Source organism: Pseudochrobactrum albidum (genome assembly GCF_051851455.1).
Taxonomy (GTDB): domain Bacteria; phylum Pseudomonadota; class Alphaproteobacteria; order Rhizobiales; family Rhizobiaceae; genus Pseudochrobactrum.
The window spans coordinates 230,687-288,357 of the sequence record NZ_JBPVTR010000024.1 but is presented as its reverse complement, the minus strand read 5'-3'; the positions used below and the strand labels follow the sequence as shown (position 1 = coordinate 288,357).

General features: G+C 51.6%; 48 protein-coding genes, 1 tRNA gene, 1 pseudogene and 1 riboswitch (1 of these 51 cut by a window edge). Of the genes and pseudogenes, 31 read left to right on the top strand and 19 right to left on the bottom strand.

Going from position 1 to position 57,671, the window contains the following annotated elements; all coding sequences use genetic code 11:
- The 4 genes from fumC to groES form a co-directional block, all read right to left on the bottom strand.
- Nucleotides 1–3: the beginning of a class II fumarate hydratase gene (gene fumC / locus ACSTTO_RS12375; protein ID WP_439273506.1), read on the bottom strand. 1,389 nt of this gene lie to the left of the window's left edge; 3 of the gene's 1,392 nt are visible here — the first part of the coding sequence; the start codon lies at nucleotides 1–3; its stop codon lies off the left edge, out of view.
- 154 nt (nucleotides 4–157) lie between these two features.
- Entirely contained in the window at nucleotides 158–409 is a 252-nt protein-coding gene (locus ACSTTO_RS12370) for a hypothetical protein (RefSeq protein ID WP_439273505.1), read from the bottom strand.
- Between the two features lie 927 nt (nucleotides 410–1,336).
- Nucleotides 1,337–2,980: a chaperonin GroEL gene (gene groL, locus ACSTTO_RS12365; protein ID WP_439273504.1), complete on the bottom strand. Its 1,644-nt coding sequence runs from the start codon at nucleotides 2,978–2,980 to the stop codon at nucleotides 1,337–1,339.
- An 87-nt stretch (nucleotides 2,981–3,067) separates the two neighbouring features.
- A complete protein-coding gene (gene groES / locus ACSTTO_RS12360) occupies nucleotides 3,068–3,364 on the bottom strand; it encodes a co-chaperone GroES (protein ID WP_439273503.1) in 297 nt (98 codons plus the stop codon).
- A gap of 612 nt (nucleotides 3,365–3,976) precedes the next feature.
- Between groES and ACSTTO_RS12355 the strand changes: the two genes are divergently transcribed.
- From ACSTTO_RS12355 to ACSTTO_RS12340, 4 genes are all read left to right on the top strand, one after another.
- Entirely contained in the window at nucleotides 3,977–4,825 is an 849-nt protein-coding gene (locus tag ACSTTO_RS12355; protein WP_439273502.1) for a TIGR01459 family HAD-type hydrolase, read from the top strand.
- Between the two features lie 50 nt (nucleotides 4,826–4,875).
- Nucleotides 4,876–5,907, top strand: coding sequence for a bifunctional riboflavin kinase/FAD synthetase (locus ACSTTO_RS12350; RefSeq protein ID WP_439273501.1), 1,032 nt, complete (start codon nucleotides 4,876–4,878; stop codon nucleotides 5,905–5,907).
- 324 nt (nucleotides 5,908–6,231) lie between these two features.
- Entirely contained in the window at nucleotides 6,232–9,138 is a 2,907-nt protein-coding gene (gene ileS / locus ACSTTO_RS12345) for an isoleucine--tRNA ligase (RefSeq protein WP_439273500.1), read from the top strand.
- Nucleotides 9,139–9,456: 318 nt separating this feature from the next.
- Complete coding sequence (locus tag ACSTTO_RS12340) at nucleotides 9,457–10,125, top strand: hypothetical protein (protein ID WP_439273819.1); 669 nt, start codon at nucleotides 9,457–9,459, stop codon at nucleotides 10,123–10,125.
- A gap of 100 nt (nucleotides 10,126–10,225) precedes the next feature.
- On the opposite strand, the gene ACSTTO_RS12335 is transcribed toward ACSTTO_RS12340, so the two are convergent.
- Entirely contained in the window at nucleotides 10,226–10,657 is a 432-nt protein-coding gene (locus ACSTTO_RS12335; protein WP_439273818.1) for a nucleoside deaminase, read from the bottom strand.
- Between the two features lie 333 nt (nucleotides 10,658–10,990).
- Between ACSTTO_RS12335 and ACSTTO_RS12330 the strand changes: the two are divergent.
- The 4 genes and pseudogenes from ACSTTO_RS12330 to ACSTTO_RS12315 form a co-directional block, all read left to right on the top strand.
- A pseudogene (locus ACSTTO_RS12330) lies at nucleotides 10,991–12,619 on the top strand (pseudouridine synthase); the annotation flags it as partial.
- Between the two features lie 17 nt (nucleotides 12,620–12,636).
- Complete coding sequence (rsmD, locus tag ACSTTO_RS12325) at nucleotides 12,637–13,191, top strand: 16S rRNA (guanine(966)-N(2))-methyltransferase RsmD (RefSeq protein ID WP_439273499.1); 555 nt, start codon at nucleotides 12,637–12,639, stop codon at nucleotides 13,189–13,191.
- A gap of 272 nt (nucleotides 13,192–13,463) precedes the next feature.
- Nucleotides 13,464–15,038 carry a M16 family metallopeptidase gene (locus ACSTTO_RS12320; protein WP_439273817.1) on the top strand — a complete coding sequence of 525 codons (1,575 nt, stop codon included), beginning with the start codon at nucleotides 13,464–13,466 and terminating at the stop codon, nucleotides 15,036–15,038.
- Nucleotides 15,038–16,411, top strand: a complete 1,374-nt coding sequence (locus ACSTTO_RS12315; protein WP_439273498.1) for a M16 family metallopeptidase — start codon at nucleotides 15,038–15,040, stop codon at nucleotides 16,409–16,411. Before ACSTTO_RS12320 ends, ACSTTO_RS12315 begins: the two co-directional genes overlap by 1 nt.
- A gap of 91 nt (nucleotides 16,412–16,502) precedes the next feature.
- On the opposite strand, the gene ACSTTO_RS12310 is transcribed toward ACSTTO_RS12315, so the two are convergent.
- The gene (locus tag ACSTTO_RS12310; protein WP_439273497.1) at nucleotides 16,503–18,356 is read right to left on the bottom strand and encodes a monovalent cation:proton antiporter-2 (CPA2) family protein; all 1,854 of its coding nucleotides are present in this window, start codon (nucleotides 18,354–18,356) and stop codon (nucleotides 16,503–16,505) included.
- A 509-nt stretch (nucleotides 18,357–18,865) separates the two neighbouring features.
- On the opposite strand from ACSTTO_RS12310, the gene ACSTTO_RS12305 reads away from it, so the two are divergent.
- From ACSTTO_RS12305 to lpxK, 6 genes are all read left to right on the top strand, one after another.
- A complete protein-coding gene (locus ACSTTO_RS12305) occupies nucleotides 18,866–20,215 on the top strand; it encodes a TldD/PmbA family protein (RefSeq protein WP_439273496.1) in 1,350 nt (449 codons plus the stop codon).
- Nucleotides 20,202–21,044, top strand: coding sequence for a 3'(2'),5'-bisphosphate nucleotidase CysQ (locus ACSTTO_RS12300; RefSeq protein ID WP_439273495.1), 843 nt, complete (start codon nucleotides 20,202–20,204; stop codon nucleotides 21,042–21,044). The genes ACSTTO_RS12305 and ACSTTO_RS12300 overlap by 14 nt, the downstream gene beginning before the upstream one ends.
- Nucleotides 21,045–21,150: 106 nt before the next feature.
- Nucleotides 21,151–21,420 (top strand): DUF4170 domain-containing protein, encoded by a 270-nt coding sequence (locus ACSTTO_RS12295; RefSeq protein ID WP_439273494.1) that lies wholly within the window; start codon nucleotides 21,151–21,153, stop codon nucleotides 21,418–21,420.
- A 17-nt stretch (nucleotides 21,421–21,437) separates the two neighbouring features.
- The gene (locus tag ACSTTO_RS12290) at nucleotides 21,438–22,217 is read left to right on the top strand and encodes a lysophospholipid acyltransferase family protein (protein WP_439273493.1); all 780 of its coding nucleotides are present in this window, start codon (nucleotides 21,438–21,440) and stop codon (nucleotides 22,215–22,217) included.
- 279 nt (nucleotides 22,218–22,496) lie between these two features.
- A complete protein-coding gene (waaA, locus tag ACSTTO_RS12285; RefSeq protein WP_439273492.1) occupies nucleotides 22,497–23,840 on the top strand; it encodes a lipid IV(A) 3-deoxy-D-manno-octulosonic acid transferase in 1,344 nt (447 codons plus the stop codon).
- Between the two features lie 5 nt (nucleotides 23,841–23,845).
- Nucleotides 23,846–24,904: a tetraacyldisaccharide 4'-kinase gene (lpxK, locus tag ACSTTO_RS12280; RefSeq protein WP_439273491.1), complete on the top strand. Its 1,059-nt coding sequence runs from the start codon at nucleotides 23,846–23,848 to the stop codon at nucleotides 24,902–24,904.
- A gap of 97 nt (nucleotides 24,905–25,001) precedes the next feature.
- Here lpxK and ACSTTO_RS12275 read toward each other — a convergent pair whose 3' ends face one another.
- From ACSTTO_RS12275 to ACSTTO_RS12265, 3 genes are all read right to left on the bottom strand, one after another.
- The gene (locus ACSTTO_RS12275) at nucleotides 25,002–25,238 is read right to left on the bottom strand and encodes a DUF2093 domain-containing protein (RefSeq protein WP_439273490.1); all 237 of its coding nucleotides are present in this window, start codon (nucleotides 25,236–25,238) and stop codon (nucleotides 25,002–25,004) included.
- Nucleotides 25,239–25,278: 40 nt separating this feature from the next.
- Nucleotides 25,279–27,204 (bottom strand): DNA mismatch repair endonuclease MutL, encoded by a 1,926-nt coding sequence (gene mutL, locus ACSTTO_RS12270; RefSeq protein ID WP_439273489.1) that lies wholly within the window; start codon nucleotides 27,202–27,204, stop codon nucleotides 25,279–25,281.
- Nucleotides 27,205–27,266: 62 nt separating this feature from the next.
- Nucleotides 27,267–27,608 carry a protein tyrosine phosphatase family protein gene (locus ACSTTO_RS12265; RefSeq protein ID WP_439273488.1) on the bottom strand — a complete coding sequence of 114 codons (342 nt, stop codon included), beginning with the start codon at nucleotides 27,606–27,608 and terminating at the stop codon, nucleotides 27,267–27,269.
- Between the two features lie 234 nt (nucleotides 27,609–27,842).
- Between ACSTTO_RS12265 and fdhD the strand changes: the two genes are divergently transcribed.
- Complete coding sequence (gene fdhD, locus ACSTTO_RS12260; RefSeq protein ID WP_439273816.1) at nucleotides 27,843–28,667, top strand: formate dehydrogenase accessory sulfurtransferase FdhD; 825 nt, start codon at nucleotides 27,843–27,845, stop codon at nucleotides 28,665–28,667.
- A 40-nt stretch (nucleotides 28,668–28,707) separates the two neighbouring features.
- Here the strand turns inward: fdhD and ACSTTO_RS12255 are convergent, their stop codons facing one another.
- On the bottom strand, nucleotides 28,708–29,178 hold the full coding sequence (locus tag ACSTTO_RS12255; protein ID WP_439273487.1) for a 6,7-dimethyl-8-ribityllumazine synthase: 471 nt from the start codon (nucleotides 29,176–29,178) through the stop codon (nucleotides 28,708–28,710).
- An 87-nt stretch (nucleotides 29,179–29,265) separates the two neighbouring features.
- Nucleotides 29,266–29,419: riboswitch (FMN riboswitch) on the bottom strand.
- A gap of 798 nt (nucleotides 29,420–30,217) precedes the next feature.
- Here ACSTTO_RS12255 and ACSTTO_RS12250 point away from each other — a divergent pair.
- Nucleotides 30,218–31,615 (top strand): DHA2 family efflux MFS transporter permease subunit, encoded by a 1,398-nt coding sequence (locus ACSTTO_RS12250; RefSeq protein ID WP_439273486.1) that lies wholly within the window; start codon nucleotides 30,218–30,220, stop codon nucleotides 31,613–31,615.
- A 56-nt stretch (nucleotides 31,616–31,671) separates the two neighbouring features.
- Here ACSTTO_RS12250 and ACSTTO_RS12245 read toward each other — a convergent pair whose 3' ends face one another.
- Together ACSTTO_RS12245 and ACSTTO_RS12240 are read right to left on the bottom strand one after the other, a co-directional pair.
- Nucleotides 31,672–32,430 (bottom strand): RlmE family RNA methyltransferase, encoded by a 759-nt coding sequence (locus tag ACSTTO_RS12245; RefSeq protein ID WP_439273485.1) that lies wholly within the window; start codon nucleotides 32,428–32,430, stop codon nucleotides 31,672–31,674.
- A complete protein-coding gene (locus tag ACSTTO_RS12240; protein ID WP_439273484.1) occupies nucleotides 32,427–34,118 on the bottom strand; it encodes a Ppx/GppA phosphatase family protein in 1,692 nt (563 codons plus the stop codon). Before ACSTTO_RS12240 ends, ACSTTO_RS12245 begins: the two co-directional genes overlap by 4 nt.
- A gap of 242 nt (nucleotides 34,119–34,360) precedes the next feature.
- On the opposite strand from ACSTTO_RS12240, the gene ACSTTO_RS12235 reads away from it, so the two are divergent.
- From ACSTTO_RS12235 to ACSTTO_RS12220, 4 genes are all read left to right on the top strand, one after another.
- Nucleotides 34,361–34,434: transfer RNA gene (locus tag ACSTTO_RS12235), tRNA-Gln, on the top strand.
- A 347-nt stretch (nucleotides 34,435–34,781) separates the two neighbouring features.
- Nucleotides 34,782–35,297: a putative pterin-binding protein gene (locus ACSTTO_RS12230; RefSeq protein WP_439273483.1), complete on the top strand. Its 516-nt coding sequence runs from the start codon at nucleotides 34,782–34,784 to the stop codon at nucleotides 35,295–35,297.
- Complete coding sequence (locus tag ACSTTO_RS12225) at nucleotides 35,294–36,655, top strand: sensor histidine kinase (RefSeq protein WP_439273482.1); 1,362 nt, start codon at nucleotides 35,294–35,296, stop codon at nucleotides 36,653–36,655. The genes ACSTTO_RS12230 and ACSTTO_RS12225 overlap by 4 nt, the downstream gene beginning before the upstream one ends.
- 25 nt (nucleotides 36,656–36,680) lie before the next feature.
- A complete protein-coding gene (locus ACSTTO_RS12220; RefSeq protein ID WP_439273481.1) occupies nucleotides 36,681–37,322 on the top strand; it encodes a response regulator in 642 nt (213 codons plus the stop codon).
- Nucleotides 37,323–37,491: 169 nt separating this feature from the next.
- On the opposite strand, the gene fdhA is transcribed toward ACSTTO_RS12220, so the two are convergent.
- On the bottom strand, nucleotides 37,492–38,682 hold the full coding sequence (gene fdhA, locus ACSTTO_RS12215) for a formaldehyde dehydrogenase, glutathione-independent (protein WP_439273480.1): 1,191 nt from the start codon (nucleotides 38,680–38,682) through the stop codon (nucleotides 37,492–37,494).
- Nucleotides 38,683–39,023: 341 nt separating this feature from the next.
- On the opposite strand from fdhA, the gene guaB reads away from it, so the two are divergent.
- Nucleotides 39,024–40,517 carry an IMP dehydrogenase gene (guaB, locus tag ACSTTO_RS12210; RefSeq protein WP_439273479.1) on the top strand — a complete coding sequence of 498 codons (1,494 nt, stop codon included), beginning with the start codon at nucleotides 39,024–39,026 and terminating at the stop codon, nucleotides 40,515–40,517.
- A 182-nt stretch (nucleotides 40,518–40,699) separates the two neighbouring features.
- Here the strand turns inward: guaB and ACSTTO_RS12205 are convergent, their stop codons facing one another.
- Nucleotides 40,700–41,806 (bottom strand): c-type cytochrome, encoded by a 1,107-nt coding sequence (locus ACSTTO_RS12205; protein ID WP_439273478.1) that lies wholly within the window; start codon nucleotides 41,804–41,806, stop codon nucleotides 40,700–40,702.
- Between the two features lie 72 nt (nucleotides 41,807–41,878).
- The gene (locus ACSTTO_RS12200; RefSeq protein ID WP_439273477.1) at nucleotides 41,879–42,826 is read right to left on the bottom strand and encodes a hydrogen peroxide-inducible genes activator; all 948 of its coding nucleotides are present in this window, start codon (nucleotides 42,824–42,826) and stop codon (nucleotides 41,879–41,881) included.
- Nucleotides 42,827–43,113: 287 nt separating this feature from the next.
- Between ACSTTO_RS12200 and katA the strand changes: the two genes are divergently transcribed.
- The 3 genes from katA (at nucleotide 43,114) to ACSTTO_RS12185 (ending at nucleotide 47,123) form a co-directional block, all read left to right on the top strand.
- On the top strand, nucleotides 43,114–44,592 hold the full coding sequence (katA, locus tag ACSTTO_RS12195; RefSeq protein ID WP_439273476.1) for a catalase KatA: 1,479 nt from the start codon (nucleotides 43,114–43,116) through the stop codon (nucleotides 44,590–44,592).
- Nucleotides 44,593–45,091: 499 nt separating this feature from the next.
- Entirely contained in the window at nucleotides 45,092–45,700 is a 609-nt protein-coding gene (locus tag ACSTTO_RS12190; RefSeq protein ID WP_439273475.1) for a disulfide bond formation protein B, read from the top strand.
- 133 nt (nucleotides 45,701–45,833) lie between these two features.
- The gene (locus ACSTTO_RS12185; protein WP_439273474.1) at nucleotides 45,834–47,123 is read left to right on the top strand and encodes an RsmB/NOP family class I SAM-dependent RNA methyltransferase; all 1,290 of its coding nucleotides are present in this window, start codon (nucleotides 45,834–45,836) and stop codon (nucleotides 47,121–47,123) included.
- A gap of 3 nt (nucleotides 47,124–47,126) precedes the next feature.
- On the opposite strand, the gene ACSTTO_RS12180 is transcribed toward ACSTTO_RS12185, so the two are convergent.
- Complete coding sequence (locus ACSTTO_RS12180) at nucleotides 47,127–48,161, bottom strand: alginate lyase family protein (protein ID WP_439273473.1); 1,035 nt, start codon at nucleotides 48,159–48,161, stop codon at nucleotides 47,127–47,129.
- 122 nt (nucleotides 48,162–48,283) lie between these two features.
- Here ACSTTO_RS12180 and ACSTTO_RS12175 point away from each other — a divergent pair, with 122 nt between their 5' ends.
- The 4 genes from ACSTTO_RS12175 (at nucleotide 48,284) to ACSTTO_RS12160 (ending at nucleotide 52,828) form a co-directional block, all read left to right on the top strand.
- The gene (locus ACSTTO_RS12175) at nucleotides 48,284–48,739 is read left to right on the top strand and encodes a PaaI family thioesterase (protein ID WP_439273472.1); all 456 of its coding nucleotides are present in this window, start codon (nucleotides 48,284–48,286) and stop codon (nucleotides 48,737–48,739) included.
- A gap of 218 nt (nucleotides 48,740–48,957) precedes the next feature.
- Nucleotides 48,958–49,674, top strand: a complete 717-nt coding sequence (locus ACSTTO_RS12170; protein WP_439273815.1) for a 5'-methylthioadenosine/S-adenosylhomocysteine nucleosidase — start codon at nucleotides 48,958–48,960, stop codon at nucleotides 49,672–49,674.
- A gap of 89 nt (nucleotides 49,675–49,763) precedes the next feature.
- Complete coding sequence (gene guaA / locus ACSTTO_RS12165; RefSeq protein ID WP_500690827.1) at nucleotides 49,764–51,320, top strand: glutamine-hydrolyzing GMP synthase; 1,557 nt, start codon at nucleotides 49,764–49,766, stop codon at nucleotides 51,318–51,320.
- A 305-nt stretch (nucleotides 51,321–51,625) separates the two neighbouring features.
- The gene (locus ACSTTO_RS12160) at nucleotides 51,626–52,828 is read left to right on the top strand and encodes a tyrosine-type recombinase/integrase (RefSeq protein WP_439273470.1); all 1,203 of its coding nucleotides are present in this window, start codon (nucleotides 51,626–51,628) and stop codon (nucleotides 52,826–52,828) included.
- 29 nt (nucleotides 52,829–52,857) lie between these two features.
- Here the strand turns inward: ACSTTO_RS12160 and ACSTTO_RS12155 are convergent, their stop codons facing one another.
- On the bottom strand, nucleotides 52,858–53,097 hold the full coding sequence (locus ACSTTO_RS12155; protein ID WP_439273469.1) for a helix-turn-helix domain-containing protein: 240 nt from the start codon (nucleotides 53,095–53,097) through the stop codon (nucleotides 52,858–52,860).
- Between the two features lie 106 nt (nucleotides 53,098–53,203).
- On the opposite strand from ACSTTO_RS12155, the gene ACSTTO_RS12150 reads away from it, so the two are divergent.
- Nucleotides 53,204–53,389, top strand: coding sequence for a hypothetical protein (locus ACSTTO_RS12150; RefSeq protein WP_439273468.1), 186 nt, complete (start codon nucleotides 53,204–53,206; stop codon nucleotides 53,387–53,389).
- 121 nt (nucleotides 53,390–53,510) lie between these two features.
- Here the strand turns inward: ACSTTO_RS12150 and ACSTTO_RS12145 are convergent, their stop codons facing one another.
- The gene (locus ACSTTO_RS12145; protein WP_439273467.1) at nucleotides 53,511–54,362 is read right to left on the bottom strand and encodes a hypothetical protein; all 852 of its coding nucleotides are present in this window, start codon (nucleotides 54,360–54,362) and stop codon (nucleotides 53,511–53,513) included.
- A 110-nt stretch (nucleotides 54,363–54,472) separates the two neighbouring features.
- Here ACSTTO_RS12145 and ACSTTO_RS12140 point away from each other — a divergent pair, with 110 nt between their 5' ends.
- Together ACSTTO_RS12140 and ACSTTO_RS12135 are read left to right on the top strand one after the other, a co-directional pair.
- On the top strand, nucleotides 54,473–54,688 hold the full coding sequence (locus ACSTTO_RS12140) for a helix-turn-helix transcriptional regulator (protein WP_060185955.1): 216 nt from the start codon (nucleotides 54,473–54,475) through the stop codon (nucleotides 54,686–54,688).
- Nucleotides 54,678–55,655, top strand: a complete 978-nt coding sequence (locus tag ACSTTO_RS12135; protein WP_439273466.1) for a replication initiator protein A — start codon at nucleotides 54,678–54,680, stop codon at nucleotides 55,653–55,655. Before ACSTTO_RS12140 ends, ACSTTO_RS12135 begins: the two co-directional genes overlap by 11 nt.
- Before the next feature lie 349 nt (nucleotides 55,656–56,004).
- On the opposite strand, the gene ACSTTO_RS12130 is transcribed toward ACSTTO_RS12135, so the two are convergent.
- Nucleotides 56,005–56,955: an IS110 family RNA-guided transposase gene (locus ACSTTO_RS12130; RefSeq protein WP_439273465.1), complete on the bottom strand. Its 951-nt coding sequence runs from the start codon at nucleotides 56,953–56,955 to the stop codon at nucleotides 56,005–56,007.
- Between the last annotated feature and the right edge of the window lie 716 nt (nucleotides 56,956–57,671).

Genomic DNA, 57,671 nt, shown 5'->3' with positions numbered 1-57,671 from the left:
CATGGAAAGCTCCTTGATTTATCGCATCAAATTAAGAGGCCCTTTTGCGAGGCGGGCAGACACGGAAATTTTGCCGGACGCAGGCCATAAACTACAGTATTTATTATGATAATTTGTGCCGGACGATCCGGCTTTATGTCGCTTGGCGTTACTGGTTTTAATCGTCTTCCGCCTCATCATCAGGATTTTCAACCCATATTTCGGGTTCAATTTTTTTCATTGTGGTGCTGTCAATAAATGTCCACCAGCCGGTATCATCTTCTGTCCAGTCGCCGCCGGCTTTTTTTAATTGCTCCAGGCTGTGATAGCGGGCAGGGGATTCATTGCGCCGCCCGTCAAAATCTGTCCAGATAACAGTAATAGTGCTGCCATCTCTTGGTGCTGTGGCGATAGGATGCTGCTTGCGCATGAATATCCTCCTCAAAATTAGAACATGTTGCAAAATCCGACTGCCCGCTGTTCTTAAAAATGCGGCATAATCTTATATCAGCGCATCTTGCGTCAAAATTAAACCGGCAAATGAGCTTTGTTTTAAAAAAACACAAGGCACATTAAAGACAGGATGCGGATTGGCATCAGACAATTTTGCTGTTGCTAAAACTTAACTCTTTTAGGAAGGTTTTCAAGGGCAAAGAGCGTATGCTGCCATAAAAACAGCACGGATGAGAAGGCTGATAATTGACGGGAAGACGGTTTGACCCGTCTTCCCGTTGCGCCGGACTGCACTTCCTTCAAGCGGGGGCAACTAGGAGGCTGCCGGCGCAAACTGAAACAGGAACTTCTTATTATGTGTTGCTAAAATAATTTTTAGCCTTACGCAAGTACAGTAAATTATAAAAACATGGCATTGTATTTGTGATGATAAATATGAATTTTATTTACCAATTATTCAGTTTTTTAAATTCTGTAAAATTCAACAGGATTATACTCAGCAAAAAATAGCCTTATAATTAATAAGATAAGTATTTATTTTTAATTATAAGGTAAATAATGGAATTATTGTATTATATTATATTGTAATCATGTTTTTAAATGCAGTTATTAAATTGATGAATATGTTTTTATGAGTTTATTTTTTAAAAATATTATGTGGATTCAATTGTTTAATATTGCCTTGCACTGCTTTGCGGGGGGGGCGTCTTTTTGGAATATAGGCGCAAAAAAAGCCCCGGAGGAATCCGGGGCTTTAGTATTTTTGAAGCGCATTATCATGGCCACACAGGCGCAAGCGCCTGTGCTATGAAATGCTCGTATGGACTTGCTTGAAGTCCATGCCGCCACCCGCACCGCTTTGCGGTGCAGGCTTTTTAGATCATGGGCGTGCTTTATGGACTTCTTAGAAGTCCATGCCGCCCATGCCACCCATGCCGCCGCCTGGCATTGCAGGCATTGCGCTGTCTTTCTTAGGCAGTTCGGCAATCATGGCTTCAGTGGTGATCATCAGACCAGCGATAGAAGCTGCATTTTGCAGAGCGGTGCGCACAACCTTAACCGGATCAACAACGCCAGCTTTGATCAGATCGCCATATTCGTTGTTTGCAGTGTTGTAACCGAAAGTTTCTGAAGCGTTTTCAAGAATCTTGCCAACGATAACAGAAGCTTCTTCACCGGCATTGGTGGTGATCTGACGGGCAGGAGCCTGGATAGCACGGCGAACAATATTGATACCGGCTTCTTGATCAGCATTGGCGCCCTTGACCTTGATCTGTGCTCCAGCGCGCAGCAATGCAGTGCCGCCGCCTGGTACAATGCCTTCTTCAACCGCTGCACGGGTTGCGTTCAGGGCATCGTCAACGCGGTCTTTGCGCTCTTTCACTTCTACTTCGGTTGCGCCGCCAACGCGGATAACGGCAACACCGCCAGCAAGTTTGGCAAGGCGTTCTTGCAGTTTTTCACGGTCGTAGTCAGAAGTGGTTTCTTCGATCTGCTGCTTGATCTGGCCAACGCGGGCTTCGATTTCAGCTTTTGCGCCTGCGCCGTCAACAATGGTGGTATTTTCTTTGTTGATAGCCACTTTTTTGGCGCGGCCAAGCATATCGAGTGATACGTTTTCAAGCTTGATGCCGAGGTCTTCAGAGATAACCTGACCACCGGTGAGGATAGCAATATCTTCAAGCATTGCTTTACGGCGATCACCAAAGCCCGGAGCTTTAACAGCAGCAATTTTCAGGCCGCCGCGCAGCTTGTTAACAACCAGAGTTGCCAGTGCTTCACCTTCAACATCTTCAGCAATGATGAGAAGTGGCTTGGAGGTCTGAACCACAGCTTCGAGAACCGGCAGCAGAGCCTGCAGGTTGGAAAGTTTCTTTTCGTGCAGCAGGATATAGGCATCTTCCAGCTCGGCAACCATCTTTTCCGGATTGGTTACGAAATATGGAGAGAGATAGCCGCGGTCAAACTGCATACCTTCAACAACTTCGAGTTCGGTTTCAGCAGTTTTAGCTTCTTCAACGGTGATGACGCCTTCATTGCCGACTTTCTGCATGGCTTCAGCAATCATCTTGCCGATTTCAGCTTCACCATTGGCGGAAATGGTGCCAACCTGAGCAACTTCTTCAGAAGTGTTGATCTTCTGTGCCTTGCTGAGCAGATTTGCCACAACTTCGTTAACAGCCAGATCAATACCGCGCTTCAGATCCATCGGGTTCATGCCGGCAGCAACAGCCTTTGCGCCTTCCTGAACGATAGCCTGACCAAGAACGGTTGCGGTTGTGGTACCGTCACCGGCGGTGTCATTGGTCTTGGAAGCCACTTCGCGCAGCATCTGTGCGCCCATATTTTCGAACTTGTCTTCCAGTTCCACTTCCTTGGCAACCGATACACCGTCTTTGGTGATGCGCGGAGCGCCGAAGGATTTGTCGATAACGACGTTACGGCCTTTAGGGCCAAGTGTTACTTTTACAGCATCTGCAAGGATATCGACGCCGCGCAGCATTTTTTCGCGCGCTGTACGACCGAATTTTACGTCTTTAGCAGCCATTTTTTTCTCCTGAAGTTCTGCACTATGAAGCTTGTGAACTTCCTGGTTTGAAGTGTTGAAAAGGGATTGCGGGATAAATCGCCGGCCTTAGCCGATGATGCCCAAAATGTCGGATTCTTTCATGATCAGCAGATCTTCGCCGCCGATCTTGACCTCTGTGCCTGACCATTTGCCAAACAGAACGCGGTCGCCTTCTTTAACATCCAGAGCAACCAGCTTACCGCTTTCATCACGGTTGCCGGAACCAACGGCGATGACTTCGCCTTCAGACGGCTTTTCCTTGGCGGAATCAGGAATGATGATGCCACCGGCTGTCTTTTCTTCCGATTCTACACGACGTACAACAACACGGTCGTGAAGCGGGCGGAACTTGGTGCTTGCCATGGTTATAACCCTTGAAATTATGCCTCATGATAAGGCGTGAAAATGATTGATAAGGCTGTGCAGCCCGTTAACTGTTAGCACTCTCTGTATGTGAGTGCTAACGTGTTTTTGATATAGGAAAAGCCGTTTGCGGAGTCAAGGTTTCCGGTGTGCATAAAAGCCAATATTGCCGGTGATAATCTTGTAAAATCTTATAGCTCAATGCGCGGACGCATGGCTGAATCAGGCTTATCTGGTATTTGCCTGCAGTAATTAAAAGGGCGTGGCAAAAATATTTTGTCAAAGAGCAGCGGCGCGCTGCGATTATGTTTAACAAAGCCTGATCAGGCGGGGCTTATATGCCGCGCTTTGCGGCATGGCGGGGTAAGGTGCTGAGCCTCTGTTTAACCGGCACTTCCCGTGCACAATCCTGTGTGACTGTGCTATGGCAGCGTTTTTACAGTGCAAAACGGGTGACAGAAGCGGTTTGTTGGGTTAGAGCATTGGCAAAATCGGCATCGGCAATTTGCTGATGTTTTATTTATCTGGCTCAAAAACCGCATAACATGCTGCATGAAAGGCGGTTTTAAATATTCTGCGCAGGCGGAATATATCAAGTTTAAGGATAGTTTTATGCTGCATCCGGCGAAACTCGATGATCTTTTTGGCACTTATGATGTGATCTTCAGCGATGTATGGGGTGTATTGCATAATGGTGTTGAAGCCTATCATCCGGCAGCAGAGGCCTTGAAGCGCGCCCGTGAGGCTGGTGTAAAAGTCGTGCTTATCACCAATTCCCCGCGCCCTTTTCCCGGGGTTGCAGCCCAGATGGAAATGATGGGAATTACCAATGAAAGCTATGACCGGATTGTGACATCAGGCGATGTGACCCGTGATTTGATTGCCGCAGGCCCGCGCAAAATCTTTCATCTGGGGCCGGATCGTGAACTGGCAATTTATGACGGGCTGGATGTGGAACTGGTTGAAGAATATGAGGCGGCAGGCGTTGTCTGCACCGGCCTGTTTGATGATGAGGTGGAAAAGCCGGAAGATTATGCAGAAATGCTGCAGCGTTTCCGCTCGCGCAATCTGCCATTTATCTGCGCCAATCCTGATATTGTGGTTGAGCGCGGCACCCGCCTTATCTGGTGTGCGGGCGCTCTTGCGCGTGATTATACCCAGCTTGGCGGCCGCACGCTGATTGCCGGCAAACCGCATAACCCTATTTATGCCGCAGCCATGCAGGCGGCTGAAACACTGGCAGGCCGCATGGTGGAAAAATCGCGCATTCTTGCCATTGGCGATGGTATGTTGACAGATGTGAAGGGCGCACAGAATTACGGCATTGATGTGCTGTATATTTCCGGCGGTATTCATGCAGCCGAATATAGCGCCAAGGGCGGGATTGATCATGACAAATTGCTGGCATTTCTTGGTCGTCATGGTGAGGCGCCTGTGGCAACCATGCGTGCGCTGGTCTGATTGCAGGCCGTTTTATATATTCTGAAAAAACAACTGCCCCGACATAGACGATGACCACACTTTCTTCAGATTTTGCCAGGCAATCTTCCATCCTTCGCCTTGCCTGCGGGGCAGGAGGGGGAGAGGTGCTGCCGGCTGGCCTGCGCGGCGGTGTGGTGGCAATTGGCAATTTTGATGGTGTGCATCGCGGGCATCAGGCTGTGCTTGCCAAAACCCTGCAATTGGCAAAGGAGCGCGGACGTCCGGCCATTGTTCTTACCTTTGAGCCGCATCCGCGCAGTTTTTTCAATCCTGCACAGCCGGTTGACCGGTTGACCGATGCACAGGAAAAGGCCGCGATTTTAGGGCTTCTTGGCTTTGATGCTGTTGTGGAACAGGCTTTTGACAAAGCGTTTTCCTCGCTGACTGCGCAACAATTTATTGAGCGGGTTCTGCTTGAGCGCCTTGGTGCATCTGAGGTGATTACCGGTGTGGATTTTCATTTCGGTGCAAAAAGGCAGGGTAATCCGGAATTTTTGCTGCAGGCTGGTGAAAAATACGGGTTTGGCGTTAGCTTGATTGAGCCTTTTACCGATGAGGGAGGCGCGATTGTTTCTTCATCACGCATCCGTGCCTGCCTTGCTGAGGGCGATGTGGTGCAGGCGGCCGGTTTGCTTGGTTATCGCTATACATTGGCGAGCAGGGTGATTAAGGGCAAGCAATTGGGGCGCACGCTTGGTTTTCCGACAGCCAATATGGCGCTGCCGGAGCAAACCGGCCTGAAACATGGCATTTATGCGGTGCGCTTTCGCAGCGCTGACGGTTCGGTCTATGATGGTGTGGCAAGTTTTGGCCGCCGCCCCACTGTGGATAGTGATGGTTCGGCGCTGCTGGAAACTTTTATATTCGATTTTTCCGGCAATCTTTATGATGAATTTTGCGCGGTTTCTTTCTTTGCCTATCTGCGTGGTGAGGAAAAGTTTGATTCGCTGGATGCGCTGATGGTGCAGATGCGCGAGGATGAGGCGGAAGCCCGCGCGGTTCTGGCTTCAGTAAAACCCCTGTCTTTGCTGGATTCTCACCTGACATTTTCCGGCAGATAAATCTTTCTCGGCTTTGGAGAGAGATTTATCTCTTCTGCCTCTTTATTCCGGCTGTGCGCATTGCTAGAAGTGGCGCTATGATGAGAAAGTACTCAATATTTCTATTGCATTATACCGGACGAATTATTGGCCCGGCCTTTTCTTGATACCTGATCAATGCAGTTCAGGGGAAAAGGTCCGGGAAAACAGATGACGCCCTGAGCCTGATGATGCCCTGAGAATGCGGCAAACCGGTTATTCAGGAAATATTTTTATAAAAAAGACTGCCTGTCAGGATGCGGCATAGGCTGTGCGGCATGGCAGGCCAACTGAAGTTCAAGTGCAATGACTGCTGAAAAAATCGATTATTCCAAAACACTTAATTTGCCGCAGACGGATTTTCCGATGCGTGCAAGCCTGCCGCAGCGCGAGCCGCTTCTGGTTGCCCGCTGGGAGGAAATGAATCTTTATAAAAAACTGCGTGAAGATGCCAAAGATCGCCCGCTCTTTGTGCTCCATGACGGCCCGCCATATGCAAACGGCAATATCCATATTGGTCATGCGCTGAATAAAACGCTGAAAGATGTGATCACCCGCTCCTTCCAGATGCGCGGTTTCAATTCCAATTATGTGCCCGGCTGGGATTGCCACGGCCTGCCGATTGAATGGAAGATTGAAGAAAAATACCGCGCAAAAGGCAAAAATAAAGACGAAGTGCCGGTTAATGAATTCCGCAAAGAATGCCGTGAATTTGCCGAAATGTGGATTAAAGCACAGACGGAAGAATTCAAACGTCTGGCCATTACCGGTGATTTTGAAAATCCTTACACCACAATGAACTTCCATGCGGAAGCACGCATTGCCGGCGAATTGTTGAAATTTGCCCGTTCCGGCCAGCTTTATCGCGGCTCCAAGCCGGTAATGTGGTCGGTTGTTGAGCGCACTGCTTTGGCGGAAGCTGAAGTTGAATATCACGATGTTGAATCGGATATGATCTGGGTGAAGTTCCCTGTCACCAATGTGGCGGAACTGGAAGGCGCATGTGTCGTCATCTGGACAACCACCCCGTGGACAATTCCGGGTAACCGCGCCATCGCCTATTCGCCAAAGGTTTCCTATGGTCTTTATGAAGTGATGGCTGCGGAAAATGATTTTGGTCCTAAGCCGGGCGAAAAGCTGATCTTTGCCGATAGTCTGGCGGAAGAATGTTTCAAGAAAGCCAAATTAACCTTCAAGCGTCTGGCTGATGTAACCGCTGATCAGTTAAAAACCATGACCGCAGCGCACCCGCTGAAAGGTTTTGGCGGCGGGTATGAATTTGTGGTGCCGCTGATTGCCGGTGATCATGTGACCGATGATGCCGGTACCGGCTTTGTGCATACCGCGCCAAGCCATGGCCGTGAGGACTTTGAGGCGTGGATGGATGTGACGCGCGAACTGGAAGCCCGCGGTATCAATCCGGCCATTCCTTTCCCTGTGGATGATGCAGGTTTCTACACCGCTGATGCACCGGGCTTTGGCCCCGACCGGATCAGCGGTGCTGCGCGCGTTATCGACGATAACGGCAAAAAAGGTGATGCGAATGAAGCGGTTATCAAAGAGCTGATCGCGCGTGATTTTCTTTTTGCCCGCGGCCGCATGAAGCACTCCTATCCGCATTCATGGCGTTCAAAAAAGCCGATCATCTTCCGCAATACGCCGCAATGGTTTGTCTATATGGACAAGGAGCTTGGCGATGGCACCACGCTGCGCTCACGTGCGTTAAAAGCCATTGATGAGACGCGTTTTGTGCCAAATGCCGGACAGAACCGCCTGCGTTCAATGATTGAAAACCGGCCGGATTGGGTATTGTCGCGTCAGCGCGCATGGGGTGTGCCGATTTGCGTTTTCGCGGCAGAAGATGGCACAGTGCTGGTTGATGAGGCGGTTAATGAGCGCATTCTCGCAGCCTTTGAACAAGAGGGCGCTGATGCATGGTTTGCTGAAGGTGCGCGTGAGCGTTTCTTGGGTGAACGTGCCAATGAGCCTTGGGAGCAGGTAAAAGACATTCTTGATGTCTGGTTTGATTCCGGCTCCACCCACACATTCACGCTGGAAGACCGCCCTGATCTGAAATGGCCGGCCGATCTTTATCTGGAAGGCTCGGATCAGCATCGCGGCTGGTTTCACTCATCCCTGCTGGAAAGCTGCGGCACCCGTGGCCGCGCACCTTATAATGCAGTGCTGACGCATGGTTTCACCATGGATGAGCATGGGCGCAAAATGTCGAAATCACTCGGCAACACCGTAACGCCGCAGGATATTATCAAAGATTCCGGCGCTGATATTTTGCGCCTCTGGGTGATGACATCCGATTACTGGGATGATCAGCGTCTGGGTAAAAGCATCATCCAGACCAATATTGATGCTTACCGCAAATTGCGCAACACCATTCGCTGGATGCTTGGCACTTTGGCGCATGATGAAGGCGGGGAAATCGCCTATGCTGATCTGCCTGAGCTTGAAAAGCTGATGCTGCATCGCTTGAGTGAACTCGATGAAGTGGTGCGCAATGGCTATGATGCATTTGAGTTTAAAAAGATCACTCGCGCGCTGATTGATTTCACCAATATCGAATTATCGGCGTTTTATTTTGATATCCGCAAAGATGCGCTTTATTGCGATGCGCCTTCAAGCCTGCGCCGCAAGGCGGCTTTGCAAACGGTGCGTCACCTGTTCGATCATATCGTGACATGGCTGGCGCCAATGCTGCCTTTCACCATGGAAGAAGCATGGCTTGAGCGTTATAAAGATGCGGTATCGGTGCATTTGGAGCAGTTCCGCACCATTCCGGCAGAATGGAACAATCCGGTTCTGGCGGCCAAATGGGATAAGGTGCGCGAGGTGCGCCGTGTTGTAACCGGCGCGCTGGAGCTGGAACGGGCGGATAAACGCATTGGTTCTTCATTGGAAGCAGCGCCTCGTGTTCATATCACCGATGCATCGCTGATATCGGCATTGGAAGGGCTGGATATGGCCGAGATCTGCATTACCAGCGGCCTCACCACCAGCACCGAACCGGCCAAGGGCGAGGCTTTTGCGTTAAGTGATGTGAAGGGTGTGGCCGTGGTGCCGGAAAAAGCCGGCGGTAGGAAATGTGCCCGTTCATGGCGCTATACGGATGATGTAGGCAGTGATTCTGAGTTTCCGGATGTGTCTGCGCGTGATGCAGAAGCCTTGCGCGAATTAAAAGCGCTGGGGCGTCTGGGCTGAAAAATACATATTCTATAAGGATATGTGTTTATTTGAATAAGCTTTGCGGTGATCACGGTTAACAATATGTTATCAGCGATTGCCGCATTTCTTTGGTCATGCTAAGGCAGGGTACAGGCATAATATGCCGGAAGTAAAAAACTTCTGCAATGCCTTGGAGTTGCCGGAAAGTCCGGATAGCGTCATAATGGCAGAATATGTATTGCAATTTGTTGCAATGTGGATGCAGACGGGACTTGGCGGTTAAACGCACAAGGGTGAAATTAAACTAAACCGGTGGTTGGGTAATCTGGCCGGATACGGATAAAAGTGGTGCTCATGAAGATTGAAGGACGCATTTTCGCTTTCGCAACAGTGCTTGCCGGTTTGGGTCTTGCCGGTTGCGTGTCCGATCCGACCTACGGCACAGGCAAATCTGCCAGTTCGCAATTGCTGGATGATATGTCATCCATTGCTTCATTCGGGCCAAAGCGCAATACCGGTATTGAGTATAAGCCGCGCCCTGAGCTGGTAAAGCCGGTTGCCGGGCAGAAAGAAACCCTGCCGGTACCGCAACAAAGTGTTGCCCGTGCGGGGGATCCTTCCTGGCCGGAATCACCTGAAGAGCGCCGCAAGCGCCTGCGTGCCGAGATTGAGGCCAACCGCGACAATCCTGATTTTGTATCGCCCATTGCACCGGACGGGCCGAGCGGTGTGGCACAACGCCGTCAGATTTTGCCAAGCGGCTCCAGCCGTCGTGAAGACTATGCCTCGCGCGATTCTGTTGCGGATCCGGCAATTGCAGCCGCGGCCAAACAAGCGGCAATTGATCGCGCTGGCGGCTCTGCGACCCGGCGCAAATATCTAAGTGAGCCGCCTATCTCCTATCGTCAGCCGGCACCAACCGCTGCCGCAGGCGAATTGGGGGAAGATGAGGCGAAAAAGGAGCGCCGTCGTAAAGCTGAGGCCTCCGGCTCCAAAAGCTGGCGTGATACGTTTGGCTTGTAAGCATCAAGCCTTGTAAGCATCAAACAATGAAAAGCTGAATTTTGCAGCGACTGCATTTATGGTGCCGCATTTATAAGGATGCGGCACTGTTATTTGTGCGTTATTTTCTCTTATCTTTGAAAAAACCGAGCAACAGGTCGCGCGCCTGTGTTTCTCCGATGCCGGAATAAATATCGGGCGCATGATGGCAGGTTGGCAGGCTGTAGAACCGTGCCCCATGTTCCACGCCGCCGCCTTTAGGATCGCTTGCGGCATAATAGAGTCTGCGGATACGGGCAAAGGAAATGGCGCCCGCACACATGGTGCAGGGCTCCAGCGTTACATAAAGGTCGCATTCCCAAAGCCGCTCATTATCAAGTGCCTCACAGGCCATGCGAATGGCCAGTATTTCTGCATGGGCGGTCGGATCATTCAATTCGCGGGTGCGGTTGCCTGCTTGTGCGATGATGGTGTTTTTATAGGTTATCACAGCGCCAACGGGCACTTCACCGCGCAAGCCCGCAGCCCGCGCCTCATCCAGTGCAGCCTGCATGGGCGAGGTTTTGGCGTTTTCCGCCGGTTGAGGCGCAAAATAACCGTTACTTGTATTTTTTTTCATATTGTCCGGCAGCCTTTTATATATTTTGCTCGCAAGCGCGCAGATGATTTGTTAGAGCGTAGCTTTAATAAGATGTGTAGCATAGAACTGCGCTGCAATCGCGTGAGCTTTATCCTGAATTGAGCCGGATCGGCATGATCTGATACAGAGAATAATATCCGGGCATAATATCTGGTAAAATATGCAGCGGTTTTTAGGCAGGGCTTTTCGCATCCGGATTTTCCATATTTGCGCCGGCCTCTGATACCGGTGAAAGGCTGATTTTTTATGACCCGTGATGATCACGATAATCAACATGGCAAACGCTCTTTTGTAAAACGCGAGCCTAAGCGTGATGATAATGGCCGGAAAAATACGCGCAAGGGCAGGGCGGGTGCCTTTGAGCGGCCAGAAGATAATGAGGGCGAACGCATTGCCAAGCGGCTTGCGCGTGCTGGGATCGCATCGCGCCGTGAGGCCGAAAGCATGATTGCCGCCGGCCGTGTTGCGGTTAATGGCAAGGCGCTCACCAGCCCCGCTGTGAATGTGCTGCGCTCCGATAAAATTACTGTTGATAATAAAATTCTGCCACAGGCCGAGCGTACCCGTTTGTGGCTCTATCATAAACCTGCCGGACTGGTGACAACCAACCGTGATCCGGAAGGGCGTCCGACGGTTTTTGATGCTTTGCCGGCAGAATTGCCGCGTGTTTTGTCGGTCGGACGTCTTGATATCAATACTGAAGGGCTGCTGCTGCTTACCAATGATGGTGGTTTGTCACGCATATTGGAATTACCATCCACAGGCTGGCTGCGCCGTTACCGGGTGCGTGCACACGGCACCGTAACACAGGCACAGCTTGATGAGCTGAAAAACGGTATTGCCGTGGATGGCGTGTTCTATGGTTCGGTTGAAGCTGTGCTGGAGCGTGAACAAGGCGCTAATATATGGCTGAGTATTGGCCTTCGTGAGGGTAAGAACCGTGAAGTGAAGAATATTCTCGGGGCGCTTGGTCTTGTGGTTTCCCGTCTTATCCGCGTGTCTTTCGGGCCGTTTCAGCTGGGTGATCTGGAAACGGGCGCTGTGAAGGAAATTCGCGGACGCACCTTGCGCGAACAGCTTGGTGAACGGTTGGTGGAAGAATCCGGCGCAGATTTTGATGCGCCGCTTTATAATGAATTTTCCAATGCGGCTGTTAAGGGCGATGTGCCGCAACGCCGTGGCCGTGCTGATATTTATGAAAACAGCGAGGCAGATACAGGGGAAGACAACCACAGCCTCCAGAAAAATGAACGGACAAGATCTGACCGGACAAGTTCGGACTGGATTTCCGGCAGCCGCAATACAGGCAGCCGTGATGCAAGGGGCGGTTTCCGCTCCCGTGGTGAACGCGACCGCCGTGAGGAAGGGCGCGCCCGTTTGAGCACATCGGCTCCGCGGGCAGGCGAATTTGGCAAATCGCGATTTGCCAAAACCGGCGCCGGTGCTGATGCCGCAACAACCCGCCCGCGGGCAGCCAATGTCTGGATGGCGCCGGGCGCCAAGCCGGTGACTAAAGGTAGCGCCAAACCGGCAGCAAAGGATGAGCGCTGCAAGAGCCGTCAACCGCGTGATGGGGAGGGTGCGGTTGCTGTTGAACGCAACGGTTATAAACGTCAGGGGCTGCGCCGTGATGAGGAAAAGCGTGACGGTTTTAAACGCGAAGGGCTGCGCTCGGAAAACCGCCGTTCATATGAGGCTGACCGCCCTGTGCGGGAAGAGCGCCGCCCGCAGGAAAACCGCGCTTATGATAAAAAGCCGGCTGGTGATAAAAAACCATTTGGCGGCCGTTCTTCCGGCGACAAGCCGTTTCGCGGGCGGCCATCAGGTTCACGCGGGTCAAATCCGCGCGGTTCAGGCCCGCGCACTTCCGGCAATCGCGGGAATAAACGCTGATGCGTATTGTTGGTGGTAAATTTCGCGGGCGTTCCCTTGTTGCGCCGGAGAGCTCTGCCATCCGGCCGACGAGTGACCGCACGCGGGAAAGCCTGTTTAATATTATTGCGCATGCTTTTCCTGAAAAACTGGATAATACGCGGGTGCTGGATCTGTTTGCCGGCACCGGCGCTTTGGGTATTGAGGCTTTGTCGCGCGGTTGCCGTTATACGGTTTTTGTGGAAGACTCTGTTGAAGGCCGCGGTCTGTTACGTCAGAATGTGGAGGCAATCGGCCTGCAGGGGCACACAAAAGTGTTTCGCCGCAATGCAACACAGCTTGGTGATACAGGCACAATGGGGGAATTTGATCTGGTCTTTGCTGATCCGCCCTATGGCAAAGGGCTTGGAGAGCGTGCCTTTATCTCTGCGCTGGAGGGCGGCTGGTTAAAGCCCGATGTGCTTCTGGTGCTTGAGGAAGTGTCGGAAGCCGTTATCGCGCTGGATGATCGCTTTGTTTTGCAGGATGAGCGCAATTACGGCATCACCACAATAAGATTTTATAAATTGGCCTGAATTCCTGATTTTTTATATAAATACCCGCTTTGAACGGATCCCCGATTGTCGGACATAATCCAGCCTTTTTGAGGGAGGGCAGTTCATGATGCGGGTATTTTGTTTCTTCATAATTTAAACTGAAACATCCGTTATATTTATTAAATTATTGTCATAATGGCGGATTTTTGCCTTCTGGCTGTGAATTTGCCTTAATTGCGATTATTTAAGTGTGTTTTTTAAAAAAAGCAGGAAGGGATATTTTCGTGCCATATCTATCCTTATGCAGGCAAATGGTCAGCACATCTGTACTGGCGCTCATTGTCAGTTCAGGCATGACGGCTGCAATGGCTGCCATGCCATCCGGCCCTGTTATTGCTCAGGCAGAACCGGTTATCTCAGCCCCCGTAAAAGCTGCGCCGCCGCCTGCTGCCAATACCAATCAGCTGCCGGACATCAAAACCAGTGAAGGGGTCAGCAGCTTCAGGCTTGCCAATGGCATGGATGTTGTCGTAATCCCTGATCATCGCGCACCGGTTGTTACCCAAATGGTATGGTACCGCGTTGGTGCTGCCGATGAGAAGGACGGTGTTTCCGGTATTGCGCATTTTCTGGAGCATTTGATGTTCAAAGGCACAAAAAATGTGCCTGCGGGCGAGTTTTCAGCCAAGGTTGCTGCTATTGGCGGGCAGGAAAATGCTTTTACCTCATATGATTATACTGCCTATTACCAGCAGGTTGCACCCGATGCGCTGGAAATGGTGATGGGCTATGAATCTGACCGTATGGCCAATCTGGCGCTGACGCCGGAGGTGATAGGGCCGGAGCGCGATGTTATTCTTGAAGAGCGGCGCATGCGCATTGACAGCAACCCTTCCGCTATATTGAACGAAGAGGTGAGCGCGGCAACCTTTTATAACCATCCTTACCGCCGCCCGATTATCGGCTGGCAGCAGGAGATGGAAAAGCTTGATCTTGATGATGCGGTTGGATTTTATCAGAAATATTACACGCCGAATAATGCTATTCTGGTGGTTGCAGGTGATGTGACACCGGAGCGCGTGCGTGAGCTGTCCATGAAAACCTATGCCAAATTACCAAAGCGTTTTGAGGTTGCACCACGTATCCGCCCGCAGGAGCCGGTAAAACATACAGCGCGCACGGTGACTTTGCGAGATGCGCGTGTCACGCAGCCTTCTTATAGTATGGGCTGGGTTGTGCCATCCTATGTGAATGCCAAGGCCAAAGGGCATGAAGGCGATGCGGAAGCTCTTGATCTTCTGGGAGAAATTCTTGGCGGCGGAATGCGCAGCCGTCTTTACCAGAAATTGATTGTCGAAAAGGGCATCGCGGCCAGTGCCGGAGCCTATTACAGCGGCGATGCGCTGGATGACGGCACATTCGTGCTCTATGGCGCGCCACGCGGCAGTGCCACGCTGGAAGATGTGCAGACGGCAATCAATGCGGAAGTAGAGCGGCTGATCAAGGACGGGGTAACAGAAACCGAGCTTGACCAGGCGCGCAATCGTTTTATTAAATCCATGATTTTTGCCCGTGACAGCCAGACCGGCATGGCGCGCATCTATGGTTCCTCACTGGCGGTTGGCCAGACGGTTGAGGATGTGCAAAACTGGCTGGATAAAATCCGCGCTGTCAAACCCGAGCAGATCAGGGAAGTTGCGGCCCGTTATCTTAAACCTTCAATCGCGGTGACCGGATATTTGCTGCCGCCTGAGACGGCGCAGAATAAAACAACCGCTGAAGCCGGAAAGGCCGGTGCAGATAAGGCCGATAAGAATGCAGCCAAAAACAAGACAGGCGCAGCGCCGGATAAAGCATCCGCTGACAAACCAGAGGTGAAACAATAATGAAATATTTTCTTCACTCTGAGGCCGGATTGGCAAAAGCTGCGCCGGTGACCGGAAAAATGCGTATCAAAATTACACGCAGCCTGCGGGCGGCAGCCATTGCGCTGGCGACCCTGCTTGTGCCATTGCCTGCATTTGCGCTGGATATTCAGGAAGTTACATCACCCAAAGGTATCAAGGCCTGGCTGGTTGAAGATAAGAGTGTGCCGCTGATTTCCGTGCGCTTTTCTTTTAAAGGCGGCAGTGTGCAGGATGATCAGGGCAAGGAAGGGCTGGCCAATCTTATGTCCGGCCTGTTTGATGAAGGCGCAGGTGATATGCCGTCCGATGCCTATCAGGAGCGGCTTGATAATATTGGCGCGGAAATGAGCTTTTCGGCCAGTCGGGATAATATTTCCGGTGGCATGCGTATGCTGAAGGAAAACAGCTCCGCGGCCTTTAACATGCTGGCGCTGGCAATTCAGAAACCGCGTTTTGATCAGGATGCTGTTGACCGTATCCGCGGTCAGATCATTGCCGGTATTCAGGCTTCAAAAAACGATCCTAACACCATTGCCGCACAGAAATTTGCTGAAGTGCTCTATGGTAAGCATCCCTATGCCCGCCGCGAGGAAGGCACAGAACAATCATTGCAGGCAATTACCCGCGAGGATCTTTTGCAGGCACATAAAAAACTGTTTGCCAAAGATAATTTGAAAATCGGCGTGGTTGGTGCAATCAGCGCGCAAGAGCTGGCGCCGCTGCTGGATAAGCTTTTTGGCGATTTACAGGATAAGGCGGAACTGAAACCGGTGGCACCGGCCAAACTGGCGCTGGGTGCCACAACATCTGTGGCCTATGATTTGCCGCAAACAATGATCACACTGGTTTATCCGGGTGTGAAGCGCAGTGATAAGGATTTTTTTGCCGCTTATCTGATGAATCAGGTGCTGGGTGATGGTTTTACCTCGCGCCTTTATAACGAAGTGCGGGAAAAGCGCGGTCTGGCCTATACGGTCGGTTCAGCTTTAATCACACGTGATTATGCTAACAGTCTTAATATTTCCACCGGCACACGGCCTGATCGTGCACAGCAAAGTCTGGATGTTATTCGTGCAGAAGTTGCCCGCATGGCAAAATCCGGCGTGACAGATCAGGAACTGGCAGCTGCCAAGAGCTACGCAATCGGTTCTTACGCAATCAATAATCTGGATTCTTCCATGGCTGTTGCCCGCACATTGGTTGGCCTGCAGCAATATGATCTTGGACGTGATTATATCAATCGCCGTGCTGATCTTATCAATGCGGTGACCAAGGAAGATGTGCAGGCGGTTGCTGCCAAATTATTCAAGGCTGATCCGGCTATTCTGGTGGTCGGCCCCAGCATGAATTAATGGTGCGGTCTTCATCTGCCGGTCATGAATAACTTCAAGTAAATAAAAACGGCGCTGTGATTGATCGCAGCGCCGTTTTTTATCAAAAGCTTTACTCGCCGACCGGTGCCAGCGGGCTTGGCTCGGGCGTGGCAACAGGGGCAATCGTTTCCTCTGTTGTCTTATCCAGCGGCATGGCGCTGCGGGTTGGTTTAACCAGCGGTTCAGGTGTTACCGGCTTGTTGAACAGCAAATGTCTGCCGGCCAGAATCCCTTCAGACGCCTGGACATGCAGCCGGTCTTCATCACGCTGACGCACATCATCGGCAATTGTTTGCGCCTCTTCCTCCGGCATGCCAAGGGCTTCCAGTGTTTTGCGGCCAAATAACAGGCCGGATTCAAAGGTTTCGCGCAATTCATAATCCACGCCTTTTGCACGCAATTGCAAAGTATGTTCACGGTCAAAAGACCGGACATAGAGCTTTACATCCGGAAATTCAGCCTGGATGAGATCGACAATGCGGTCTGTCACTTCTTTTTTCTCGGTGCAGACTGCCACCAGTTTTGCTGTGCGAATACCTGCCATTTCCAGCACATCCTTGCGCTGGCCATCGCCAAAATAAATGCGGAAACCAAAGCGCCCCGCTGCACGGATCTTGTTGGCAGAACTGTCAATCACCGTTACATCCGAGCCGCCGGCAAGCAGAATTTGCGCGGCAATCTGCCCGTAACGGGAAAACCCGATCATCAAAACATCGGAACCGGCACCCTCAAAGTCCTCCTCCATGCCGTCTTCCTGCTTTTGCCCGATAAGAAGCCGTGAGCCGATGTTGACGCAAAGCGGAGTCAGCGCCATGGAAATAGTAATGGCGGCAATCAGCTCCGAGGCCAGAGCATCGCTGATAACCGCTGCGGCACTGGCAGCTGAAAACAGCACAAAAGCAAATTCACCGCCCTGCGGCAGCAGAAATGCCACTTTGACCGCATCATTATGACCGGTGCGGAAAATGCGGCATAAGAGATAAATGATAACAATCTTGGTGATGATAATGACCGGTACGGCCAAAATGATCAGCGCCCAGTGGCTAAGAATAACCCCGAGATTGAGCGAAAGGCCAACGGCGACAAAGAACAGGCCGAGAAAAATACCGCGAAACGGCTCCACATCGGCAGCCAGTTCATGGCGGTAGGAGGAATCGGCCAGCAGAACACCGGCAATAAACGCGCCCATCGCCATGGAAAGACCGGCGGCCTCCATCAGCGTGGCAGAGCCCAGAACCACAAAAAGAGCAGCGGCGATCATCACTTCACGCGCCCCGGTATTGCCGATAATACGAAACATCGGATTAAGCAGATAACGGCCGGCAATGATCAGTATAACAATGGCGCCCAGTGCCGTGGCGACATGAAAATTGGCTGCAGCCTGTGAGCTCTCTCCCGGTGATAAAGCGGGGATAAGTGCCAGAATAGGCACAATTGCCAGATCCTGAAATAGCAGGATTGCAAAGGCTTTCTGGCCGTGTTTCTGACTGGTCTCGCCCTTGTCTTCCAGAATTTGCATGGCAAAAGCCGTGGAGGAGAGCGCAAAGCCGCATCCGATAATGATTGCAGCCGGCACATCAAGCCCGGCAAGATGCACGCCAAGCCATGCAAGGGCCGCAGCACACAGCACAACCTGCGCCAGCCCAAGACCAAAGATTGAATGGCGCATTGACCAAAGGCGTGAGGGTTTGAGATCAAGTCCGATGATAAACAGCAGAAAAACAACACCAAGCTCTGAGAAGTGCAGCAATTCCTCACCGTCATTGATCAGGCGGGCAATCGGGCCGATAATCACGCCGGCCGCCAGATAGCCGAGCACAGTTCCAAGCCCCAGCCGTTTAAACAAGGGCGCGGCCAGAATTGCCCCGCCAAGGATCATCAGGGTTTGCAGATAGAGGCTGCCGATGGAAATGCTGTTTTCCATGATTTATATATCACACATATTTATTTGTTCAGTTTTATTGCACAGTTTGCAGCAGAAAACGCATAAACCGCCCATCAGAAGACAGCCTGCATTTTATGTAAAACATAATATGAGGCAAAACACATCCGAAAATGATTTTTAGCGAAAATCCGTTACATTTTTGATGTTACAATATTTAATTATGAAATTATAAAGACGGTTTTGCGTTAAAATGATGCGTGAAATATAAGATGCAGAAAAAATAACCGGTGAAAAATTTGTAGCCCTGTGATGAACTGTGGCAGGATATGGCCGGCTATCTGATTTCGTAACTGGTAAAATAGCCGGTTTTGACGGGCAGGCCGGCCTGTTCTGCATAAATGAAATTTCGGGCTTAAAAAGCGCGCTGCATATTCGTATAAGAAATTAACAGGAGTGGTGCGGTTCTGTTCCGCGCCTGATAAAAGATAAGGAGCGAATTGGGGTCTAAGCCGATTTCGTTGCTTGCAGTTTAAATGACAGGAATGATGATGGACGCACAAAGCTCTGCTCAAAAACTTGGCGAACAGGCTCGTTCTCTTGTGGCTGCGGCCAAAAAAGCCGGTGCAGATCACGCCGATGCCGTGGTTGTGCGCAGTCGCTCCAGCAGTGTCAGTGTGCGTCTTGGCAAGGTGGAAGCCACGGAATCTTCAGAAAGCGATGATTTTTCACTGCGGGTTTATGCCGGCAGGCGCATTGCCTGTATTTCTGCTAATATTAATAAAGGTGCAGATCCGCAAATTCTTGCCGAGCGTGCAGTGGCAATGGCCAAAGTCTCGCCGGAAGATCCTTATGAGCAATTGGCTGATCCGGACAGGCTGGTTAAAACGGTTACAGATCTTGATCTTTATGATCCCACGCAGATTGATGCTGCCAGAATGACAGAAGATGCGCTGGCAATGGAAGAGGCCGCACGCGCGGTGCCCGGTGTGAGCAATTCTGGCGGCGCCAGTGCTTCGGCAGGGCTTGGCGGCATGGTGCTGGTCACCTCAAACGGTTTTGAAGGTTATTACACGCTGACACGGTTTGGCCGCTCGGTCAGCGCCATTGCGGGGGAAGGCACTGCAATGGAGCGCGATTATGATATGCGCGGGCGTCTGCATTTTGCCGATTTGCCCGATGTGGCAGAACTTGGCCGCACGGCGGGTGAGCGGGCGGTGCGCCGCCTCAATGCCCGCAAGGTCAAAACCGGTATGGTGAATGTCATGTTTGATCCGCGCGTGGCGCGTGGTATTGCAGGGCATATCAGCAGTGCCATTAATGGTGCATCAGTGGCGCGTAAAACCAGCTTTCTCAAAGACCGCATGGGAGAGCAGGTGCTGCATAAAAATATCAGCGTAACGGATGATCCCTTGCGTTTGCGCGGCGCGGCCTCCCGCCCGTTTGATGGCGAGGGAATTGGCGGCGAAAAGCTCACAATGATTGAAAATGGCGTGTTGAAGCACTGGTTGCTGTCTGGCTCAACAGCACGTGAACTGGGGCTTGCCGGCAATGGCCGCGGTGTGCGTTCGGGTTCTGCAGTGGTGCCGTCTTCAACCAATTTTGCCATTGAGCCGGGCATATCTTCACCGCAGGCGCTGATGAGAGAGCTGGGCAGCGGTTTTTATGTAACAGAACTGTTCGGTCAGGGTGTGGATATGGTAACGGGGCAATATAGCCGCGGTGCTTCCGGTTTCTGGATTGAAAACGGCGAACTGACTTTTCCTGTCAGCGAGGTAACACTTGCCTCCAATCTTAAGGATATGTTTTTGAACATGACAGCGGCCAATGATCTGGATCGCTCCTACAGTACTGCCGCGCCAACATTGGTAATAGAAGGGATGACGCTTGCCGGCCTGTGAAGAAAAATTGCCGTTCCGTCAGTGTGATGCTGAGGATTTGCGGCTTATTCAGCAGGCCGCAGCCGAGGCCGGAAAAATTGCCCTGCAATATTTCGGACAGGATCCCGAGGTCTGGCTTAAAAACGGCCAGTCGCCGGTGAGTGAGGCTGATCTGGCGGTGGATCGCTTTTTGCGGGCATTTCTGCTTAAGGCGCGCCCTGATTATGGCTGGATTTCAGAAGAAACCGCAACAGATGAGCAGCGCACCGGCTTGCCGCGCGCTTTTGTTGTTGATCCGATTGACGGCACCCGTGCCTTTCTTGCCGGCGATGACCGCTGGTGTGTGAGCATTGCGGTGATTGATCAGGGTAAACCGCGATGCGGTGTTCTGGATGTGCCGGCGCGTGGCCAGGTGCTGAGTGCGGCGGCAGGTGAGGGCGCTTTTCAGAATGGTAAGCCAATTGCCGCCCGCCTGCCGCCGGCAGGCAAGCCCTATCCGGTGGCCATGTCACGCGCAGGCTTTGATCAATTGCCGCACGGGTTTCGCAGTAAAGTATCTTTTTCGCCCTATGTCCCCTCGCTTGCTTATCGTATAGCCATGGTGGGGCGCAGCGATCTGGCCGGAACTTTTGTGCGCGCCGGTGCGCATGATTGGGATCTGGCAGCGGCTGATCTTGTGCTTTCTGAAGCAGGCGGGCATTTGCTCACACTGGATGGGAAGGCTTTGCGCTACGGGCAAATGCAAGGGCAGAATGTGGCCAATCCCTTCAGCCATGATGTGTTGATTGCTGCGGCGGCAGGTTTTGCGGAAGAAATGTTAGCTGTTGTGAGGTCGCTTATGTTGCGCTAAAGAAGGCGCAAAGAAAATCAGGCTGCAAGGTCAGCCTGTGGCAGCTTGCCCCGGCGCAACAAAATGTTCCGGCTCAGTATAATTTTTAAGTGACAGGATCAGAACAATGACCGCATCTGGTGAAAATAAACAATTGCTGCATCTCGTATTTGGCGGTGAGCTGAAAGCGTTGAACTCGATGGAGTTCCGCGATCTGGACAAGCTGGATATTGTTGGCGTTTTTCCTAATTATGAAACCGCAAAGGCTGCCTGGAAATCCAAGGCACAGCAAACGGTGGATAATGCCCATATGCGTTATTTCATTGTGCATATGCATCGCCTGCTTGATCCTGCCGGCACTGCCGCTGAAGCGGCTCGTTCTGCCGATAAGGCCTGAGGGACAGTGCTCTGACCGTGGCGGATAATAAGCGGATCGGAAAAACCGGATATCTGAAGCGCCTCTGGCAGCGTATTCGCCGGCCATTGGCGCGTTCAGAATTGCTCAAAACGGTTTTGGTGCAGGTAATGTCGGCTTATCTTAGGCTGGTATACCGCACCAACAGGCAATTGCCGGGCTTTTCAGAGGCTTTTGCATTACAAAAAACGCAGGCACCTTTTATAGCAACTTTCTGGCATGGGCAGCATTTGATGGGCTCCTTCATGCGGGAAAAATCGGTGTCGCTCATTGCTATGTTCTCGCGCAGTGCCGATGCGGAGCTGAATGCCCGTGTGGCTGAAAAGCTGGGTCTGCACACAGTGCGCGGTTCAGGCGGCCGTGCAGAGAGCAATAATAGCGGTAAAGGCGGTGCCCGTGCACTCTTAACCCTCAAGCGCGCTCTTGATCAGGGAATGAGTGCTGCAATTATTGCAGATATTGCCCATAGTCCTGTGCGTGAGGCCGGGCAGGGGATTATTTTGCTTGCCAAATTATCCGGCCGCCCGATCCTGCCGGTGGCCTATGCATTTTCACGGTTCAAAATTCTGGAACGCAGTTGGGATCAAACCACGATACCACTGCCTTTTGGCCGCTCGGCGGTTGTTATAGGCAAGCCTGTTTTGGTGCCGGAAGGTGCGGATGAAACGATGCTGGAACAAAAACGGCAGGAATTGACAACCGAACTGAATGAAGCAACTTTCAAGGCTTATCAGCAATTGGGGCTGGCAGCGCCGCCTTCACGCAAAAGGGCGGCATAATCAGGCAAATGATGTGAAAAATATATTAAAGCATTTATGCCGCCAAAGGGATCGCAGCTTTTAAAAAACAAAATAAGTTGTGATCGTATTCATTCTTTAACTTGTTTAATGACTGTTTGATTGGTTTATTCGTGTATAAGGCGAGAGGTCGTTTTGACTGCCTGTATTACATATTATCAACAGGTTGCTGGCATTGCAGTTTATCTGTGCGCATTGCGGAGGCAGGGCATTTGCCCTGCGGATTTATCCGGCAATGTGTGAACCGGCATGGAGATAAGAATGAGCGAAAAGTGGGCCCGCACTGTTCTTACGCTTTATAAGGCTGCCGGTTGTGCGGCCTATCCGCTGATCGGGCCTTATATCGGCTATCGTATTTACCGCGGCAAGGAAGAGCGCAACCGCCGCTGCGAGCGTTATGGCCGCAGCGATATTGCCCGTCCTGATGGCCCTTTGATCTGGATGCATGCGGCAAGCGTGGGAGAATTTACAGCCATTTTGCCGCTGATTGAGCATTTTCTTGCGCTGGATATCCATATTCTTCTCACCACAGGCACCCGCACATCTGCGGCATTGGTGGCAGAGCGGCTTGGCAGCCGGGTTATTCATCAATATGTGCCGCTGGATCTCTTGCCGGCTCTGCGCCGCTTTCTCGACCATTGGCAGCCGGATGTGGCCATTAAATGTGAATCTGAAATCTGGCCGATGACTATAATGGAGCTTGGCAAACGCCATATTCCGCAAATTCTGATCAATGGCCGCATGTCTGATCGCTCTTATGCACGATGGAAAAAACGCAGCGCGGTTGCAGAAGCCCTGTTTGAAAATTTTGCTCATGTGGTTGCGCAATCCGATGCTGATGGAGAGCGGTTCCGCCAGCTTGGGGCGCGGCCGGTAACAATCTCCGGCAATTTAAAAGTGGATACGGAAGCGCCGCCTGTTCAGCCGCAGGAACTGGCATTTTTGCAAGGGTTGATTGGCAAGCGAAAGGTCTGGGCTGCCATCTCCACCCATGAGGGAGAGGAGGAGATCGCGGCAAATGTGCATAATATGCTCAAAACGCGCCATCCTGACCTGCTCACAATGATTGTGCCGCGCCATCCGGAGCGGGCAGAATCTATCCGCATGATGATTGAGGCAAAAGGCCTGTCTGTTGCACAACGCAGCCTTGGTGAGGAAATTACGCCGCAAACAGCGGTTTATCTTGGTGATACAATTGGCGAAATGGGGCTTTATCTGCGTCTGTCACAAATAGCTTTTGTGGGCAAATCCCTCACAGGGCAAGGCGGGCAGAACCCGCTGGAGCCGGCCATGCTTGGCACGGCGGTTTTATCGGGGCGCAATGTGCAGAATTTCCGTGAATCCTATCAGCGGCTTATCAAGAATGGCGGCGCCAAGCTTGTAAGTGATCATAATATGCTGGCCGGTGCAGTTAATTTTCTGTTCAACAATCCGGACAGGCTGAAAACCATGACTGAGGCAGGCAAGCGCACTGTCGGGGATATGCGCGGGGCTCTGGAGCGCACAGTTGCAGCACTTGAGCCTTTTATTTCGCCGCTGGTGGTCAAGTCACGCCTGTCGGGCAGTGCCTGCGATTTTTCTGCGGCGCATAATCCGCCGGAGTAACAGGCATGGCGGGTCGCAAATCATCATCACTTTCATCTTTCTGGTGGCATAAGCCGGATTGGCGGGCATTTTTATTATCGCCTCTGGCAGCTTTATATGATCATGTAGCCTCCCGCAGGATAATGCAGGCATCACCACCGCACATTGCCCTGCCGGTTTTATGTATCGGCAATTTTACTGTGGGCGGCGCGGGCAAAACGCCAACATGCATTGCCTTTGCACAGGCCGCCAAAGCCGAAGGGTTGGTGCCGGGCATTGTTTCGCGCGGTTATGGCGGCAGTTTCAAAGATGTGCATCTGGTGGATGCCGGGGCAGATAATGCTGCTTTGACGGGGGATGAACCTTTGTTGCTGGCACATTATGCCAAAGTTGCTGTTTCGCCGGATCGGTATAAAGCGGCACAGCTTTTGCAGCAGCAGGGCTGTGACTTCATCATTATGGATGATGGTTTTCAAAGTGCCCGTTTGTTCTATGATTATGCATTGGTGGTGGTGGATGCGGTGCGCGGCATCGGTAATGGCAGGGTTATTCCGGCAGGGCCCTTGCGCGCCGCACTGGCAACGCAGTTTCAAAAGGCATCTGCATTATTGCGCATCACGCCGGATCATCAGCAGGGCGCAGATGCATCTGAAAATGTGATCCGCATGGCTGCACGCGCCAATAAGCCGTTTTTTGATGCAAAATTGGTCTCGGTGGCCAGACAGCCGGTTAAGGATAAAAAATTTCTTTGTTTTGCCGGTATCGGCAATCCGCAAAAATTTTATGCCAGTGTGGCAGAACTTGGCGGCGAGGTGGTTGAAAGCCGCTCATTCGGGGATCATTATCAATATAAGCCGCAGGATATAGGCAAATTGCTGGCCGATGCCCGCGCCGCCGGTTTGCAGCTTGCAACAACCGCCAAGGATTTTGTGCGATTGCGCGCTTTGCGCCCGGCCATTGAGGGGAACTGGCTGTCAGAGATTGCTGTGTTTGATGTCAGGCTGGATTTTGGCCGCGAAAAAATATTGCAGCGCATTATCCGCACCACAAGGCAGAATTATCTTGACCGCAGCCTTGAATTTTAGAAAACGCCTCATGCAATCAGCTGCAACAGAACATTTGCGGCTGATTTTGACTGCAGTTTTTTTAAAATCGGTTCAGGCATTTTATAATCAGGCGCTATCAGGCCTTGCTGCGCCGGCGCAGATCGGGATTGGCTTCCACTTCCCGTTGATAGGAGATCAGGCCGTTTACATAAGCCTCCTGACGGGCAACACTCCAATAGCGCAGATCATCAAGATCAATCTTCTCGCCGGTTACAGCACATAGCACATAGGAGCCGGCTTCAAGAACCTGATAATCGCCGTCAAGATAGCGCAGTCTGGCCTCACCACCGCGTTGGCTTGCAAACATATTCATTGTTCTCTCCTGTTATAATCCTGATATTACGAGCCGTTCTTTACCTGCGTCCGAACAGGCGTTCAATATCGTGCAGTTTTAATTCTATATAGGTGGGGCGCCCGTGATTGCAGGTGCCGGAGCCGGGGGTTGCCTCCATCTGGCGCAGGAGGGCGTTCATTTCCTCGCCTTTAAGGCGGCGGCCGGAGCGCACCGAGCCGTGGCAGGCCATTGTTGCAGCCACATGATTGAGCATATTTTTCAGGCCGTTGGCGGTATCATGTTCGGCAATCTCATCGGCCAGATCACGGATCAGTTGCTGCACATTCATTTCACCAAGCATGGCCGGTGTTTCACGTACAGCCACGGCACCGGGGCCAAAACGTTCAATACTAAGGCCAAAACGTTCCAGTGTCGGCGCATGGCAAATCATGCGCTCGGCATCTTCTTCCGGCAAATCCACAATCTCAGGAATCAGCAGCAATTGCGCTGCCATCGGCCTGGATTCCAGCGCGCTTTTCAGCGCCTCATAAACCAGCCTCTCATGGGCGGCATGCTGATCAACAATCACCAGACTGTCTTCCGTCTGCGCCACAATATAGTTGGCATGGATCTGCGCCCGCGCAGCGCCCAGCGGGTTGCGCAGCATCTCGGCCGGCGCTTCTGTTTCTGCCGCGCGGCTGTCGGCGCTGGGCGTGGCAAACTGGGCAATTGTTGCCTGTGCCCCCTCGCCAAAACCGGCGGGGTGAAACGCTGCCGCAGACTGCTCATCCGGATAGAGCGGGCGCTGTGCCGGATGCGCTGTTTGTGGCGACCATTCCTGCCGCGGTGCCGGCGGATGGGCGGCGGATTGCCAGTGGCGGGGTGATGCTGTGAAATTGCCGGATGATTGCGGCGCGGATTCAGAATTGAGATTTTCAAAGCCCTGTGCCTGAAAAGCCTTGAGCATGGCTTGCGCGCCGCTTGTGGCAGGGCGGATGCCGGATTGCGCAAGGGCATGGCGGATGGTGCCGACAATGAGGCCGCGCACAAGCCCCGGATCGCGGAAGCGCACATCGGCCTTGGCCGGATGCACATTAACATCCACATGTGCCGGATCAAGCTGGAGAAACAACACGCCAACGGGGTGTCTGTCACGGGCTATCACATCGGAATAGGCACCGCGCAGCGCGCCAAAAATTTGCTTGTCGCGCACAGGGCGACCGTTAATATAGGCAAACTGGTGCATGGAATTGGCACGGTTAAAAGACGGAATGGCGGTAAATCCGGTCAGGCGCACGCCTTCACGCACACTGTCGAGCGCCAGCGCATTTTCAGAAAAATCATTGCCAAGCACCTGTGCAATGCGATCCAGCATGGCTGCTTCATCCACAGTTTCCCCCGCATTGCAGGTGGCGGGCAGTTCCAGCGGGTTGCGGTCGGTGCCGGCAAGAGAAAAGCGGATATAGGGAAAAGAAATGGCAATGCGTTTTACCACTTCTGTTATGGCTGTTGCTTCAGCGCGGTCGGTTTTCATAAATTTCAGCCGCGCTGGTGTGGCAAAAAACAGGTCGCTCACCTCCGCAATCGTTCCGCGATTGATTGCCACAGGGCGCGGGCCTTCCAGATGCCCGCCCCTGACCACCACCTCATAGCCGGAATCAGCCCCGGCCGTGCGTGATTTGATGCAAAGCCGCGCAACCGAGCCGATAGATGGCAGCGCCTCACCGCGAAAACCCAGTGCACGTATATCATGCACATCATCGGTGAGTTTGGATGTGCAATGGCGTGAAACCGCCAGGCGCAGCTCATCAGCAGGGATGCCGCTGCCATTATCCGTCACGCGGATCAGGCTTTTGCCGCCGCCTGCCGTTACAATTTCAATACGTGTTGCACCGGCATCAATTGCATTTTCCACCAGTTCCTTAACCACGCTGGCAGGGCGCTCAATCACTTCGCCGGCGGCAATCTGGTTGATAATGGTTTCGCTCAGGAGCTTGATAGACATGCAATGATCCGGTGAATCTAAAATCTGTACAGGCGGCGGGAGCCCTTATCGGTCTGGTTGTTTCAGCCCTGTTTCAGCTGTTGCACAATGCCGTAGAGATTGGTGCAGCGCGCACCCGAGCGGCAATAGGCAAGAACCGGCGCCGGTGCTTCTGCCAATGCGGCACTCATATCATCAATATTGGCCTGTGTGATTTGCCCGCCTGCCACGGGAATGAAATAAACCCTGAGGCCGGCATTTTCTGCCGCCTGTGCAACCGATGCATAGTCCGGCTGGTCGTCCGCTTCATGATCCGGACGATTACAGATCAGGGTTTTGTAGCCCTGCGCGGCAATTGCAGCGATATCTTGCGGTGCCAGCTGGCCGGTAACGGCAAAATTTTCATTAAGCGGGCGAATTTCCATCGGGCGAACCTCATTTATGAATTACTGTTTCAGGATATAGTATCGCGGCAGTCTTGCCACCCTAAAAGCGCAGATTGCCTGTTGAAATTACGCGGACAGGCAAGCATGCGTAATTTTTTCCTGCATTTATAGTGCTGGCATAAATTTTCAATCACAGCCTATAATTATGCCAAAGCGGGGAGGAAAGGGAAGCTGATGGAAAAAACCTGCAATATTGAGCAGGCAGATGCCGGTATGCCGTCTGCCATTGTTGAGGTTCATAATATTATCCGCCGCAATGCTGTTTTAAAACCATCTTTCAGGCAGGTGCCGGAGGAAGTGCCGGTTGCTTTTTCCTATGGCGGCACCACGCATGCGGTGATGATGGCCAGTCCGGCCGATATTGAGGATTTTGCCGCAGGTTTCAGCCTTTGCGAGGGTATTATTACCGAGGCGGCAGAGATTGAAACCATGGATATCCGGCATTTTGACGCCGGTATTGATGTGCAAATGCAATTATCTGATCAGAAACGGGATGCGCTAACTGCCCGCAGGCGGCATATGGCCGGGCCGGTGGGTTGCGGATTATGCGGCATTGAATCAATCACACAAGCCGTGCGGGAATTTCCGCCTGTTGCGCAAAGTGATTTTAGCCTGCATGCAGAACAGATTGTGCATGCGGCAGATTTGATGTGGGATTTGCAGGTCATGCACAGGGCAACCGGTGCGGTTCATGCCGCCGGCTTTTATCAGACCTGTCAGGACAGAGGGGAAATATTGGCAGTGCGCGAGGATGTGGGGCGCCATAATGCGCTTGATAAGCTGGCCGGATTTATGTTGCGCAAGGCAGGTAAGGCAGAATATGCAGATCCGGCGCGCGGTGCGGTGATAGTGACCAGTCGCGTTTCGCTGGAAATGGTGCAGAAAACTGCGGCAATCCGCGCGCCGGTGATTCTTGCCATTTCAGCGCCAACAGCCTTGGCGATCCGTACCGCCGAGGCATTGAATATTACATTGGTGGCACTGGTGCGCGGCGCGGAATTTGATGTTTATACCCATCCGCACCGCATTGCAGAATAATCAGGCGGTTCCGATTTAATCAGGAACCGCTCCGGACTGCTTAGTCCTCGATTTTGCTGTAGGTTTCAAAAATCTGCACGGTGGCCTGTGCAGCCTCACGGCCTTTAACGCTGAAATGCGCATGGAAGAAATCATGATGCTCTTTGCTGTCATGGTAATGATGCGGGGTCAGCACCACGCTTAAAACCGGCACATCGGATTCCATCTGCGCCTGCATCAATCCCTTAATCACGGCATCCGATACAAAATCATGCCGGTAAATACCGCCATCCACCACAAAACCGGCTGCCACAATGGCAGCATATTTGCCGGTATCGGCAAGGGTGCGGGCAAGAAGCGGTGCTTCAAAAACGCCGGGCACATCAAAAACATCAACCACAATACTGTTATTGGTGAGTTTTGCGAGTTCTGTAATATAGGATTTGCGGGCTTCATCCACGATATCCTCATGCCAGCGGGCCTGAATGAAAGCAACTTTTGGAGAGGATGGGTTGGTCAAGCTCTGGTTCATAGTTTCATCTCTTGATACTAGAATCAGGGCGCAAATTCACGCTGTCAGCAGCCCGCTTGTTAAAAATGCGCGCTGTTTATGTCGTGTCTTTGCTCTCTTTCATCCGGACTATACCGTCGGCTCCGGCATCGCACCGGATCTGCTGTCTCCGTTTTTCTGAAAGAAAGCGGACGCTCGCGGGCTCAAAGAGTTGCCTCTTCATACCGCCGGTGGGGAATCGCACCCCGCCCCGAGAACAACATTGCGCATGATTGCGCAGCCCCTCATACATTTTATAAAGAGATGTGTCGAGTTATAAAGAGACAGCATTGAGAACATTTGCAGGCGCAGGCCATGCGCATCTTTTCGCGGGCAGACAGGCTGAAACTGTAATCATGACAAAACCGGCGCGGCAATTGCGCGCTATATCCTGCACTGCATATTATGAATAATGCATATTATGAATAACAACAAGCCTGCCGGAAATAATCCGGCAGGCTTATGAAACCTCATTTGCAAGTAAAATTTCGTGCTTTTCAAACCCGCCTGATGCAGGTTGTGCCGGATTGCACATTGCGTTATGGCAGAAAATCCAGCCCGATCACGCTTAAGGCAATAGCCGTGTTCAGCGAAATGATCATCATAGTATAAAGTATTGCGCTTTTGGTGATCTCTGTCATCTCACACCTCTACGCATCGCCCCTTACCGATGCTCTGCTTGTTACCAACTACTCACCAAATGTAACAGCCTGTTACCGGCGGCGCAACCCGAAAGCGAAATTTTCTGCATTTCTTCCGCTGAGATGGTCGGATGAGCCCTGAGAACCGGCCTTTTATGATATGATTACAGCAACCTTGGTTTGCAGGGATGCTATCACAATCCATTGTTTTTTAAGCCGAAATTATAGAAATATTTCACATTATATATTGCCCCTGTAAAATTTTATGATCACATATATGTGCGGCAAAAAATGCAGGTGTTTGCATCATGGGCATGTCATTTCACAGAGCGGGCTTGTATATCCGTCAGTAAAGATCGCAAATATTCAGGGTTTGTATTGTGAATCGCATTATTCCGCTGGTTTTGGCTGTGGCTCTGTTTATGGAGCAGATGGATTCCAATGTCATTTCGACATCGCTGGCAGCCATTGCCGTGGATATCGGCACCAGTCCGGTTGCCCTGAAACTGGCGCTCACATCCTATCTCGTTTCCTTGGCTGTGTTTATTCCCGTCAGTGGCTGGATGGCAGACCGTTACGGTGCGCGCAATGTATTTCGTGCAGCAATTGCGGTTTTTGTTATCGGTTCTGTCGCCTGCGCGGCCGCAAGCTCATTGCTGAGTTTTGTCGTGGCGCGCTTTTTGCAAGGTATAGGCGGTGCAATGATGACACCGGTAGGGCGGCTGGTGCTGTTACGCTCCACACCACGCAATCAGCTGATTAATGCCATGGCGTGGCTTGCAATACCAAGTATGGTGGGACCGCTGGTCGGGCCGCCGGTTGGCGGCTTCATCACCACTTATTTCAGCTGGCACTGGATATTTCTCATCAATGTTCCGATTGGTGTGGCGGGTATATGGTTTGCCACAAAATATCTGCCGGTGCTGGATGCCGCCGCGCCGCGCAAGCTGGATGTCAAAGGTTTCATCCTGTCCGGCCTTGCCATGTCCTGTGTGGTATTTGGCCTCTCGGTTGTAAGCCTGCCGGCGCTGCCGCCTGTTGTCGGCATTGCTACGCTCTGCACCGGCCTGATCTGTACGGGGCTTTATATCCGCCATGCAAAACGGGTTGAAAATCCGCTTCTGGATTTATCCCTGTTTGAAAATGATGTTTTTCGTATTGCCGTGGCGGGCGGCAGCCTGTTTCGTCTTGGCATTGGCGCCATTCCGTTTCTGCTGCCATTAATGTTGCAGCTTGGCTTTGGTCTTGATCCGTTTCAATCGGGTATGATCACCTTTGTTTCGGCCATTGGTGCCATGCTGATGAAATTTGGTGCCTCCCGTATTTTTGCCTGTTTTGGCTTCCGCAGGCTGATGATGCTGGGTTCTTTGGCTGCCGCCTTTTTTATAATCCTGAACGGTTTTTTCACACCGCAAACACCGATGAGCTTTATTTTGCTGTCGCTGTTTGCGGGCGGTTTTTTGCGCTCAATGTTTTTTACCGGTGTTAATGCGCTGGGTTTTGCGGAAATACCGAATGAAAAGACCAGTCAGGCAACACCTTTAAGTGCTGTAGCTCAGCAGGTTTCCATTGCAACCGGTGTGGCTTTTGCCGGTGTGATCCTTGAAATCAGCACATTGCTGCACGGGCAGGGGCTGCAATTGAGCGATTTTCATATGGCATTTTTCTGTGTCGGGGCTGTTTCTTCGCTCGCTTATTTCTTTTTTGCCAGGTTAAAACCGGAAGCAGGGCAGGAGCTTTATGAGCGCAGAGCCACCAATGCAAAAAAGCTGCAATAACGCAGGCCAATATTAAAACGCAGGCAGAGTCTGCGTTTTTAAGCAATGAAAAATTTCTATTCTTCTTCCTCACTCTGCCCGCGGCCTTTAAAATCACGGGCGAGCAAGTAAAGCTCAACTGATTCCGCCCGCGAAGCCGGTGGCTTGACGTGATGCACAGAACGGAAATTCTGTTTCAGCATGGTCAGCAAATCATTCTCTGTGCCGCCCTGAAAGGTCTTGGTAAGAAAATGCCCGCCAGGCTTCAGGACAGAGACAGCAAAATGCGCCGCCACTTCACAAAGATGGGCAGTGCGCAGATGATCAGTGCGGCGGTGGCCGGTGGTTGGCGCAGCCATATCGGAAATCACCAGATCCGGCGCATCGCCCAGCGCATCCATTATCGCTTTTGGCGCCTCGTCATCCAGAAAGTCCATTTTCAGCAGGGTAACTCCGGGCAGCGGATCAACATCCAGATAGTCAATCCCCACAACATGGGGATTTTTATCATCCGAGCCGACAATTTTTGCGGCAATCTGGCTCCAGCCGCCGGGTGCTGCGCCAAGATCAATAATTTTCTGGCCTTTTTTCAGAATATTATAGCGTTCATTGATCTCGATAAGTTTATAAGCCGCACGTGAGCGGTATCCGTCAGCCTTGGAGCGCTGTACATAAGGATCGTTAATATGGCGCTCCAGCCACCGGCGCGAGGTCTCCTTTATTTTGCCGGCCTTTTTTTTGACACGTATATGCAGGCCGCGTGTGCCCGCACCCCCGCGGCCGCCGGTTGTGCTGCCAAATTTTGATTTGCCGGACTTGCCTCCAGAGCCGCTCATATTGATTGTCTGCCTTTTGTCTGACTATCCCTTACGGAATTGTTTTTATTATAGGTTTCTTTTGCCCGATATGGGCGGCGATGGCGCCATGCCCCGTCGCGCGACATTAACTCAGTAAGAATGCCCTCGCGCAATCCCCGATCGGCAACCAGCAATCTTTCACTCGGCCAGATCTGGCGGATTGCATCAAGAATAGCACAGCCTGCCAGCACCAGATCGGCACGATCCGCGCCGATGCACGGATTGGCCACACGGGTATTGAAATCCCATGATAACAGCTTTGCGGTCATAGCTGTCACATCCTGCGCACCCATCCACATACCATCAACGCGGCGGCGGTCATAACGCTCCAGCCCCAGATGGATGCCGGCCAGTGTGGTAACCGTGCCGGAAGTGCCAAGGAGATGAAAATGTGTGCTTTTGGCCAGTTCTCCAAGCTTATGTCTTTCGCTGAAATCATTCAGAAGATCAGCCACATAGCTGACCATTTCAGCATAATGTTGCGGTGTCACATCCCGCCCGCCGAATTTCTCCGCCAGCGTAACCACACCCACCGGCAGTGATGTCCATGCTGTGATATGTTCCGCAAGGCGTGAAGAACGCCGGCAGGTCACATCAATCAGGGCAATCTCGGAAGAGCCGCCGCCAATATCAAACAGCACCAGAGCATCGGTCTCACGGTTTACCAATGTGCCGCAACCAGAAACCGCAAGGCTTGCTTCTGTCTTGCGATCAACAATTTCCAGCTCCAGTCCGGCTTCTTCCCGCACGCGCTGTAAAAATTCAGCGCCATTGCTGGCCGAGCGGCAGGCTTCTGTGGCAATCAGGCGCCTGCGGCGTATGGTTTTGCTCTCCAGCTTGTCGCGGCAGATTTTCAGCGCCTCAATCGCACGGTTCATGGCCTGATCGCACAAACGGCCGCTGGTGCCAAACCCCTCTCCAAGGCGCACAATGCGTGAAAATGAATCCACAACGCGGAACTGGCCGGGTCTTCCGGGGGTGGCCACAAGCAAACGGCAATTATTGGTGCCAAGATCCAGCGCCGCATAAAGCGGCGGCTCATAGCTGCGCAATTGGTTATTCTGCCGCCTTGCGGGAGCAACTGGTGCAGATGCCGCATGGTTGCCGGAGCCGTTATGCTGCAAGGCGGGTTTTTCCGTTTGATTATCGGCCAAAGCCTTTGCCGGAAGCTTTGTGAATGATTTCTCCGCAGATTTGGCCTGTGGCGAAGCTTGTATCTTTGTTTGCGTACCGGCACGCTGAACAGCCGGGGCTGGGTTGTTCAGTGTTTTTTTGCGGCGTGAGCGCCGGCGGCGGCCGGAAAATTTTTTGCTGTTTTGGGAGTTATCTTTCTGCGTCTGATGTTTGGCATTATCAGCAGGCGCGGTTTTATCATGACCACCAGTTGCAACAGTGCCTTCAGCGCCGGAAGCAAAACCCTGAGCGCCGGTTGATGGTGCATTTGCGCCTGTCTTTTTGCCGCCTTTGCGGCGGCGGGCACGTTTGCGCTGTTTTTTATCGAAGCGTCCTGATTCGTCCGTCACAGATAATGGAGACGACGAACCGACAGGGGAGCGGTGCTGCCGCTGCCCTGTATTGGGCGGCTCGGAGGAGGCTTGTTTTCCTTCTTTGCCGCCGGACGCCCCGCTGACAGACCCCTTACGGGGGTGCAATTCGGGGTTTTCCAAAGTTTTTGTCCTTTTGGCACCGCGCGAACCCTTAAGGGACGCAGGCATGGTGCAGACTATTTCACGTTGGCTTTAATGTAACAGTCCTTTGTGAAATTACCAAGAGAAATGAGAATTATGTGATCTGTGGAAAAATATACAGAAATCAGAACAAAGAGGGTTTGCATTTGTAAAAATATCAATTATATGACCACCACAACGCAGCAAGCGTTACCGCTTACGCTCCGTAAGGGCGGCGATGCTGGGGAATAGTTTAATGGTAGAACGACGGACTCTGACTCCGTTAGTCTTGGTTCGAATCCAGGTTCCCCAGCCATTCTTATTTCTCAATAAAATAAAATATTTAGCAAATCGCCTTGTCACAAATCCTTAGCAGTTTTACTTTGCAACTGACCATAGCAGTCTGCGGATAATTATTGCCGTAACGCTGATTCTTAAAAGGCAGGACGATTTCATTAAATTCCCCCTTATTTACGGGGATGTAAGCCTGTTATGTCTAATGATACTAATATTAAAAAAACGGCAAAATTTATTATCAAATAAGAATCTGTGCTTTCAAATAAATGATTTAATATTGAGGTGTTAAGTGGAGGAGACCTGTCGTATTGGCGGCTTTTCTCTTTTAGGTAATTAATAAAACTCAATAAAACCATGAGATTAGCCATGAGGATTTTTAAATATCTATCTGCCGGATTATTTTATTTGGTGTTTCTGGTTGCGGTTTCGGGGTTGCCGGCTGCGGGCTTTGCTCAAAGGGCGGAGATAGGCAGCCTTATCATACGTGATCTGGATGATCGCACCGTGGTGTTAACTGAGGAGCAGATCCTGGCATTGCCCCGTCATCAAATTCAAACCAGCACGGCCTGGACAGAGGGCAAACATGTGTTTGAAGGGGTTTTTCTTGGCGATCTTCTTGCAGCTGCCGGTATAGATTATAAGGCAGTGCAGGATAAAATTTTGCAGACAGAAGCCCTTAATGATTATCAGATTGATGTGCCGGTTGAGGATATTGCAAAATATAATCCGCTGGTTGCGGCTTTTATGGACGGGCAGCGCTTAAGTGTGCGGGATAAGGGGCCTTATTGGCTGGTCTATCCGCGTGATGATTATAAGGATTTGCAGGATTTGCGCTATGATCATCGCTGGAGCTGGCAATTGAAAGAGCTGAAAGTCCGATGAGGTTTTTGCGAGGCTACGGGGTGGCATGGGGCGCAATCATTTGTTTTGCGGTTATGCTCACTTATGCTTTTGTGCAGCTTCTGGCTATCCAGCGCACCCTGGCAAATTTTACGGGTGAGAATATGCTCTGGAATGTGATGCAGGCCGAGCAGGAGACGCGCAAGCTGAAGGATGCCATTCTGCAATTGCCGGAAACAAAGGATTATCAGGGTCTTACGCTGCGTCATGATATTCTGGTCAGCCGGATGAAAATACTGAATGATAATCCGCAGCGACAGTTCTATATTCAGGGAAAAGCCGCGCAATATATTGATGAACTGAACCGTATTTTTGAAAAATTCAGCAAAATGCCGCTGGATGGCAGCGTGCCGCCAAAGGTGCTGACAGACATTATTGAGCCGGCCTTTGTGCAATTTGCGCCCTTGAATAATAAGGTGATGATTGCCCAGCGCGAGGAGGGCGGTTCCCAGCGCGACCGCCAGTTGCAGATTATTTATATTATTATGGTCTGTATCGCAGGCCTGTTTGCCGCGGGAGGCTTTCTCTCATGGCAGCTGGTTTCCAAGTTGCGTGCGCTTAATAGTGCCAATACCGCCCTGCATAATCATCAGGAGCGGCTGGAGGCAACCATTTCTGAGCGTACATCAGCTTTGCGGGAGGCGCTGGATAATGAGCGTCAAACCAATGATATTTATAAGAATTTTCTTTCAACTGTATCGCATCAGTTCAGAACACCGATTGCGATTATTGATATGATTGCCCAGCGTTTTATCCGCCATGCGCATGAGGTGACGAGTGATCAGCTGATTGAGCGTTCACGGCGTATAAGAACTGCGGTTAAACGGCTGATCCTGATTATGGACAGTACAATCAATAATGACCGGCTGAATGAAAAGGGGATCACCCTGACGCTGGATGATATTGATCTGGCGGAGATAGCTGCGGCGGCCTGTTTTTATCATACAGAAAGTTTTCCGCATCGCGTTGTACAGCTTATAAAACCTGATGATGCTTTCATGTTTAAAGGGGATAAAACCCTTATCGAGCAGATTATAATTAATTTTCTTTCGAATGCAGAAAAGTATTCACTAAAAGATAAACCTGTTATTGTTACATTACAGAAGACAGAGCAGCATTATATTTGCTCCGTGCAGGATTTCGGTGTGGGGATACCGGAGGAAGAGCGGGCAAAAATTTTCGACCGTTTTTACAGGGCGAAAAATGTATCGCATCTGGAAGGCAGCGGCCTCGGGCTTAATATTTCGCTTAAGCTGGCGCGTCTTCATGGGGGAGATATTGTTTTGTGCCCGCAAGTGCAAGCCGGAACAATCATCGCATTAAGAATACCAAAACAATAATTCGTAAATGCATGAGGAGGGGGAGATGATCAGTCAGCGTTATGCGGGAAAAAATACCATCCTCTGTATTGAAGATGAAGCCGATATCCGTGCTGAAATTATTTATGAGCTGCGGCAATCGGGCTTTACCGTGGCTGAAGCCGGATGCGGGGAGCAGGCGCTGGCCATTCTTCAAAAAACTGTGCCGGATCTGGTGATTTGCGATATTTTAATGCCGGATATCAGCGGGCTGGATTTGTTCAGGAAAATACGGGCAGAATTCCCGTTGCTTAATGCTGTTCCGTTTATTTTTCTCAGTGCGCTTGCTGACAGAAGCCATGTTTTGGAGGGGTTGAAACTGGGGGCGGATGATTATCTGACCAAGCCGGTGGATTTTGAATTACTGGAAACCAAGATTTTGCTCAAGCTGGATCTGGTCGCCCGTGCACGTGGTGAAACGGGACGGACAGAGGAGGGCAGTGCAGTTCATATGACCCCGCGTGAAATGCAGGTTTTGCAGGAATTGGCGCGGGGCTGCAAAAATACTGAAATTGCCGATAAGCTCGGCCTGTCGGAATTCACGGTGGGGGATTATATAAAGGTTATTTACAAAAAGCTGAATGTAACCTCACGCACACAAGCTGTCCATGCGGCTGTGCGGCAGCGTCTGTTGCGGCTCACGCCCTGATAAAGGATAAAAGCAGAAGGTGTGAAAAACCACTTTGGGGATCGGCCTGTTTCAGGCGGAAGTATTGTGTGCAACGGCATTATAGTCAGCATTTCCGCTTTCAAAAGTTGCAATATTCCAATCTTGAAATTGCACTCCGTGAATGCCGTTGCCCGTCTTCAACTTATAATCATGCTGCTTTCAGCAAATCGCCATGCGGATCAATAACAAATTTTTTCGCCGCTCCCTGATCAAAGCTTTCATAGCCTTTTGGCGCATCATCGAGCGAGATCAGCTGTGTATTGACAATTTCTGCAATATTCAGCCGGTCATGGAGAATGGCCTGCATTAACTGGCGGTTATATCTGAGAACCGGAGTTTGCCCTGTATGGAAACTTTGCGCCTTTGCCCAGCCAAGCCCAAAACGCAAGGAGAGGCTGCCATGCTGGGCGGCCTTGTCCACAGCGCCCGGATCCTCGGTGACATATAGCCCCGGAATGCCGATATTGCCGGCCGCGCGGGTGATCTCCATCATCTGGTTAAGAACAATTGCCGGTTGTTCGCCGCCCGCATGGCCGCGCGCTTCAAAGCCCACTGCATCAATGGCGCTGTCCACCTCATTGCTGCCGGTAATATCGGCAATAAGATCGCCAAGACGATCAGAGGCTGAAAGGTCAACCGGCTCAAAGCCCACCTTTTTGGCATGTGCCAGACGTTCTTTGTTGAAATCGCCGATCATCACCACAGCCGCGCCGAGAATGCGGGCAGAGGCGGCCGCCGCAAGCCCAACAGGGCCGGCACCGGCCACATAAACAACAGAGCCCACACCAACGCCGGCCTTAACCGCACCGTGAAACCCTGTCGGCAGAATGTCGGACAACATGGTCAGGTCACGGATTTTGGCCATGGCACGGTCACGATCCGGAAATTTGAGAAGATTGAAATCGGCATAGGGAATTGTGACATATTTGGCCTGTCCGCCAATCCATCCGCCCATATCCACATAGCCATAAGCGCCGCCTGCACGGGCCGGATTAACGGTAAGGCACACGCCGGTATCCTGCGCGCGGCAGGTGCGGCAGCGGCCGCAGGCAACATTGAAAGGCACGGAAACGATATCGCCCACTTCCAGCATTTCAACATCGGAGCCTTTTTCAACAACCTCGCCGGTAATCTCATGGCCAAGAACAAGACCGGGCTCTGCTGTGGTGCGGCCGCGCACCATATGCTGGTCGGATCCGCAAATATTGGTGGTAATAACCCTTAAGATCACGGCATGTTCAATTTTACGCCCTGACGGATCGGCAAAAACCGGATCGGCAATATTCTGCACTTCAACGCGCCCGGGGCCTGTGTAGACAACACCACGATTACTGCTCATGAATTTCCCTCCCAGATAAATACATGATGAAAAGCTGCGATGATTGACCTGAAAACAGGGCAATTAAAGCCATCATAATCCATGTTTGCGCAGATATCGTTCTGGACGCGACATGGAAGGGGAGGAATGAAACACGTTTTTCGCTATATATTTTATGTGTTGTTTGTGCCTGCAACAGGGTTTTGCCACCGGCATGCGCGGTAAAATTTATATGATTTTAATGAATAGCCTTTTCACGCAGGCATATTCGTGGTACCAGCCGCTGCCAATTCAATTGAAACGATAAGAGTCGTTGCACCCTTTGCTCCCATAGGGTGTTTTACTTGTTTAAAGGATTGGCCATGGCAAAAATTGTTGAATCATCCACCGGCGCATATGCGCTGACCTTTGATGATGTTCTGTTGCAACCCGGTCATTCCGAGGTTATGCCGGGTCAGGTTGATCTGCGCACCACTATTGCAGAAGGTATTGAACTGAACTTGCCGCTGCTTTCGGCGGCGATGGATACGGTTACCGAATCGCGCCTTGCAATTGCCATGGCACAGGCTGGCGGCATTGGTGTTATTCACCGCAATCTGACACCGGAATTGCAGGCTGAAGCTGTATTGCGCGTCAAGAAATTTGAATCCGGCATGGTGGTAAACCCTGTTACAATCGGCCCTGATGCAAGCCTGTCCGATGCCCGCGCATTGATGAAAATGCATGGTATTTCCGGTATTCCGGTGGTTGAGAATGCGGGCAAGGGGCCTGGGCGTCTGGTTGGTATTCTTACCAATCGCGATGTGCGTTTTGCGTCAGATCCGGCGCAGAAAATCTACGAATTGATGACACGTGAAAATCTGGTCACCGTGCGTGAGAATGTCTCGCAACAGGAAGCCCGCCGCCTGCTGCACCAGCACCGTATTGAAAAATTGCTGGTGGTGGATGCCGAAGGGCGCTGCACCGGTCTGATAACCGTTAAGGATATGGAAAAGTCACAGCTGAACCCCAATGCCGCCAAGGACGAGCATGGCCGTTTGCGGGCTGCAGCTGCAACCAGCGTTGGCGATGACGGGTTTGAACGCGCCGAACGCCTGATTGATGCCGGTGTTGATCTTCTGGTTGTTGATACGGCACATGGCCATTCACAGCGTGTTCTTGATGCTGTAACCCGTATGAAGAAATTGTCTTCCGGTGTGCGTATTCTTGCCGGTAATGTGGCAACCGGCGCTGCAACACAGGCATTGATTGATGCCGGCGCCGATGCGGTTAAAGTGGGCATTGGCCCCGGTTCCATCTGCACCACCCGCATTGTTGCAGGTGTTGGCGTGCCGCAGCTTTCTGCGATTATGAATGCTGTTGAAGTGGCGCAAAAGGCCGGTATTCCTGTGATTGCTGACGGGGGGATTAAATTTTCCGGTGATTTTGCCAAGGCGCTTGCAGCCGGCGCATCCGCGGCAATGGCCGGATCATTGCTTGCAGGTACGGAAGAAAGCCCGGGCGAAGTTTATCTGCATCAGGGGCGTTCTTATAAGTCCTACCGCGGCATGGGATCGGTTGGTGCAATGGCGCGCGGCTCTGCTGATCGTTATTTTCAGGCAGAGGTGCGCGATGAATTGAAACTGGTGCCGGAAGGGGTTGAAGGGCAGGTGGCTTATAAAGGCCCTGTTGCTAATATTCTGCATCAATTGGCCGGCGGCTTGCGCGCCTCCATGGGGTATGTGGGCGCAAAAACATTGGCGGAATTCCGTGAAAAGGCAACCTTTGTGCGCATTACCAACGCGGGCCTGCGTGAAAGCCACTCCCATGGTGTAACCATCACCCGTGAAAGCCCGAACTATCCGGGCAGTGTATAAAACCCACGTAAAACGTTTGAAATAAGAGTTAAAAGGCGGTCTTTCAGACCGCCTTTTTATATGCCTTGTGCAGCCTTTTCCCTGTCAAGGGCGAAAATTTGCAGGCGCTTGCGCATAAAAATATCCCCGGCTTTGGTGTATTAAAACCGGGGATATGAACAGCAGGATTCACAGAGCCGTTTTTAATTTTTCGCTTCTTTCAATTTCTTGATTTCAGCGCGCACAGCTTCATAAGGTCCAAGCTTATGCACTTCGGCCGGCTGGTCATCGGCATAGGGGCCGTAGCTGGCATCCACCGGTTTTTCCAGCCGGTTCGGGAAGTCGTTTTCCAGATTGGCTTTTACAGGGCGCGGCTTGGATTGGAAATAGGCGGCAATATCCCATGCATCTTCCGGTTGTAGTTCCGGTTCATCCAGCGATACGCCGTTTGGCATATTGGCATGGATGAAATTGGCTGCCGAGATCAGCCTGTTCATACCTGCGCCATTATTGAAACTGTCCGGCCCCCAAAGCGGCGGGAAAGTATAGCCTTTGGCATCGCCGACAACACCGGCGCGCTGACCTTGCCCGTCAGCACCGTGGCAGGCTGCACAGACTTCAGCATAAAGCTTTTCGCCACGTGCCGGATCGGCCGGACGTGTCAGTTCAGGCATTTTGCCCGAGCCGCGCCCCTTGGTTGGCGCGCCGACAGTGGTGCCGGATGAGACATATTTAACATAGGCTGCCATGGCCTTCATCTCTGCGGAATCGATAGGCAGCGGTTTGCCGTTGAGGCTTCTGGTCATGCAGCCATTGATGCGGTCTTCAATGGTGCCAACGCGGCCTTCACGGGAGCGATATTGCGGAAAATCACCATAAACACCAACAAGCGGCAGGCCAAAAGGCTTGGTGCCGGCTTCCAGATGGCAGTTTTGGCAGGAAAGATTATTGCCGGCAAAACGCTTGCTTTCATCGCTCACTTCCGGGCCGATATGCGCAAAGGTCTCTGTAATAAGATCGCGGCCGTAGCGCACGGTATTGCCCCATGCGTCATCCGGCAAGGTATCAGGATCAGGAATATCCCAGCTTACCTGTGCCGGTTCTGCCTTATCGGCAGCAGGCGCTGCTGCATTGGTATTGGATGCAGCTGCGGTTTGTTGTGGTGCGGCCGGTATATTGGCCGTTGCAGATTGATTTTTAGTTGTTGTTGCCGGAGCCGGCCTTGAATTTGAGCTGCTGCTTGAATATGCGAAATAGCCCAAACTCAGGCAAAAGACGGCACTATAGATCCCTAAATCGGACCACCTCATTATCCCCTCCGGATAAAATATGTTGAAGAATCAAAATGTTCCTATAGCTGTATATGCAACCTTAAGGCAATCTTAAGGTTGATTGCGGCGCGATAAATTGAGTGTCCGGAGATCAGCGGGGCTGATTTTTAAATTTTTTGCGCTTTCAATAATACATTCGCCAAGTGCGATAAAATCTTTGCGGCGTCTGGTTTGCCTGCGCCAGAAGAGCGCAATTTCACGTTTTGGCGCTTCGCCTTCAAAGGGCAGGACAGATATGTGATTTCTCTGTGTCTCAACACGTACCGCCATTTCCGGAATAAGCGTCAGCCCCATACCATGGCTTACCATCTGCAACAGCGTGGCCATGCTGGTTGCGCCATATTCCACCATGCGGCGTTGTGTCGGCAGGGCGCAGACGGCAAGCGCCTGTTCGCGCATACAATGTCCGTCTTCCAGCAATAAAAGCCGCTCAGGTGCAATATTTTCCAATATGATCGGAGAGGCAACGGCCGCATGGTCATCAACTGATGTGGCAATAAAAAAGTGATCATCAAAAAGTTTAATATGGCTCAGCCTGTCATCATCAAGCGGCAGGGCGGCAATCATAGCGTCAATCTCGCCCGCCTGCAGCTCTTCCAGCAGGCGGGCGGTAACGCTTTCACGCAGTTGGATCTGGAATGACGGATGTTGCCGGTTGAGGAGCGGGATCAGAACCGGCACGAGATAAGGCGCGATTGTGGGGATAATGCCAAGCCTGATACCGGTTTGCAGCAGTCCGCGGCTTTGTGCGGCAATCTCTTCCAGCATCTGCAATTCATGCAAAATGGTTTGAATGCCGGGATAGAGCTGTTTGCCAAGCTCACTCATAATAACCTGCCGCTGTGAGCGTTCAAAAAGCGGCGCGCCGGCAAGTGCCTCCATTTCCGCAATCTGGGCGGAAAGAGCGGGTTGTGAAATATGCACCAGTTCCGCAGCTTTACGAAAATGCAAAGTGGTGGCGAGCGCCTCAAAATAGCGCATTTGACGAACGGTAAACATGATAAGAAAAACCTATCAAAATTCAAAATAAATGCAATTGGAAATTATAATTAGAATAGTTCTATTCTTTAAACAAGCTACGGGAACAGATGTTTTTAAAAGGCTGACGTAAAAACTGCTATCACGCTGATATTTGTATATTTCTTGTGAAATTATATCAGGTTGTCCCTTGGGGGATAAGGCTTATCTGTCGTGAGGCTGCTTTGGCGCAGTTGCCGTTCTGTCATCGTATCAGGTTGAAACTTTATCAGTTTTTAAAAACGATCTTGAAAAAGGGAGTGCTATGAATGGCCGATCGTCCGATTATGACCACCAGCGCCGGTTCACCAATACCGGATAATCAGAATTCCCTGACGGCCGGTGAGCGCGGGCCTGTTTTGCTGACTGATTATCAGCTGCTTGAAAAACTGGCACATCAAAACCGCGAGCGTATTCCGGAGCGCACCGTGCATGCCAAGGGCTGGGGTGCATATGGCACCTTGACCATTACCGGAGATATTTCACGATATACCAAGGCAAAAGCCTTGCAGCCGGGCGCTGTAACCCCGATGCTGGCGCGTTTTTCCACCGTTGCCGGCGAACTGGGTGCAGCCGATGCCGAGCGCGACGTGCGCGGCTTTGCGCTTAAATTTTATACAGAAGATGGCAACTGGGATCTGGTTGGCAATAATACGCCGGTGTTTTTTGTGCGGGATCCGGTTAAATTTCCGGATTTCATTCACACACAGAAGCGTCATCCAAAAACCAATCTGCGCTCGGCAACCGCCATGTGGGATTTCTGGTCGCTGTCACCGGAAAGCCTGCATCAGGTGACAATCCTGATGTCTGACCGCGGCCTGCCCACCGATGTGCGCCACATTAACGGCTATGGTTCACACACCTATTCTTTCTGGAACGATCAGGGTGAGCGTTACTGGGTGAAGTTCCATTTCAAAACCATGCAGGGGCATAAATACTGGACAAATACGGAAGCTGAAAAAGTGGTAGGCCGCACCCGTGAATCCACCCAGGAAGACCTTTATGGCGCCATTGAAAATGGTGAATTTCCGCGCTGGAAAGTGCAGGTGCAGATTATGCCGGAGCTGGATGCGGAAAAAACCCCTTATAACCCCTTTGACCTGACCAAGGTCTGGCCGCATGCGGATTATCCGGTGATTGATATTGGTATTATGGAGCTCAACCGCAATCCGCAAAATTATTTTGCGGAAGTCGAGCAGGCTGCATTTTCACCATCCAACATTGTGCCGGGGATTGGTTTCTCGCCTGATAAAATGCTGCAGGCACGTGTATTCTCTTATGCTGATGCCCATCGTCATCGTTTGGGCACCCATTATGAGCAAATTCCGGTTAACAAGCCGCAATGCCCTGTGCATCATTATCACCGCGATGGCCAGATGAATACTTATGGCGGTATCGCAACCGGCAATCCGGATGCCTATTATGAGCCGAACTCATTCAACGGCCCTGTGGAAGAGCCTTCCGCCAAGGAGCCGCCATTGAAAATTTCCGGTGATGCGGATCGTTATAACCACCGTATCGGCAATGATGATTATTCGCAGCCGCGTGCTTTGTTCAACCTGTTTGATGCGGGGCAGAAGAGCCGTCTCTTCTCCAATATCGCTGCGGCAATGAACGGGGTTCCGGGCTATATTATTGAACGCCAGCTTGAACATTTCAAGCTGATCCATCCGGAATATGAGGCTGGGGTGCGTGCCGCACTTAAAGAGGCTTATGCTTATGAAAATGCCGGGGATGTAAAATCCTGAATTGTAAAAACTGCGTTTTAAAGTGTTTTTCATCTGATAATAAGCGCAGTTTTAAATAAGTTTGTAAAATTTTAAATAAATGCCTTCGGAAAACTGTCCGGAGGCATTTATTTTATTTTTTGCCGGATTGACCTTTGCGTAAAATATGCTGAAACTCTTTTTATTTCACAGGAGTGCGGCACAATGATGTTGATTATCTTTATATGTATGACGCTTGCGCTTGGTTTCTGTTGGTTTGGCTACACTAAGCCGGCATTGTTCTTTGCCTTTTTATGTCTTGCGATTGGTATAAAAGAGTTCTTATGGGAAATTCACAGCCCTGAATATGGTTACAGTATGCCATGGATTCAGCTGTAAAATTTATATCAGCCTGTTGCGGCAGGCATATACGTTCAGCGCATTATCGCATCAGCTTATTTTGCCGTGGTGCATGGGGTTTATGCGCTGCCGCTTATGAAGTTACATAATATTCTCCCGTTAACCGGTCAGGAGACCTGATATGACAGGCAGTCAGATGCACGAACACGGATTTTCTACTGATCAGCGCCAGTGGGCTTGTCTTCATTTTCTGTATTTGCTGGCAATGATGTTTGTGGTTGCCGCTATTCTTACCGATGCCATGGTTATGCAATATGCCTATGGCGAATTGCCTTGTCCGCTTTGCCTGTTGCAGCGCATGGCAATGTTTGGTGTATGTTTTGGCATTATGTTGCAATTTCGTAACGGGTTGACTTTCCGCAATGCCGGTATTTCGCTTCTGTTTACAATTTTCCTGCTGATTGTATCTGTGCGTCAGACCCTGCTGGATATTTATAGCAGACCCGGTCATGAATATATCGGCAGTGCGGTTTTTGGTTTGCACATGCCGGTCTGGTCGATTTTGATCGCGCTGGCACTTATCATGGCTATGGCTGTTCAGATGATGGTCTGGGGCGGTGCCAGCCATGTCAGCAATGTAAAACTCAAAAAATTCCCGCGCCTTTATATCGCTGCAATTCTTGTGAGCCTTTATGTGCTGCTGATTGCCGCTGTCAATATGGTATCGGTCTTTGTGCAATGCGGTACGGGGCAGTGCCATACAATGGGCTATGCATTGCTTAAATCATAATATCAGGCGCAGAATATGCGCTACCGGACGCGCGCAGACGGCAGCGCCTTGCCACTATAGATTATGTTTTCTATTGCCATTTGCGCCTGCACATGGTTATGCGGGGCAAGGGTAACAGGGCAAGGAAACGATAATGCGGCTTGGTGGACGTTTGCGCGCAGCAATTGAGGTGCTGGAAGATATTAACCGCCACAACCGCGCCGCTGCCGATGCACTGAAAGATTGGGGCTCTGCGCACCGCTTTGCCGGTGCCGGTGACCGCGCGGTGATTGGCAATATTGTTTATGATGTGCTGCGCCGCAAATTATCTCTTGGCTGGCGTATCGGCGCGGATGATGCCCATGCGCTGGTTTATGCATCGGTGCTGGGTGATCCGGATATGGGTGCACAATGGCTGGAGGCCGGTCTTGCTGGTGACAGATTTGCACCGGCGCCATTGCCGGCAGAGCGGCTGCGGGATTGGCAAAACCGTGATCTTGCACAAGCGCCTGATTATGTGCGTGCAGATATTGCCCCGCAATGGGTGGCTGAATTTAGTGCCTTGTTTGGCGGGGACTGGGTGGAGCAAGCGGCAGCCCTTGCCGGTCGTCCGCCGGTTGATCTGCGCGTTAACACGCTGAAAGCAAACCGTGATCAGGTGCTGAAGGCGCTGGAGGATTTGAAAAATGCCGGCGCTCAGCCTGCCCCTTATCTGCAGGAGGCTGTGCGTATTCCGCCTTTAAAGGCGCTGGGCCGCCATCCGAATATGCAATCGGAACAGGCTTTTCTTGATGGCTGGTATGAGGTGCAGGATCTGGGCTCGCAACTTGCGGCCAGACTTGTCGGTGCACAGCCGAACCATCAAATTATGGATTATTGTGCAGGTGCCGGCGGCAAAACGCTGGCACTGGCCGCTGCCATGCATAATAAAGGGCAGATCCATGCCTATGATGCCGAGCGTTCGCGGCTCAACCCTATTCATGAACGCTTAAACCGCGCCGGTGTACGCAATACGCAGGTGCATAACCGGTTGGAAAATCTGGAGCCCTGTAAGGGCCGGATGGATATTGTGCTGACTGATGCGCCCTGCACCGGTTCCGGCACATGGCGCAGGCGTCCTGATGCCAAATGGCGGTTGACAGAAGCGCAATTGGAGCGCCGCCTTGCAGATCAGGCGCAGGTTCTGGAAGCTGCCAAACATTATGTGAAGCCGGGCGGGCGGCTGGTTTATGTAACCTGCTCATTATTCGCAGCGGAAAATAACCGGCAAATTGCCCATTTTCTTGAAAATAATGCCGATTACACAGCATTGCCAATGCCCCAGCAGTGGAATGTGCTGACAGATCAGGCGCAGCCCTGTTATCCTGATTATGGTGCGGTCTTCTCGCCCTTATCAACCGGTACCGATGGTTTTTATATTGCCATTTTGCAAAACAGGAACTGATTTTTATGTTTTTTCCGCGCAGCTTAATATGTCATATGGCGGGCGGGGTTGCAGAGACATAGCTAATGCCTTGTAAGTTCTGTCAAGCTGCGCGGCCAGCCAATATAGTTTGGCGCTGTTTGATGGCGGCCAGGGGGCGATTTGCTCTGCTTGCACACCGTTTTGCCTGCGAATACGATCAAACCTGACTTTGGAATGCACAAATTCTGTATGTTTCTTATATCCTTTTGCATAGGGAAGCAGCCAGTCAATCGCCGATCTGAGTGAGCTTCCGGTTGCAGAGCGGGGATCCAGCCATTCGCGCCCCGCACTATGTGCTGCAATGGCAGCTTCCGCCAAAGGTTCCAGATCATAAGTCACATAATGCAGGGCATCGCGCTCATAATAATCTTCAACTGAGCCATCGGGGCGTATATTACGGGCAATCTGCACATCAAAAAATGTTTGCGCCTGATTCAGCATTGCCGCATCTTTCAGTGCAACAGCGGCAAGCGTGAAAATTTTTATACTGTGGCTTTGCCCGTTATAACTTTGTGCATTTTGTTTTGAGTTTTCGGCTTTTATAATATTTTGTTTGTAACCTTCGGCAAGATTGCGCAGAAAAGCCTCCGTTTTCTGGCGCACGGCAGGCGATAATGCCGCTTTTATCAATATATAGGTTTTGATAAAATCGCCAAACTGCGTTTCATCAATAGGATTGAAGTCCGGTATATAGACCTGTTGCCAGACTTCAAGATAGGTTTGGGCTTTTGTGAGAAAACGCGGATCGCCATCAGCTCTGTAAGCAAGGGCATCAATATACATATGTTGAAAATCGGCCTTGGCGGTAACAGATTGGTTGAAGATACCCTGGCCGGGCAGCAGACCCTCCGTGTGCAGATGGGGGCGCGGATCGGGCGGCAGATCAAGCTCATTTTCAGCCTGATTGAGAATTTTATACCTGTCAGCTGGTGGTATTGCGCAATCTGAAACCGCGGCATAACCGGATGATGACGATAAAAAGACAAATATGAATAAATAAAAAGTTGTTTTTTCCATCGGAAATACCTAAGCAAAGTTTAAAATATTGTGCATCCGGTTTTGATGATTGGAATCCTGCTCTATGGCGATTATATGTTCGGCATGATTGCACGATTATGTCATTGTTAAGCGGGGAGAGAATGGCGGCACTCAGAATAGCAGAACCGGATTTCAAGGAACGGGTTGAGAAAAGCTTTGCGCGTCAGGCGGCGATGAGGCTGATCGGAGCGCAGCTAACCCGTTGCGAGCCCGGCGTGGTTGAGGTTGAGCTGCCGTTTCGCGATGACCTGACACAACAGCACGGATTTCTTCATGCGGGTATTGTGTCAACGGCGCTGGATGCGGTTTGCGCCTATTCAGCCCTGACAATGATGCCGGCTGATGCGGCGGTGCTGACAATTGAGTTCAAGGTCAATTTGCTGGCGCCGGGCAAGGGGGATCACTTTCTGTTTCGTGGTAATGTTACCAAACAGGGGCGCACGATTATGGTAAGTGACGGGCAGGCTTTTGCCGTTGGTGAGACAGATGTCAAGCTGGTTGCTACCATGACAGCCACGCTGATGGTGGTTAAGGATCGTGAAGATTTGCAGGATTAGGTTTTAATCTCGATACCTGATCCGTAACCCGCAATTATTTGCAGGTTGGTGCTGCAGATAGTTTTGTAATTTGAAACCTGTGCCGCACTCTTTGGTGTCAGGCTTCAGGCTTAAAAAATATACCGTGATTTAGATAAATAAAGATGCGGTATCAGGTGTTATAAATGACAAGAATTATGCCGGCGCCGGTACAGGGCGCTTCAGAAGATGCAATGTCGATGCTGGAATATGTGCATGATTTCGGCGGCCGCAAAGTGCTCTTTGTTATGGCTTCACCTTCTGAATACGGGCCGCATTTGCAGGCTATGTTCAAACCGCTGATCACCGGTATCGGGCCTGTGGAGGCTGCGGTTGTGGTTTCTGCTGTGCTGGCTGATCTCTCGATGCGTGGTGCTTTGCCTGATCTGGTGGTATCACTTGGCTCTGCCGGTTCTGCCAAGCTGGTGCAGACCGAGATTTATCAGGCAGTGAATGTTGGCTATCGCGATATGGATGCATCTGCCCTTGGCTATGCCAAAGGGCAGACGCCTTCGGCAGATTTTCCGATTATTATTCCGTTGCCTTATCATATACCGGGCATTGCCAGCGCCTCGCTGTCTACCGGCGCCAATATCGTAACCGGCTCGGCTTATGACGAGATTGATGCGGATATGGTGGATATGGAGAGTTTTGCAATTTTGCGCACATGTCAGCGTTTTGCCGTGCCACTGATTGGCCTGCGCGGCATATCCGACGGCGATGAAACGGTTAAGCAGATTTCGGACTGGACACGCTACCTGCATATTATTGATGAAAAACTGGCGCAGGCTGTGCGCCTGCTTGAGGCCGCGCTCCTGCAGGGAACTCTGGTTAAGGCAACCGGACATCCTGATCCCGGCCTGTACAAGGCTGATCTGGAGCGCACGGTGCCTTTGACGGTTAAATCCGGAGACTGATTGCGGGGAGGGCAATTTATGCCCTGAATTATTGTCACGGGTTACGATTCCTTCTTGCAAGATTTTTTATTTTTCATTAGATGCTGCCCATGAGCACCCATCCCGACACCATCCTTATCATCGACTTTGGCAGTCAGGTCACGCAGCTGATAGCGCGGCGTGTGCGTGAGGCCGGGGTTTATTCTGAAATTGTGCCGTTCCAGCTGGCTGATGAAGCATTTAAGCGGATCAATCCGCGTGCGGTCATCTTGTCCGGAAGCCCGCACTCAACCACCGATATTGGCAGCCCGCGTGCACCGCAGGCAGTGTTTGAGGCCGGCATTCCGGTGCTTGGCATTTGCTATGGCGAGCAGACCATGTGCGAACAGCTCGGCGGCAAGGTGGAAAGCGGCCATGACCGTGAATTTGGCCGCGCTTTCCTTGATGTGCAGGAAGACAGCGCCTTATTTGCCGGCTTATGGGCAAAAGGCACCCGTCATCAGGTTTGGATGAGCCATGGAGACCGGGTAACCGCACTGCCTGAAGGTTTCAGAATTATCGGCACCTCAACCAATGCGCCTTATGCTGCTATCGCCGATGAAAAGCGCAAATATTACGGCGTTCAGTTTCATCCTGAAGTGGTGCATACGCCGGATGGTGCAAAATTATTGCAGAACTTTGTCCATAATATTGCCGGTATCAAGCCGGATTGGACAATGTCGGCCTATCGTGAGCAGGCGGTTGAAGCAATTCGCAAACAGGTGGGCAAGGGCAGGGTTATCTGTGCGCTTTCTGGCGGGGTGGATTCATCAGTTGCCGCATTGCTTGTTCATGAAGCGGTGGGGAAACAGCTTACCTGTATTCTGGTTGACCACGGCCTGATGCGTAAAAACGAAGCCGCAGATGTGGTGGCAATGTTCAAGGAACATTATAATCTGCCGCTGATTTTGGTGAATGCGCAGGATCGTTTTATTTCTGCGCTTGAGGGTGAAACCGACCCAGAAAAGAAACGCAAAACCATTGGTCGTCTGTTTATCGAAGTGTTTGAGGAAGAAGCCAATAAGCTTGGCGGCGCGGATTTCCTCGCGCAGGGTACGCTCTATCCGGATGTGATTGAGAGTGTTTCTTTCACCGGCGGCCCTTCGGTTACGATTAAGTCGCATCATAATGTGGGCGGCTTGCCGGAGCGTATGAATATGCAGCTGGTGGAGCCGTTGCGCGAGCTTTTCAAGGATGAGGTGCGGGTGCTTGGTAAAGAGCTTGGCCTGCCTGATTCATTTATCGGTCGCCATCCGTTTCCAGGACCCGGCCTTGCCATTCGCTGCCCTGGCGGCGTGACCCGTGAAAAGCTGGAAATCCTGCGTGAGGCCGATGCTATTTATCTGGATGAAATCCGCAAGGCTGGCCTTTATGATGCAATCTGGCAGGCCTTTGCCGTGTTGCTTCCGGTGCAAACCGTTGGTGTTATGGGGGATGGCCGCACCTATGAATATGTCTGTGCACTGCGTGCTGTGACATCAGTAGACGGTATGACGGCAGATTTTTATCATTATGATATGAACTTCCTTGGCAATGCGGCAACCCGCATTATCAATGAGGTGCGCGGTATTAATCGCGTGGTCTATGATGTGACCTCAAAACCCCCGGGCACTATAGAGTGGGAGTGATCCCACGTCTGGCATAGCTAGGCACGACACGGCATAAAAAGCCGCTAAGCCCGCGTAATTGCGGGCTTTTTTATTTTTTGGTGTGGTATTGTCTGGCACCACTTGGCAGCCTCAAGCAAGATTTTTTCATGGCATCAAACTTGGTATCATGAGCTGTCGATACCATGAGTCGCGCCGATACCATGCCATGTTTATCCACAGGGTCATGGTATTGAAAATTTATAGTCTATTGTTTTTAATGGATTTTTGTTGATTTTTGGCGTGATTTTCAATCATGGTATCAGAATGGATGTGGAGATCCTCTGATGCTGACCGATACCAAGCTGCGCAACCTCAAGCCTCAAGACAAGCTGTACAAGGTGAACGATAGGGATGGCCTATATGTGGCTGTCACGCCTACCGGCACCATCTCGTTCCGCTACAACTACACCATCCATGGTAGGCAGGAGACGATCACCTTCGGGCGCTACGGCCTGGGTGGCATTAGCCTGGCCGAAGCGCGAGAGCAACTGGGTGAGGCCAAGAAGATGATTGCGGCGGGCAAGTCTCCGGCCAAGGAGAAGGCCCGCGACAAGGCGCGTGTCAAAGATGCGGAAACCTTCGAGGCTTGGGCGCAGAAATGGCTGCGCGGCTACCAGATGGCTGACTCCACCCGCGATATGCGAAGGTCAGTTTATGAGCGTGAGCTATTGCCGAAGTTCGGCAAGATGAAGCTGGACGAGATCAACCATGAAGACCTGCGAGCGTTGACCGATGCCATTGTGGAGCGCGGCGCACCGGCCACAGCGGTGCATGTGCGTGAGATCGTGCTGCAAGTCTATCGTTGGGCTATCGAGCGTGGTCAGAAAGTCGAGAATCCAGCAGAGCTGGTGCGGCCAGCCAGCATTGCCCGGTTTGAGCCACGCGACCGTGCATTGACGCCTGACGAAATCGGCCTGATGTACCAGTACATCGAGCGTATCGGCACGACGCCATCTATCCGCGCTGCGGCCAAACTCTTGCTGCTGACGATGGTGCGTAAAAGTGAACTGACCAACGCCAAATGGAGCGAGATCAGTTTCAGCGAGGCGTTGTGGACGATCCCCAAAGAGCGGATGAAGCGCCGTAACCCGCATCTGGTCTTCTTGTCCCGACAGGCACTGGATATTTTCATCGCTCTGAAAACCTTTTCGGGCGGCTCTGAGTACGTGCTGCCGTCACGTTACGACATCGACGCGCCGATGAGCAGCGCCACACTGAATCAGGTGCTGACGTTGACCTACAGGCTGGCGCAAAAAGAGGGCAAGTCGTTGAGCAAGTTCGGCCCGCATGACCTGCGGCGTACGGCCAGCACCTTGCTGCACGAGGCAGGGTACAACAGCGACTGGATCGAGAAGTGTCTTGCGCACGAGCAGCGGGGCGTGCGGGCGGTCTACAACAAGGCGGAATACCGCGAACAGCGGACGGCCATGTTGCAGGACTGGGCGGACATGATTGATGAGTGGGCAGTAAGGGGCGTGAGGCCCTAGAGTGTGGTTGCGTAGCCTGTGAGGCTTGTTCAGGTCGGTTTGGCGTAAGGGTCAAGCTTCTTGATGGCTTCCGATGGGGCTTTGTTACATGCCTTGCACCATTCCACGAATTCGGCTAAGTCGATGTACTGCTCGCCTCGCTCTACCTTGGATACATAGCTTTGGCCACGACCTAGCTTGCAGGCAAGTTCAACCTGCGTGAGACCTGCGTTCATGCGGGTTTCACGAAGCAGGTTTCGTATTGCCTCGTAGACTTGACTATAGAGCATCTTTCGATGCTATAGTCTGCTTTTGAATATTCGAATTTAGACTATTTCGGGTGCTACTAGGAACCCAAACAGTCTTGCATGTTTATCTCTTGGTTAGTGCCGAAAAATGAACAAAAAGCTCATCGTGATTATCGTGGCGGCAATTGTTGCTGTGTTGGTTCTTGTGATTAATGTCAGCGATAGCGGCGGGGCAGATAGCCAGCCTACCTTGGGAGCCGATTCGATGCCTGCAACGAAGGGCTTCACGCATACGGCACCAAAAAATAGCGATGCTAGGTACAAAGAATTCTGACTGCCAACAAGATGCATCTGCCGGTTGGTTTCCGCTGAATCGTTTCGGGTTTCCATGAGATGTTGGCAAGGTATAGGGAATAATATTTCGGCCCGCCAAGCATAGAGTCAGAAGCGTCAGGTTATTTCATGGACGGTTTTCCAGCAGTCGTTTCAGTCGATCTCTTTTTGTGTCTCTTGATCGCGGCTGATACAGCTTGACGTGAGGCATTGAGCTCACGTGCGATGTCTGATTGACTCATGCCTTGAGCCTGCAACTTTTGGATATTGCCAATCGCTGTTCTTGGCGCTTTGCTGTCTTGCAGCAGCCTATATGCCTCGCGTCGCACATAGGCGTGCGCTTCTATATCCCAAGCTGGGAGTGCCCCACTATTGATGCCTTGAGACCAGACTGCATCCATCAGGATTGCATATTCTGCTTTGAATCTGCGGTCGCGTTGGTAGGCTCGCCGGGCCTCATCGCTTCGTCTTGGATTATGAAATTCGCAGTAAAGCTTGCTCGGTTTTGCGGCAGTTTCATCTTGTCCTGGCTTCCTTGTGATCCAGGCCAGTTCGCCATGCTTTGCCCACTCTTGATATAGGGTGATTCGCTCGACACAGTCTCGAAAGCCAGCGACGGAGCGATCACCACGCATTTCAACCACGTCACAGTATTTGCTGTATAGCCGGGATGCGGCATAGCGCCCCAGCTCGCCGGTTAACGCCCGCTCATATCGTTTTACGATTGCATCGGCCTTCTCTGCGGCGGCATCCCTGATGGACTGTGTCAGGCCAACGACTTTTGCATTTCCTCTGAGCAGTCGTTTGATGACCTGCGGCGAATCCAAGTTGGTTGAATATTCAGTCGTACGCCAGCAAAGCTCGCAGAAACACCATGCGTAGTGATTGCTCAGCTTGGTGCGGATGCGCTGAGATGATGTCTCGGAATATCTTGTGATCTGCTGGTAAATAGGATCGAAGCCTTGTTTTTTCATGGCCCTGATTGTGCTGCTGTAATGTCAACTTCATTCTAACTTTTTTGAGAGTCCATACAAGCACTGGCCGGTATCGTCAGGCAACTGATTGATACGGAGGTCTCGTGCAAATGGAACGCAAAATACTGATCAACCGCAAAAAGCTGCACGCCATGATTCCATTGGCTGAGCGGACGATCTACAACATGGAGCAGCGTGGTGAATTCCCTCGACGTATTGTCTTGACCAGCCGCAATGTGGCGTGGGATTTGGACGAAATCGAGGCCTGGATTGAGGCGCGTAAGCTATCAAGCATTTCCGCACTACGTCCTGGAATTGGCGCGTAAACACGAGTTCATCTTCACCGTGTTAAACGTGGCTCGTAGCGAATGCACGATGGAAAAGGCGCTAGCGCAGCCTGATGCAGATGACCGTGGGCAAAGCGATTTCTTTGTCGCCGACATCCTAGATCCAGCGCCGAAAAATGATGTGGCCAGTATGGAGCACCCTATATTTGCGCTGCGTGCAGGTGATAGAAAGGTGCGTCGGTACGAACGCAATGGGCATACGCTAACCGTTTTTCCGGGCGCGACGGGTTGCGCGACGATCCATGACAAGGATCTTTGGATCTATTGCATCAGCCAGTTGGTTGAGGCAGGCAATCGAGGCCGTGAAATCACGACAACTGTCCGCTTCACAGCATTTGATTTCCTGACGGCGACCCATCGTGATACAAGTGGCCGCGCCTATGAACGCATGGTCGAGATGCTGCGCCGCCTGAAAGGTACGGTGGTAGAGACCAGCATCGAAACGGCAGGCCTTCGTGAACGCAACGGCTTTGGCTTAATAGAAGGGTGGCGAGTGATAGAGCGAGCACAAGACAATGGACGCATGATGGCTGTTGAGGTGGACTTGCCGAGGTGGTTATTCCGCTCAGTTCAGACAAAACGGGTGTTGACACTATCGAACGCCTATTTTCGTCTACGCAAACCCTTGGATCGGCGTATCTACGAGCTGGCACGCAAGCACTGCGGGGAGCAACCACGCTGGCGCATATCGTTGGCGGTGCTGCATCAAAAAAGTGGCAGCACGGGCCCATTACGTCGTTTTCGCTTTGACCTGAAGATGCTCGCCGAATCTGGCAACCTGCCAGACTACTTGATGGCTGTTGACGTAAAGCGCGATATGGTCACGTTTTACGCCAATGGCCCAAAAGGCAAGTTGGCTGAAGTGAAGGACATGCTGGCTGGACGGTCACATGCATCGCTGGCAGCGCATCAGAAAATACGTTCTCCTAGATCGAGAGGGCGCTGACTCCATGCTGACCGCTTGATGGCTCGTCCAGGTAGGTTGTTTTGGCACTGTGGATAAGCTGAGTTGCCCTGTGAATCACATCGTGCTTTTAGGAACGCTAGCCTGTGGATAGTATCGTGCTTTCAGGAACGCCAGTATCGTGCTTTTAGGAACAAAAGTCTTGAATATTTAAATTAAATCAATGGTTTGCGAAACCGTAACGCGCGCGCGGTTTTAACTTTTTTATATTATTTAACGCGGCGGCCTAGCGTTGCTCCGATGTTACGCGAGGAAAAATCACAGGCTACTTGGCCTTGCCTTTTACTGACCAATGCAATGCAGTCAAACCTGTGAGGTTCTATGGTTTGGATCAAGCTGTTTTAGGCAATAGTTTGGACGGATCAAAGGCTTGTCCGCTTTTCCACACGGCATATGCAATGCGTAGCAACTTACGAGCCAGAATCACAATCGATTCTGTGCCCGCTAAGCCTCGGGCACGATAGGCTTCATACACTGGTTTACATGCCGTACTGCGGCAGGCCGACATCGCTGCCAAATACAGTTGTCGGCGCAGCAGAGCCGGCCCACGCTTGCTGATACGACGACGCCCTCGCTTAGTCCCTGAGTCATTGGGCCGTGGATCGAGCCCGCTATACGCGACTAAGGCATCCGCATTAGCAAAGGGAATACGATTGAGCAGTTCGGTCAACAAGGCCGCTGTCTGTTGACCGATGCCGCTCACACTACGCAGGCGTTGATATCCCTGTTCGAGCTGTGGGTCATTCTCAATCAAATGCCGTATTTGTTGATCCATCGAAGCCAGCACAACATCAAATCCATGTTGCAACGCTTGGGTATCTACACCTGATAGATCCACGTCGGTGAAGGCCTGGCGTAAAGCGCTCTGGTGAGTGATCACTTGAGCGCGACGAGACAGCAGTTGACGCAACTGTTGTTGTTCGGGGGTAAGCGGTTGCCAGGCCTGCAGGTTGGATTGATGCTCTTGCAGGTAGCGGACAATGACCTCTGCATCAATGTTATCGGTCTTGGCTCGGCTGCCGAGTGCTCGTGCATAGTAAAAGACATCACGCGCGTTCAAGATATAGACCGTCAAGCCATGCAGATAAGCCAACTGGGCCAGTAAGGCGTGGTAACTGCCCGTTGACTCCATGGCAATCCGCGCGTGTTCTGGCACTGTTTTTAACCAACGTGTAATGCCAGTCGCCGTGTTGGCAATGATGCAGGGCCGCTGGCCCGCTACGCTGATCACAAGCTCAGCCTTGGCAACATCGGCACCGATATAAAGCACAGTCGTTTGCATGGGAGCACCTCCAAAGCGCACAATAAGTAACGTCGGGGTGTACGCCATCCGGCTCGTTGACTTGCGTTCAGATCGGCGGTCGCAGTTCGATGAACAGCGCCGCTCAGTTCCTTATCGACGGTGATGGGTGGGGCGGGAGAATTCTCACGGTATCGGTCCGGCATTGGCCGATAGTTCAGAGTGTCCCTCCACCCCGACAACCTAACCATACAAGTTCAGGGCTCTCGTAGCTCAAGCCTCAGGTTTGTAAAAAAGCACCAAAAGGGGGGAGTCTGGCTATGCCTGCAATAGGGCTGTTCCCACGGGTTGAGTGGCGGCCGGTCCAGTGCGGCTTGCTCCGTGCTTGTAAGGCCTGGAGGCCTTGGCCCCCAATGTACGGATATGCCCTTGCAGTCCGGTGCAACGACCCTTTTTTGAGTTTGAAAAATAGTCTTGAGACGATATTGGCTGAATTTTTGACATTGTTCCCGTACATTGGGGACCGTGTTGCTCCTGCCGCAAGACGGAAGCAGAAGGGACAGGTCGAATATCGCTGCGCAGATAGGTTTGTTGGATGCTCCGATCGGTTGCTCGCACGGAGGGGCCGCTAGTCGGAAGGTCAGAATATTCCATCAACCTCTGGCGAGAAGGTGATTTTCTTTTGGTGTATGCGATTTAATGCAATTTAGTGCGACGGAATGCGAGCATCCGCGAATAAATGCGAACAAACGCGATTT

Coding starts and splice junctions, on each gene's coding strand:
- ACSTTO_RS12220 (WP_439273481.1), top strand. CDS start 36,681: ATGATCAGTCAGCGTTATGCGGGAAAAAATACCATCCTCTGTATTGAA.
- ACSTTO_RS12340 (WP_439273819.1), top strand. CDS start 9,457: ATGAAGATTGAAGGACGCATTTTCGCTTTCGCAACAGTGCTTGCCGGT.
- ACSTTO_RS12140 (WP_060185955.1), top strand. CDS start 54,473: ATGGAACGCAAAATACTGATCAACCGCAAAAAGCTGCACGCCATGATT.
- katA (WP_439273476.1), top strand. CDS start 43,114: ATGGCCGATCGTCCGATTATGACCACCAGCGCCGGTTCACCAATACCG.
- ACSTTO_RS12245 (WP_439273485.1), bottom strand. CDS start 32,430: ATGAGCGGCTCTGGAGGCAAGTCCGGCAAATCAAAATTTGGCAGCACA.
- rsmD (WP_439273499.1), top strand. CDS start 12,637: ATGCGTATTGTTGGTGGTAAATTTCGCGGGCGTTCCCTTGTTGCGCCG.
- ACSTTO_RS12315 (WP_439273498.1), top strand. CDS start 15,038: ATGAAATATTTTCTTCACTCTGAGGCCGGATTGGCAAAAGCTGCGCCG.
- guaA (WP_500690827.1), top strand. CDS start 49,764: ATGAGCACCCATCCCGACACCATCCTTATCATCGACTTTGGCAGTCAG.
- fdhA (WP_439273480.1), bottom strand. CDS start 38,682: ATGAGCAGTAATCGTGGTGTTGTCTACACAGGCCCCGGGCGCGTTGAA.
- ACSTTO_RS12310 (WP_439273497.1), bottom strand. CDS start 18,356: ATGGAAAACAGCATTTCCATCGGCAGCCTCTATCTGCAAACCCTGATG.
- ACSTTO_RS12295 (WP_439273494.1), top strand. CDS start 21,151: ATGACCGCATCTGGTGAAAATAAACAATTGCTGCATCTCGTATTTGGC.
- ACSTTO_RS12160 (WP_439273470.1), top strand. CDS start 51,626: ATGCTGACCGATACCAAGCTGCGCAACCTCAAGCCTCAAGACAAGCTG.
- ACSTTO_RS12320 (WP_439273817.1), top strand. CDS start 13,464: ATGGTCAGCACATCTGTACTGGCGCTCATTGTCAGTTCAGGCATGACG.
- ACSTTO_RS12265 (WP_439273488.1), bottom strand. CDS start 27,608: ATGGAAATTCGCCCGCTTAATGAAAATTTTGCCGTTACCGGCCAGCTG.
- ACSTTO_RS12255 (WP_439273487.1), bottom strand. CDS start 29,178: ATGAACCAGAGCTTGACCAACCCATCCTCTCCAAAAGTTGCTTTCATT.
- waaA (WP_439273492.1), top strand. CDS start 22,497: ATGAGCGAAAAGTGGGCCCGCACTGTTCTTACGCTTTATAAGGCTGCC.
- groES (WP_439273503.1), bottom strand. CDS start 3,364: ATGGCAAGCACCAAGTTCCGCCCGCTTCACGACCGTGTTGTTGTACGT.
- ACSTTO_RS12130 (WP_439273465.1), bottom strand. CDS start 56,955: ATGCAAACGACTGTGCTTTATATCGGTGCCGATGTTGCCAAGGCTGAG.
- ACSTTO_RS12175 (WP_439273472.1), top strand. CDS start 48,284: ATGGCGGCACTCAGAATAGCAGAACCGGATTTCAAGGAACGGGTTGAG.
- mutL (WP_439273489.1), bottom strand. CDS start 27,204: ATGTCTATCAAGCTCCTGAGCGAAACCATTATCAACCAGATTGCCGCC.
- ACSTTO_RS12225 (WP_439273482.1), top strand. CDS start 35,294: ATGAGGTTTTTGCGAGGCTACGGGGTGGCATGGGGCGCAATCATTTGT.
- lpxK (WP_439273491.1), top strand. CDS start 23,846: ATGGCGGGTCGCAAATCATCATCACTTTCATCTTTCTGGTGGCATAAG.
- ACSTTO_RS12230 (WP_439273483.1), top strand. CDS start 34,782: ATGAGGATTTTTAAATATCTATCTGCCGGATTATTTTATTTGGTGTTT.
- ACSTTO_RS12190 (WP_439273475.1), top strand. CDS start 45,092: ATGACAGGCAGTCAGATGCACGAACACGGATTTTCTACTGATCAGCGC.
- ACSTTO_RS12205 (WP_439273478.1), bottom strand. CDS start 41,806: ATGAGGTGGTCCGATTTAGGGATCTATAGTGCCGTCTTTTGCCTGAGT.
- ACSTTO_RS12335 (WP_439273818.1), bottom strand. CDS start 10,657: ATGCAGGCTGCACTGGATGAGGCGCGGGCTGCGGGCTTGCGCGGTGAA.
- ileS (WP_439273500.1), top strand. CDS start 6,232: ATGACTGCTGAAAAAATCGATTATTCCAAAACACTTAATTTGCCGCAG.
- guaB (WP_439273479.1), top strand. CDS start 39,024: ATGGCAAAAATTGTTGAATCATCCACCGGCGCATATGCGCTGACCTTT.
- ACSTTO_RS12170 (WP_439273815.1), top strand. CDS start 48,958: ATGCTGGAATATGTGCATGATTTCGGCGGCCGCAAAGTGCTCTTTGTT.
- ACSTTO_RS12275 (WP_439273490.1), bottom strand. CDS start 25,238: ATGAATATGTTTGCAAGCCAACGCGGTGGTGAGGCCAGACTGCGCTAT.
- ACSTTO_RS12305 (WP_439273496.1), top strand. CDS start 18,866: ATGGACGCACAAAGCTCTGCTCAAAAACTTGGCGAACAGGCTCGTTCT.
- ACSTTO_RS12180 (WP_439273473.1), bottom strand. CDS start 48,161: ATGGAAAAAACAACTTTTTATTTATTCATATTTGTCTTTTTATCGTCA.
- ACSTTO_RS12145 (WP_439273467.1), bottom strand. CDS start 54,362: ATGAAAAAACAAGGCTTCGATCCTATTTACCAGCAGATCACAAGATAT.
- ACSTTO_RS12355 (WP_439273502.1), top strand. CDS start 3,977: ATGCTGCATCCGGCGAAACTCGATGATCTTTTTGGCACTTATGATGTG.
- ACSTTO_RS12370 (WP_439273505.1), bottom strand. CDS start 409: ATGCGCAAGCAGCATCCTATCGCCACAGCACCAAGAGATGGCAGCACT.
- groL (WP_439273504.1), bottom strand. CDS start 2,980: ATGGCTGCTAAAGACGTAAAATTCGGTCGTACAGCGCGCGAAAAAATG.
- fdhD (WP_439273816.1), top strand. CDS start 27,843: ATGCCGTCTGCCATTGTTGAGGTTCATAATATTATCCGCCGCAATGCT.
- ACSTTO_RS12200 (WP_439273477.1), bottom strand. CDS start 42,826: ATGTTTACCGTTCGTCAAATGCGCTATTTTGAGGCGCTCGCCACCACT.
- ACSTTO_RS12185 (WP_439273474.1), top strand. CDS start 45,834: ATGCGGCTTGGTGGACGTTTGCGCGCAGCAATTGAGGTGCTGGAAGAT.
- ACSTTO_RS12150 (WP_439273468.1), top strand. CDS start 53,204: ATGAACAAAAAGCTCATCGTGATTATCGTGGCGGCAATTGTTGCTGTG.
- ACSTTO_RS12350 (WP_439273501.1), top strand. CDS start 4,876: ATGACCACACTTTCTTCAGATTTTGCCAGGCAATCTTCCATCCTTCGC.
- ACSTTO_RS12155 (WP_439273469.1), bottom strand. CDS start 53,097: ATGCTCTATAGTCAAGTCTACGAGGCAATACGAAACCTGCTTCGTGAA.